This window comes from Caballeronia choica (assembly GCF_001544535.1).
Taxonomy (GTDB): Bacteria; Pseudomonadota; Gammaproteobacteria; order Burkholderiales; family Burkholderiaceae; genus Caballeronia; species Caballeronia choica.
The window spans coordinates 1-54,751 of the sequence record NZ_FCON02000011.1 but is presented as its reverse complement, the minus strand read 5'-3'; the positions used below and the strand labels follow the sequence as shown (position 1 = coordinate 54,751).

The window sequence follows — 54,751 nt, the reverse complement described above, 5'->3', positions numbered from 1 at the left end:
GAACGCATAAGCGCAGACTTTCGCTGTCATTCCAACCTCGAGACGATGCGACCATTGGTTGAAGACGTCTTCTTTTGGCACTGAATGCAGCTTAGGTGATCGGCCGTGGAGTCGCAACCCGGGGCGGCCCCGCGCATCGCCTCTCCAACCGCTCGCATTTCGCACGATCGTCAGGTGACTTTGCAGTCCCTACCGGATCGCGCGCTCTCCCTTGTAAAAGCATCCGGCGCTGCTGACGCAAAGCTGTCGGCAAGGCGGTCAAATGACTTGCAACATCCGCCGCGCGAGGCCCGGTCATCGATCGGTGGCCTCGGGAATGCGCGTTGCTGAGTTTATATGAGGAAAGGCGGCAACATCAAAAGCTTCTTAAAAACCGCACCGGGCCAGACAGTCCAGGCGCGAATCGACGTGGGAGGACGACGATGAACCAGGTCATAGTGGGCGTTTTTGCATCGTACCGGGATGGACACGAGGCGTTGCGCGCATTGCAACTGGCGGGCCTCAAACGCGACGACGCGCATCTCTACCGCGCCGGTCAGACCGACGCCATGCCATTCGACGATGAAGGCTCGCACGCGATGGAAGGGCATCGCGAGGACGAGGCCGAATATGCGGCGCATGGCGAACATCAGGGCGTGGTGGGCGCGCGCAACCGGTTCTCGCCGGGGAGCATGAAGCGGCCCGAACCGCTCGCCAGCGACGATGCGCAAACGGCGGAATGCCGCGAGCGCACGCTGCTCGTCATCAAGCTGAGCGACGACATCAAGCCGGGCCCGGTGGGCGAAGTGCTGCATGAACACGGCGCGATCGCAGTCAAGGATGGCGCGGGCCACTGGCGCTTTTCTCCCTACCGGAACAACGTGCGCACGCCACGATGACGCGATAACACCCTGACGCGTCTCGCGCTCGCCCGCCGCGGCGCATTGCCGCTCGGGATCGAGCGTGGGACGCGCTCAATGAAACCCGGTGCCTCGCTTGACGGCCTGGAACGCACGCGGCTCGCTCGGTGTATCGGAGGCTTCCGGCGGCTGATCGTCCTGCTCCTCTTCGGCCTCGCTCGCCGCCAGACGCATCGCCTGTTGAGTCGCCGCGTATCGCAACGTCCTGCAGTGGGCCGAGTGCCGCATGTCCGCAAGCATCCGCACGATCTGACGCGTCCTATTCCTCATCGCAACCTCCCGCCGCAACATCCAACATCTTGAGAAACTACTTTAAGTCTAGGCCGCAAATGGCCGAACGAGTAGTCTTTTTGCAAATAAGCAACATCGCCCGAAAGTCGTCATTCGATATACGGCTCGAATTCGCGCCGATGCTTTTAACGAATTGGTACACTTACTTCGACAATAGCCGCGGTTCATCTTTGCGTCGGTGGGCGGAGGCACGTTTGCAGCGCTGACTACGTTCGTTGCAGCACACAGCCGATTCAACACCATTGGCAGGCCCGGGGCGCTTGACGAGGAGACAGCAGATTGACGGACACGACATGGCAGCGATAGAAGAAGGTCGAGCGCGATTCAGGATCGACACCGAGGGGCCAGTAGCCGGCATCGGCATCATGATCCTGACGACCGCGGCGTTCGCGGCAAGCGACTCGACCGTGAAGGTGATCGGCGCGACCGTGCCGCTTCTCGTGCTGCTATGGGTGCGCTACCTGTTTCAGATGATCGTGCTCGGCACGTGGATGGTCCGGCTACGCGATTTCGGCGTCTTTCGCACGGGAAGCGCCAAGCTGCAGGTCCTGCGCGCATTGCTTCTGCTCACCAACTCCGCCTGCACGTTCGCCGGATTGCGCCACTTGCCCCTGCCCGTGACGACCTCGCTCGCGATGCTCGCGCCGCTGATCTCCACGATGCTCGCCGCGACCCTTCTCAAGGACGACGTGCCCCGCAGCAAGTGGGCGATGGTGGTGCTCGGCTTCATCGGCATGTTGCTCGTCGTGCGGCCGGGCGGCAGCGCGTTTAGCTGGACGGTGATCTTTCCGATCGCGGCCGCCACCACGTTTGCGTGCTTCCAGGTCGTGTCGAGCCATCTGTCGCGGACCGAAGATGCCGTCACGACCAACTTCCTGACCGCGCTCGTGGCGACCATCGTGCTGTGCTTGCTCGTGTGGATGGACCAGGCCGAGACGCTCCCGGCGCTCGGGCGGGTGAGCTTTGGAAGCTGGGTGCTCGTCGTGCTGATGGCGACGATGGCGACGCTCGGGCAATCGCTGATGCTGCAGGCCCTGCGACGCACGCCGCTTTCCGTGCTCACGCCTTTCGGCTACGCGCAGCTCGCGTTCGCGGCGTTTTTCAGTTGGGCTGTCTTCGGCCAGGTGCCCGACAAGTGGATGGCGATCGGCATGGCCGTCATCGCGGTGAGCGGCATCGGCACGGTGCTGCTGCATGGACGCTCGATGCAAGCCGAGCCGGTCATTGCGAAGGATTGAGACTAACGTTCAAGGAGCCTCATATGGACACGCGGTCGATACTGGGCATGCTTCACGCCGAAGAAGCCTTGTTGGTTTCCATCCTGCGCTCGATGGCGCCCGAAGTGCGGGACCGGATCGCCGGCGACTTCCACGAGCAGGCCGCGATCGCCGAGGCGTCGCACATCGCGACGAGCGACCGCGAAACCAGCGATGCGTTCAAAGCGCACGTCAGACGGTTGTCGAACGTGCTCGCGTCGCTGTCCTAGCGACGCGCCGAGGTTGCGGCTGCAGGTTCAGGCGCGCTCAGGTCGCCTGCGGTGCCGGTGACTGGCCGGTGCAGAGCCAGTGAATGTCGACGTCGAGCGTCCTGGCGATGCGCGTAAAAGCGTGCAGCGGCGGAACGGTGATGCCGCGCCGCCAGAATTGCACGTCGTGCTCGCTTACGTCGAGCCAGTTGGCTGCTTTTGCCGAGCTGACGCCGGCCTTTTGAAGTGTCCTGTCGAGACGCGCTGCAATCGCGCGCCGGAGAGCGTTGTCGTCGTGACTGCGCTCGAGGTGTCCGATGGTTTGGGAATGTCGCCCCATTTGCCTGAAGTCTCTCGATTTATATTTATGCCATTGATCGCCGCCTTTCGCAGCGTCAATTAAATGCTAACTGCACACGATGACTACATCGTGACATGCGCTTGAAGCATATTGATTACGGGATTTTTGCTACGGGTTTTCCCTGATGATCAGGGATTGATGTTGCAGCGCGTGAATTTTCAATTTCCTTTCTACCCCTGTCAAGTGCAAAAATAATTTCCGGGCTTTAAATCGCTCAGTGTTTACACGCATGAATTGCCAGCCGGGCCGCATGAATGAAGGCGCGCAGCCGAACTCATGGAATTTCGCCGGATGGACGCGCGGCAGGCCTAATAAGACGAACGACCGTTATTTAATAGCCTCCCTGATTCAAGCGCAAAGTACATATCAATAGAAACCCGTTTCGGTCAAGCAGGGAAAACGCAATTGACACGACGCGATTAATCCCTAGAATTGATTCTTTCGTTGCGCCGCAACAAAGCGGGCCATCATTTTTCCCCACCCTGGAGAGTTCGCAGATGAGCAGTCTTGCCCCGGAACAAATTTTCGCATCGCAGAAAGCGGGCTTCGACACCCTGTACAGCCTCGCCGCCAAATCGTTTGAAGGCTTTGAAAAGCTGGTCGAGTTGAATGTCCAGACCGTCAAGTCGACGCTTGCGGAAAATCAGGAACTGGTAGGCAAGGCGCTTGCAGTCCGCGATCCGCAAGAACTTTTGGCGCTGCAGACGAGCCGGACGCAGGTGAGCGCCGAGCGCGTGCAAGCGTATTGGCGCGACGTGTACGCCGTGCTGAACGGCACGCGCGGCGTGTTCGCCGCTGCCGCCGAGGCACAGTTGAAGAAGGCCCAGGACGACACGCAAGCGTACGTCGACACCCTCGCGAAGAACGCGCCGGCTGGCAGCGAAGCGGTCGTGACCGCGTGGAAGTCGGCGATCGGCGCGGCCGCCGAATCGGCGACCTCGGCCTACGAAGCGGCGAAGAAAGCCGCCAAGCAAGTGGTCGAGGCGGCGGAAACCAATGCGAGCGAGGCTTCGAAGACCGCGACGCAACTGGTGGCAGCCGGCAAGGCCGCGAGCGCCCCCAAGAAGTAAGCGGGCTTCGGCAGGTTCTGCCGCGCAGGAAAAAAGCGAGCATGCGTGCTCGCTTTTTTTATATAAGCTCGCTCACGACGCCGCGATGCAAAACGCCAGCAGCCCCGAAGTGACCTCGTCGATGATCTGCTTCATCTCCGGGTAAGCCGGATGAAACGGCGTGGGATTCGACGGGCTTCCCCACTCCACGGTGTACGAATACACCTTCGCCTTCTTCGGATTCACGATGTGCCGGCTGAACGCGTAGTCGTCCGAGGTGCCGGCCGTTGGATAGAGGCTCATTGCCTGCTCGGTCTTGTAGACGCGGCCGCGCACCGCCTTGATCGCATCGCGCATCTTGTTCGCGAGACCGACCGCGATCGTCCTGTCCGCCGACGCGAGGTACTCGCGATAGGCCTTGTCGTTCGCGATGCCGCGCTTGCCATTGAACGACGCGTTCTGGAAGTTCATCGACGGACTGGTGGTCTGGTTCTCGTCGTCGCCCCAGTTGTAGAGGATGTCCTCCGAGTAGCTGTGCAAGTCGACGAAATAGCGGATGTTCGGAAACTTGTCGAACATCCAGACAGCGTTTTTGGTCTCGGGCTCCGACGTCGCGCTCGGGCCGATGTACACGTCGTGATCGCAGGGATCGACCGAGTTCGTGATCGGCGATGCCGGATCGAAATACGTCGGGAAGTCCCAGAGAAAATCGTAGTTCCGGTTGATATCGACGCCGACGCATTGCGTTTGCGTATGGCCGGCCGGTGCCGGGCGGCGGTTCTTGCGCCACATCGGTTCGGTCGTCATGCTGTAGTGGCGCCCGTCGGGATTCGCTTGCGGAAAGATGTAAATGTCCTTCGTCTCGACGATGGACTGGATCTGCGCGGCGGTGAACTTCTTCGTGGCGATCGTGATGCCCGTGTTCGTTCGATACGCGTCGCAAACGAGTTGCACGAAGTGGATCAGGATATCCGGGCTGCCCCACTCGCGCGCATGCACGCCGCCGAGCAGATAGATGCCGGCGCGCGTGCCGCCCGAACCCTTGGCGAGCTTCAGCGCGTGGCAGGTGCGCTGCTCCCAGGTCTTGTTGGGCAGGCTGATGAGCTTCGTGAATGCCTTGTTCGGCGCAAGCGCCGCGGCAGCGAGCGCCGCTTCGACTTCATCGATGTTGAGGTAGCCGGTGCTCTGCGCCACCTTCAGCGCCTCGGGTGCGACCGCTTGCGCCGTGAGCTTGCGCGCCTCCTTCTGGCGCGCCTTGCCGGTCTTGTCGGCGTCTTCGAGACGCTCGACCGTATAGCCCGCCTTTTCGAGCGAGCGTAGTTGCGTGCCGCTCGCGTGTGCATCGACACGGAAACCGCCCGCCACCTTTTGGACCGTATGACGCGCCACCGTCACCTTGTATTTGTTCACGAGAGCGGCCATGGCGGCCTGGTCGGGGCCCGTGATCGTTGCGTGATAGCTGGGCATCATGCTTCTCCTTGCGCTCGACGCGAGCAGGTCGTGCATGAAGCTTAGGTCAAGCTGGACGCTTTTGTAGCCGCTATGTGCCCTTGCTATCCCGCGTCACGGCCCGAGATTCTTCAGCACGAGTTCGTGCGAGCGCCCGATCCACACGGCCGCATCGCGATGGTCGCGCAGCGCATCGCCTGTGTTGGGATGCAGGAATACATCGAGCGTGCCGTGATTGAGCGTCAGCCATTCGACGATCTCGGCGAACCGCTCGCGCTCGAATCCCAGTTGATACGACCAGAGCGGATGAGGACCGACCGGCTTCTCGTGAAAGCGGCCCATCGTCAGCGCGCCCGCGAAGCGCGTTTCGATTGTTTCGCGCAGTTGCCAGGCGACGTCGCGGCTCGCGGCATCGAAGTAGACGTGGGCATGCCAGCTCGTGATCGTTGAAACGTCGGCTTGGGTCATCGTGAATCCTGTTCGTTGCGGCGGCGGCGAGCCGGAGTAAAGCGAAAGGGAAAGCGCCTGCTCCGATTCTAGCGATGCCTCCATTTCCATGCCCGCCGCTCTATTTGCAGCGCGCCTTTTCGTGAGATATTCGAAGCCGGCCCGACCCGTGCGGCGGCCCGCCAGCATGAGGGGACAGCCGCGGACGAACACCTCAACTCACGTTTCAGGCGACGCATGAAAATTTCGAAGCTCTGGTGGCGCGCAAGCGCGCTCGCATTCAGCGTGCTCATGCACGCGGCATCGGCGCATGCCGACACGCTCGACGACATCGAGAAGCGCGGCGTGCTGCGCGTGGCCGTGCCGCAGGACTTCGCGCCGTTCGGCTCGGTGGGTCCGAGCATGCAGGTCGAAGGGCTCGACATCGACGTGGCCGCGCTGCTCGCGAAGAAGATGGGCGCGAAGCTCGAACTCGTGCCCGTGACGAGCGCGAACCGGATACCTTACCTGCAGACGAAGAAGGTCGATCTCGTGATCTCGACGCTCGGCAAGGACGCCGAGCGCGACAAGGTGATCGACTTCTCGCAGCCCTACTCGCCCTACAACAACAGCGTCTTCGGTCCGGCAAATCTCAAGGTGGATGGGCCCGCTGATCTCGCAGGCAAGATCGTCGGCGTCGCGCGCGGCACGTTCCAGGACCTGCTGCTCACGAAGAGCGTGCCGCCGACGGCAACCGTCAAGCGCTACGACGACAACAACGGCATGATCGCCGCGTATGTATCGGGCCAGGTGCCGCTCATCGGCACGGGTGACTTCGTCGCAACGAAGCTCGCGTCGATCATGCCCGCCGACGCGCCGAACAAGCCGGTGCTCAAGTACGTGATCCACGAGTCGTCGTGCCGCGTCGGGCTGAACAAGGATGAGCCGAAGCTGCTCGCACGCGTCAACGGCGTGCTAACCGACGCGAAGAAAAATGGCGAGTTGAACGCGATCGTCCAGAAGTGGCTGCATGTGCCATTGCCGCAGCAGATGGCGCAGACGTTCGAATAGGGCTTCGCACTCAGGCGTCGCGCTCGATCCGCCATGCGACGAGCGCGTGCGCGCCGAGCGGACGCCGCGTGACACGCATCCCGCTCGCCAATGCGAAGCGCGTCAGCAGGAACGCATCGGCGTGCGACGTCAGTCCAGCGAGCGCATCGCCGCGCGATGCAGCAGGCAGCAGTCGCTCGAACCACAGCATGCCGATCTCGTTTCGCGAGGGCACGATGCGTGCGCCCTGCATGCGTGCGCGCAGCGCGAAGGCGCGGCTGTCGGCGAGGCTTTCGTCGACGACTACCGTCAATCTCGATCGATCATGGTCGGAATCAACGTCGCCTGGCATCGATGCGGGCGGCAACGCCCACGCGCCCGCCGCCGCCAGCGACGCGCCCGCCAGGAACTCGCGCCGTGCGTGTCTCATCGATCGTGCTCCCCGAAGCGTGCCGGCCAGATGCCCTGCTTGCCCGGCGACAGGATGCCATTGGGATCAAGCGCCTGCTTGATGGTGTTCGTGAGGTGCATCAACGCGTGATCGTTGAAATCGTATTGCGCCGCCGCGAGGTCCATGTACGCGAGGTGCGTGCGGTACTGACCGTAGCCCGCGGCGCCCGCGTCCTCGATCAGCGCGCGGATCAGCGCGCCCGCGTTGCGCGCCTGGGCGAGATCATCGCGATCGAAGATGGCCGCGAACACATGATGCATGTGACGCTGGCTCGCGGTGAAGCCGCCGTAGTAATCGAAGCCGGCTTGCGCGGCCCGGTCGCGCACCATCCGGTACTGCTTCACCGCATCGCGCCCGCTCGGCGGACACACCGGCGAAAAGTCCACATGCGCCCCCGAGCCGCCGCGCCAGTTGAGCAGGTTGAACGCTTCGAGGCCCGGAATGCCGACCTGGCTGCGATCGCCGCCGCCCTTCGGCTCGACGGCCGCTTCGCGATACGGCAGTTCGAACAGCACGGCATCGGCGATCGGGGAAAAGCGCTGGTGGATGATGTCGCGCCGCGCGTTCACGAGCGCTTGCGGCCCATACAGGCAAAAGCGCAGGTTCCAGCGGCCGATGCCGATCTTGCGGGCCATCGCGTCGATGGCCGCTTCGGGCATCGCGCCCGGGCCGTCGTACCACTGTTTGCGCGTCGATACGCCCGCCGCCCAGCGCACCGCGCTTTCGATGACGGCGCTGCTTTGTATCGTGTCGTCGAGCTTGAGCGGGCGCAGCGTATCGACGATGCGTTCGAGATCGTCGTCGCGTTTGAACGCATAGCGCGCGAGCAGATAGCCCTCGGGCTCGGGCATGAGCCAGACCCCGAGCTTCGTGACGACGCCGAAGTTCGACTGCATGAACATCGCATCGTAGGAAGGTCCGAAGCCGGGCTTGAACACCTGCCAGTCGCGGCTGGCGCTCATCGCGCCCATGCCGGTGCGCACGACTTCGCCGTTCGCGAGCACCACTTCCAGGCCGCATTGCATCGAGGCGTGATCTCCGTAGGATGTCGTGCCGTAGCCGCGCTCGAGCGTGTTGCCGATCACGCTGCCCCAGCCTGCCGCCGGAGGATCCAGCCAGAGACGCGCGCCGCGCGCCTTCAGCACACGGTACAGGTCGTAATAGCTCACGCCGGGTTCGACGAGCGCATAGGCGAGCTTCTCGTCGATATCGAGGATGCGGTTCATGCGCTGCAAATCGAGCACGACGCTTCCCGCAAGACGCGGCGACGCGCCGCCGTAGGCGAAGTTGCGTCCCGTCGATACGGTCCACAACGGCACGCGATATCGATTGGCTACGCCGAGAACGGCGCGGACCTGCTCGACACTCGATGGCATCACGACGGCCGCGGCTTGCCACGCGTGGGCGTCGCCGGGGGCGAAGGGATCGAGATAGGCCTCCTGCGTAGCGCTGGAGGAGAGAACGGCGTCGGGACCGACGCTCACGGCGAAGGCCGCGAGCGCGGACTGGAAGTCGCGCGCGGAGACACCCGGCGGCAGCGGCGGCGCACTCACGGGCCGGGGGCTCGCCACGCGTGCGGCGTCAGTAGCCGCCGCTGCTGCCGCTGTTTGTCGTGCTGCCGGAGGCCGCGCCGCCGCCGTCGGTCTGGCATCCGGCGAGCGAGACCGCGAGCGCGGCCAGCAATATCGAAACAATTCGGACGAGTTTCATTCGATCACTCCAAAAGTTGGAACAAACAAGCACGAGGCTGCGACGATGCGCGGCACCCGTGAGTTAAACGATCCGTCCAACCGAAATATTCCATCATGCGCGCATCTTCAGGTTCACGGGCATCGCGCTCGGCACCATCGTGAACGCGGAGACTTCGCGGATCGTCGCGGGGTCGGCCGCGATCGACACCTCGAAGTTCGCTGCAAGCATCGAAAGGATCAGCCGCATCTCGACGTTGGCAAGGTGGCGTCCCGGACAGACGCGCGGTCCGCCGCCAAACGCAAGAAATGCGCGCGGCTCGTGCGTGCCTCGCGACGCATCGTGATGATGCATCCATCGATCGGGATCGAAGGTTTCGGGGTGCGCGAAGTTCGCGGGCGCGAGCATCGCTGGCCGGGTGAGGAAGAACATGCGCATGCCGGCCGGCACGGCGACATCGCCGAGACACACGTCCTCAAGCGGCTCGAAGGTCTGGATCGCCGCGACGGGCCGCAGGCGGTTCGCTTCGTTGCATACGGCCTCGCACAGGTCCAGATGCTTCAGCGCACCGTAGTCCGGACACACCCGCGACGTGCCGAGCACCTCGCGCGAGTGATCGCACAGCCGCTGCTGCAACGCGGGGTCTGCCGCGACGTACAGCAGCGCCCAGCAGATGGTGTTGGCGGTCGTGTCCTCGCCGGCCACGAGCAGCGTGAGGACGTTGGCGACGATCTGCTCGTCGGTGACGGACGAATCGGGCGCAGCGCTCGCGACGAGCATCGCTTCGAGCAGGTTGCGCGGCTCGTCGCCGGGCGCCTGCCGCATGTGCTCGCGCGCCCGCCCGATCATGTCGTGGATATAGCGGTGCACGGCGAGCATCGCGAGGTCGAGCTTGCGGTCGCGAGGCAGCCGCACGTAGCGCCAATAAGGGAACAGCGCGCTCACGCGGCTCATCACGGCGGGCAGGATCAGCGCGAGATGTTCCTGGATGACGCCGCATTCCTGCTCGAGCGTGTTGGGGTCTTCGCCGAACGCGAGCGCGCTCGTCACATCGACTGTGTAGCGCTTGAGTTCTTCCGTCATCTGCAGGGTCCGGCCCTGCGATGCCGCGCGCTGCAATCGAAGGCGAAAACGTTCTGTGATCGCTGCGAGTGCCGGATAGAACGCCTTGATGTTCGGAATCGACAGCGCCTGCATCACGAGCCGGCGCTGCGGTTCCCACGCCGCGCCTTCGGCTGAGAACACGCCATTGCCGCCGAGTTCGGCCATCACCGATTCGATCGGCGAAAAGCGCCGGTACAAATGCGGGCGCTCGCGCATCACCGTCTGGAACAACTCCGCTTGCGTCCACACGGTGACAGGCAAGGTGCCGAGCCGGTATCGATACGGTGACCCCAGTTTTTGCGCCCATTCCTCGAGCGTCGTGTGCAGCCTGTCGGGCCTCAGATGCAGGAAATTGCCCAACAGCGGCAATCCCGGTGGACATGGCAGATCGCGGACCTGCCTCAACCGCGCCCCGCCGACATGCTGAACGTCCATCGTCCTGTCCCTCGTCGTTCGTGATTGCCGGTCGCCGGTTCCTGGCGGCCCTTCAATCAGCATAGAAGATGAACCAGAGCTTTGTTCGAGCAAGCGCAGGCCTGGCGCCAGGCCGCATTCCGGCTTTCGAGTAGTGCCTCTACCTGCGACTTTCCACCACAGTCCGCGCTCGCGTTACATGCCTATTATTTAAGCAGATACGTTGAAATTGATGACGCGCCCAATGGCTGCGCGGGTTTGATTTAACTGGAGCAGGACAATGAAAGACGAACGATTCGCGTTGCTGGAAATGATCGCCAGCGAGACACTCGGTGTTGAAACGCTGGAGCCAACTGGAAAGCTGACGGCCGATTTTCGTGTCATCGGGATTGAAGACCTCACGCGGGCACTTGAGAGTGCGTATGACCTGGGTCTGGTGACGGGTTATCGGTTGAGCTCTCAGCCTGCTTCTTCCGACGTTCACGCGACGTCGTGATGGCGGTCGATCTTCATCGACATGATGGTTTGTTTGTTATCCGTAACAACTCGCTTGGTTCAGGCGCATCGGCGGTCGGGGCGTAGCGTTTTTGCATCGCGAACGCCCCTGACCCCAAGCGCCAGCGACCAAACGTTTGCGTGTGGAAAGTCTCATTTCAACGCGTTTGTCCTTGTCAGGAAAAACCTCGACGCTGCATACTGCCGCAATCGCACTTCCGTTCGGGAATCATTTGCCTGGCGGAAAAGACATGCGCGATGAGCTTCGAAAAAATATAAATAACGATCCTGAGGGGAAAATGACCACTCGCCTGAGCATTGTCGAATTGCGCCCGCGTGATCTCGCGGATTCGAAAGTGGCGACGCTGCACCTTGAATGCCTCGACGCCGAGAAGCGCCTGCGCGGCGCGAACAAGATGGCCGCCACAGCGGTATTTCACGTCCGCGAGAGCCGTCTGCAAAACCTGTGGGCGCGCCTCGCCGAACTCGACGCAAAACTGTGCGGCGACTTGCAGGACGCGGTGCGCGACTGGCACGACATCGCGGTGCGTTTGCGAGGCGGTGAATAGCCGCGAAATGCGGTGCTAAACTACTGTACATGCATACAGTAGGCATTCAATCCGAAGACCCATCTGAACCCGGCTACGTCGTCGCGGTTCGCGCGCTGTGCGAGTTCACGGCCAAGCGCGGCGACCTCGATCTTCGGTTCACGCCCTCGCCGAGCGCTCAGGAAGGCATCGCCGGCCATGCCGTCGTGACGGCCCGGCGGCCAGTTGGCTATCTGAAGGAAATCACGCTGGCAGACGTCTACGGGCCGCTCCGGATACGCGGGCGCGCCGACGGTTACGATCCCGCCGCAAACCAGCTCGAGGAAATCAAGACCTATCGCGGCAGGCTCGACGCGATGCCCGGCAATCACCAGCATCTGCACTGGGCGCAGGCGCGCGTCTACGGCTGGCTGTTGTGCCAGAAGCTTGGCCTCGCGGAGCTTCGCGTCGCGCTCGTCTATTTCGACATCGCGAGCCAGACGGAAACCGTACTCGTCGAAACGCATTCCGCCGATGCACTGCGCGCGCATTTCGTCGAACAGTGCGACCGGTTCGTCGCCTGGGCCGGGCAGGAAGTGCTGCACCGCCATACGCGCGACACGGCGCTCGCCGCCCTCGCCTTTCCCCATGCGTCGTTCAGGCCCGGACAGCGCGAACTCGCGGCCGCGGTCTACCGCGCGGCGGTGGCGCAACGCTGCCTGATGGCGCAGGCGCCGACGGGCATCGGCAAGACCATCGGCACGCTCTTTCCGCTGTTGAAAGCGTGGCCCGCCCAGCAACTCGACAAGATCCTGTTCCTCACCGCCAAGAGCGCCGGGCGGCAACTCGCACTCGATGCACTCGCCACGCTCGTCGGCGCCAAGCCGCAGACACCGCTGCGCGTGCTCGAACTGGTCGCGCGCGACAAGGCCTGCGAGCATCCTGATCGCGCGTGCCACGGCGATTCGTGTCCGCTCGCGCGCGGCTTCTACGATCGCTTGCCCGCCGCCCGGGCCGCCGCGCTCCATGCCGCGCGCCTCGACAAGGCCGCGCTTCGCGCAGTCGCGCTCGCACACGAGGTCTGCCCGTATTACCTGAGCCAGGAGATGTCGCGCTGGAGCGACGTGATCGTCGGCGACTACAACTACTACTTCGACACGAGCGCCATGCTCTTCGCGCTTGCCGAAGCGAACCGATGGCGGGTGAGCGTGCTCGTCGACGAGGCGCACAATCTGGTCGAACGGGCGCGCGGCATGTACTCGGCGACGCTCGATCAGTCCGCATTCGACGCGATGCGCCGCAGCGCGCCACCCCCGCTGAAAAAGACGCTGGCGCGCGTCGCGCGAAGCTGGAAGGAACTGAGCACCGCACAAACAGCCGATTATTCGGCCCACGCGTCGCTGCCGTCGCGCTTCATCGCCGCGCTGGAGCAGGCGATCTCGCAGATGACGGATTTCGTCGCCGAGCATCCCGACGCGTTAGCGCCTGAAGCGACGCGCTTTTATTTCGACGCGATGCATTTCGTGCGGATCGCCGAGCGCTTCGACTCGCATTCGATCTTCGACGTCACGCTTAAAGCCGGCTTCCGTTCGCGCACGCCAGACGCCGTGCTCTGCCTGCGCAACGTGATTCCCGCGCCGCATCTGAAGCCGCGTTTCGCGCGCGCGCATTCCGTCGCGCTCTTTTCCGCGACGCTCACGCCGGCGCATTTCTACAGCGACACGCTCGGCCTGCCGGCGTCGAGCGTGCGCGTCGATGTCGCGTCGCCGTTCGCGGCGGAGCAACTGCAAGTGCGCGCGATCGCCGACGTGTCGACACGCTATCGCGATCGCGAGCAGTCGGTGGCGCGGGTCGTCGATCTGATCGCCACGCAATATGCGCGCGCGCCGGGCAACTACCTGAGCTTCTTCAGCAGCTTCGAATACCTCGACCAGGTAGCCGCCGCGTTCGCCGCGCAGCATCCGTCGATTGCCGTCTGGACGCAGTCGCGCGCGATGAGCGAGGCCGGCCAGCAGGCGTTTCTCGCGCGTTTCGCGCCAGACGGATGCGGGATCGGCTTCGCGGTATTGGGCGGTTCGTTCGGCGAAGCGATCGACTTGCCGGGCACGCGCCTCGTCGGCGCGTTCGTCGCGACACTCGGGCTCCCGCAACTCAATCCGGTCAACCAGCAGATGAAAGCGCGCATGCACGAGGCGTTCGGCGCGGGCTACGACTACACGTATCTTTTCCCGGGCTTGCAAAAAGTCGTGCAGGCGGCCGGCCGCGTGATTCGCGGGCCGCACGACCGCGGCGTGCTGTATCTGATCGACGACCGGTTCGCGCGCCCCGAAGTGCGGCGTCTGCTGCCGCCGTGGTGGCGCGTGGACGTGATGCGCCAGCGCGACGCCTGATCCGCGCGGGCATCGGTATTGCTGAATAGAGGCGCCCACCCTACCGAGGAACCGCCATGTCCAAGCCCCAAGCGTCGCCGCAGCACGATGCACTCGCCATCCTGGAAGCGGATCACCGCGCCGTCGAGCAACTCTTCGATGCCTTCGGGCGCGCCGCGGACAACGACCTCGAACGCAAGGCGACGCTCGTGCAGCGCGCATGCGAACTGCTGACCATTCATGCCATCGTCGAGGAAGAACTGCTCTATCCCGCCGCCCGCGACGCGCTCGATACCGACGACAAAGGCGACGTCGACGAAGCCTATGTCGAGCACTTCCTGGTCAAGACGCTGATCGAGAAGTTTACGCAACTGAAGGCCGGTGACGAAGGCTTCGATGCGACTTTCAAGGTGATGTCGGAGAGCGTGAGTCACCACGTCGAGGAAGAAGAGAACGAACTCTTTCCGGAGTTGCGCAAGACGAAGCTCGATCTGGTGGCGCTCGGCACGAAGATCGCGGCGCGCAAGGACGCCTTGCAGCGCAAAATCACCGAGGTCGCGACCGCGCATTGATCGCGTGATCGCGTGCGATGCGGGTAAAGGAGCGCGTTCGATGACGTTTATCGTGTACATGAACATCGGCGACGACGACAGCATGCGCGAGCGCGACCTGTTCGACATCGACGCCGCCGGTTTCCTGGTCGACATGGGCGCGGTGGTCGCGGACCGCTGCGGCATCGCCGTCGCGGCCGCGTCGCGTCCCGCGTTGCAGCGCGTGCTGCGCCACATGGTGCCTGCCGACACGATGCTGATCACACGCCTGCACTACCTCGGCAACAGCATCGGCGATGTGGTGAATACCCTCAAGATGCTCGCGGCGCGCGAAGTGAACGTCGTGTGCCTCGAATACGGTCGCACGAGCCTGACCGAGGGCGGCAGCGATTTGCCGATGCGCGCGCTCGAGATCGCCGTCGAGGTCGAACGCATGGCCAAGCGCGCGCGGGCGCTCCAGGCGGCCGCGGAAGCGAAGCGCATGGGACTGCCGCAAGGGCGCCCCGCATCGCTCACCGACGCACAGCGCAATCAGGCGCTGTGCGCGCTCGCGGCGGGCAAGACTGTGACCGCCGTGGCGCAGTCGCTCAATACGTCGCGCCAGACGATCATCCGCCTGCGCAACGCCCATGAGCGCGAGCATCCGGAGCCGCCGGCCGGCGCCTGAATCCGAATAGGAAAGCAAGACCCGGATTGCTCCTCGATCGGCGGCGGGCGCACACTGCTCGCAACGATCCAGACAGGAGCTGCGAATGAACGGGGTGGAAGGCGTAATGAAGGCAGTGCCGGCCGGCGAAAGGGTGGAGGCGATCGACTGGGCGCGCGTCGAAGACGACCTCGATCGATACGGCTGCGCGGTCATCGAAGGCATGCTCGGACACGACGAATGCGCGGCACTCATCGAACAGTATCCCCGCGATGAACTCTATCGAAGCCGCGTCGTGATGGAGCGCCATGGCTTTGGGCGCGGCGAATACAAGTATTTCGACTATCCGTTGCCCGATGTGGTCGAAGGGCTTCGGACCGCCGTGTATCCGCATCTCGCGCCGGTGGCGAACCGTTGGAATGAAATCATGAAGATCGACGCGCGCTTTCCGGCGCGCCACGCGGATTTCATCCGGCGTTGTCATCGGGCGGGACAAACGCGCCCGACGCCGCTGATCCTCCAGTACCGCGCGGGCGATTACAACTGCCTGCATCAGGACCTCTACGGCGAGCATGTCTTTCCGATCCAGTTGGCGATTCTGCTCTCGCAGCCCGGACGCGATTTCTCCGGCGGCGAATTCGTGATGACCGAGCAGCGGCCGCGCATGCAGTCGCGCGCGGAAGTGGTGCCGCTCGGACAGGGAGATGCGGTGGTGTTTGCCGTGCATCATCGGCCGGTGCAGGGCACGCGCGGCGCCTATCGCGTGAATCTTCGGCATGGCGTAAGCCGGCTGCGCTCGGGGCATCGGCACACGCTCGGCGTCATCTTTCATGACGCTCAATGAAGGCGTGCGTTAGTCGTTCAGGTGCGTTGGATGGTGGCCGATCCTGGCCTGACCATCGACCTGTATAAGCAGTCCGAGGCGGGACCCCAGCACGGCTCGGAACGCGCCGGGCGTGACGAGGACTTGATACGCCTGTTTTTCCCCTTCAGCATCGCTGGCTCCGGAAACCACGGTCCATATGACGAGCGTTACGAAGCGTGTCGTTCCGATCTGAGCCCCTCAAGCGTTCCACTCAGAAGGATTGGTCAGTGCCGCGCGCGTCGATCGCAATCCGATACCAAACGGCACAAGACCGTGCAATCTTCCGCTCACTTCAATTCGTATGCTGACGGTGCAGCGACTTAGCATCGCTGGCATTACCACAGTGGGGCCGGACGTGACCGCCGTACGACCCGTACGCATGCGTTAGCTTAGTCGCTATGTCTTTAGAGCGCTGCTCTATTCCAACGTTGGAGAAATCGTATGGCCGATTCCAAAATTACTACTCTCGTCGTTAGCGCTTTCGCCACGGCGCTTGCCGCTATGACGGCCACGCCTGCGAGTGCACAGGAGTTCACCGCGGCACAGAAGAAGATTCAGGCGGAGCATACAGCCCTCGTCAAATCCGGCAAGGTTGAACCCTGCTTCGGCACGGCGCTGAAAGGACAGAACGACTGCTATGCGGGTGCGGGTACAACCTGCGCCGGGACGAGCACGGCCGACTATCAAGGCAACGCATTCAAGCTGGTGCCGAAGGGAAGCTGCACGACCATCTCCACGCCGAGCGGAACCGGAAGCCTGTCTCCCAAGACCTGAGATCGAGCAGCGGCCGGGCACCGTCAAGCCCGGCCTCCGAAGTTCCAAATCGCAGCAACGGTCGGCCATGTCAACGTCACTAAGCCTCGATGCCCAGCGAAGCCTGCCTCAGCGCGCCGGGGTTGGGCTTAAAGCCGAACATTACCGCACGATCCTCGAATCGCGGCCGGACATCGGCTTCTTCGAGGTTCATGCTGAAAACTATATGGGCGCGGGTGGTCCACCACACCGCTTTTTGTCAGCCATACGCGAGTCCTACCCTCTGTCGCTTCATGGCGTCGGCCTGTCGATTGGCGCAGATCGTCCTCTCGACAGGCATCATCTCCAGCGCCTTAAGGAACTCGTCGCTCGCTATACACCAGGGCTATTTTCCGAGCACCTGGCGTGGTCCAGCCACGACTGCGGATTTCTCAACGACCTGCTGCCGGTTCCCTATACTGCAGAGAGCCTGGCACGCGTCGTGGATCACGTCGATAAGGTGCAAGAAATCCTCGGTCGGCAAATGTTGCTGGAAAACCCGTCTACCTACCTGGCCTTCGAGGAAAGCACCCACGCGGAAACCGACTTCATTGCCGAGGTCGTGCGGCGAACGGGATGTGGTCTTTTGCTGGACATTAATAACGTCTACGTTTCGTCGATCAACCAGCAGTGGGATCCATTTTCATATATCGATGGATATCCGCTCGCGGCGGTGCGAGAGATCCATCTGGCCGGCCACGCACGGGAGGCAGACGAAAAAAGTCGCCCGTTGCTTGTCGATACCCACGACCGTCACGTCGCAGACATCGTATGGGACCTCTTCGCACAAGCGATCCATAGAACCGGCCCGCTTCCCACATTGATCGAATGGGACTCGAACATACCCGACTGGCCAACGCTCAAAGCGGAAGCAGAGCGGGCCGACACCATCATGCAGGCAGTCACGCAACTTGCAAGCGAGGTACAGACGACATGATCAAGCGGCAAGTCCTTGTCTATTACGCGTGGAGCCGGCCGGGCGAGAGCGGCGCGCCTCTCCACGTGATCGAAGATCGATTTCCGGCGCTCTTCGAAAGTCGCAGGATGGGTTTCCCGAGATTCCAGGAGTTCTCGGACGTGCGTCAGTTCGACCAGAGTATCGCTGGCTTTCTCGACCACATCATGAAGCCCAACTTCACCGCCTTCGTCGATCTGGCGGCGGCGCTCACTGGGCAGAGCGTAAGGGAGATCGAGCGTGTCACCGACGACGGAACGCTCACACCGCTCGATGCTCGTATTCTCACCGGCGTCGACACGCTGATCGTCATCAGTTTCGACTCGCTCACAACGGCTCAAACAGCGGGAAGCGCGGAAATCGAAGCGCTCCGCACGTTCCTCGGACAACCCGACCATCTCGCCTTCATCTGCCCGCATCACGATATCGGCGATGTAACAGACCTCCCGGAAAGCGAGCAGTTGCAACGCCAGATCGCAGAATTCCAGCATCACGGCGACACGACGATTCCGCCCCGGCAACGGTTCGGCGGCTTCGCGCGTTCGCTCCTCGCGGGCCTCGGCATACCGGTGGAAAACCGCTTTGGACTGAGGCCAGCGACCGAAGCGGACGGATCCCCGGCGCCGATTGAAACCGACACAGCGCTCGATCGATTAGGGATTCTTCAAAGAGTCAGCACTTTCAATCGACACGCGCATCTGCCGCAACTCGAACGTTTAGGCGAGGCTGTTGACAAGCTTGACGTCCTGGCGCGTCAGCGAGTCGATCCCAATGCCCCGCCGCATCCCTTTACACTTGAGCGCGCGACATTCGACGCCCTTCTACAGTCCCGACCGGACACGTTCATCGGCAGCCTGCTCGTTAGCGATACGACGCTCTGGAGTTCAACCGCCGGCGGTGTCGACAGTCTTCGCGAGCTATGGACCAATGTCGTTCAACGCCGGCTTCGGTCGTGAGAGCGGAATGGCACGCCATCAATCTTCGCAAGCGTCCGCCGGACACTCGGGTAGTACAGCCGACTGCGCGGGCATGAACTTCGATTGCTTGCGCGAACGCCAGAGGAACTTCGCTGCGGCAATTTTGGAACCCGACATGCCTGTTCCGCTCGGGCTGCTTGGCCCCGATCGGGAGCCAAGCGAAAAGCGCTTCAACGTCTATCGGAACAATGTCGTCGCGGGGCTCGTCGAGGCGCTGAAGGCCGCCTTTCCCGCTGTGTGTCGCATCGTTGGCGATGAATTCTTCGTGGCGATGGCTCGCGTCTACGTCGCGCTCGAACTGCCGAGGTCGCCCATCATGCTTGACTATGGTGAAACGTTCCCGAACTTCATCGGAACGTTCGAGCCAGCGAAGGGTGTGCCGTATCTGCGTGATGTCGCCCGGCTCGAGCGTGCGTGGGTAGTGGCGTATCACGCCGCAGAGGCGCCGCCGACCGACCCCGCGCTCTTTGCCACGATCGATGCCCGGAGCATGCCGCAGGTGAGCCTTACGCTGCATCCTTCGATACGCGTTGTATCGTCGCCTTTTCCTGTCGTCCGGATATGGCAGATGAACGTTCATGGAGGCGTGCCTGAAGCGCTCGATATCTTTAGCGGAGGCGAGCATGCGCTCGTCGCACGCCCCGTTGCCGAGGTCGAGGTTCGCCGGGTGCCCGCTGGCGCAGCGACGTTCATCCTGGGCCTGACGTCCGGAGCGTCGGTTGCTGACGCGACGACGCTCGCTCTCGACGAAGATTCCGATTTCGACCTTGCCGGCGTGCTTCGCGATCTATTCGCGATCAATGCGATCGTCGGGTCGAACATGCGCCATGCCTCTGAGTTCCGGCCGATTGCGAGGTATTCATGAGTCAGTCTGGCGCCCGGACGAAAGGCCGCTTCGAACTGCTGATTCGCATGGCCCTGGAGCAAATCCAGGCGGTCGGATGGGTTCTCGCTCCGCCAATGCTGCGGATTGCTCTCGCGCTTCCTTTCTTTAGATCGGGTCTCACTCGATGGGACGGCTTCCTGTCAATTTCGCCGGCAACACTGTACCTGTTCGAGAATCAATTCAAGGTTCACGTCTTCGGCGGCGCCTACGGTTTTCCGGCGCCCGACACGGTCGCCCTTGTCGTCGCCGTAGCGGAAATATCGCTGCCTGTCCTGCTCGTGCTGGGACTCGCGACCCGATTTGCAGCGCTCGCTATGCTGGTCATGACGGGGGTGATCCAATTGGTGTTCCCTGACGGCTGGGCCAATTTCCATCTCTATTGGGCGTCGCTTGCCGTGGGGATCATGGCGCTCGGTCCGGGACCTCTGTCGCTGGATCGTTTGATCAGCGGCTGGTTCTATCCACGGGATATCTGAAGACTACCCCTTCATCGTGCGTCGCCGACCGTGCTCCCGCGCAAACACAGCAGGCGTGGAACCCACGTGACGGTGAAAGCGCCTCGTAAAATGACTCTGATCCGCAAAGCCCGTCATCAGTGCAATTTCTGAAAGTGGAATTGCCGTTTCAAGGATCAGAGATTGAGCGCGACGAATCCGGCGTTGCTCGACAAAGCTGATCGCCGTCATACCCATGCTCCGCTTGAACAGACGGGTAAAGTGGAAACGGCTCACATTCACTATGCCAGCAAGTTCAACGAGCCCTATCGGTCTGTCCAGATTGTCTTCGATGTATGCGGTAAGGCGAGCCACTTCGACCTTGCTCAGTGCTGGCAGTGACCGTGCGATCACGGGCTCAAACACGTTGTAAGTTCTAAGCAAGTGCGCTGCGAGCGCAAACGACACGTGATCAACGATGAGCGTCTGCGCGGGGTGAGGCTTGTGATCGAGTTCGCCGACCAGGATCTGCGCCATGTGCTCGATGACCGGATCTCGCGTCTCGAACACGTTCCGAATCTCGATCTGCGACGTGCTGCGGCGACCAATTTGCTCGCCTGCGGATTCGATCAGAGCCGTGGGGATGCGCAACCTCGCCGTCGCGGATGCACTGCCCTCCCAAAGCGAGTCGTACCCGGCCGGCATGAGCATTGAAATGCCTGGGCAGATGAGACTCTCGTGGACAGTCCCATCTCGGCCCTGAACCAGACGCGCACTCCCCGAGGGGCAGTAACAAATCAGATGATGATCGAGGGCAGGATACCTCTCGGATATATCGGGGAGCCGAGCGTACATGTCCACGGTGACACCGCGCCACTCGCGCTCACGCGTCGTCGCAGTGGGACGATGCGACAAGACATTCACGATCTCATCGATGGTGACAGGCTTATCGGCGGTTTTGTAAAACGTTGACATGTCACAGTGCCCGATCTGCTTGCTGCCGGAACGTCCGAATCAGCGTTGACCACCGCCGTATCGATCGGAATTCCGGCTCGGCGAAGTCGCTGACTTGAAATGCTATCACGATAATATTCTTCATCAGAGAGCGGTGAGGCGCATCTCATCGGCCCGGGGGCAGCCGATCTGATTTCGCAAGTGGCCATTGCGATGGAGGTGTCCATGATCTGCGAAGACTTTGCGCGAATCTGTCATCCGTATCCCGTCTGGTCAGCGGCGCTGCGTCAGGCGGCAATGGCCGCAGGTGGGTGGATGATGCACGCGTAGCGCAGTGCGTCGTGGAAGTCTCGACGAGAACTCTGACGATCGTATCAAGAACCGCACCTTAGTTACGCGAGCCACGGACACTGAAGCGCGACTCCTGCAAATCGACCTCCCGAACCAGATCTCGAACCAGTTCGTCCGTTACCTTGCCCGACTGGGCGATACGAAACAGTTCTTCTCGTTCGGCACTGAGAGCAAGGAGGCGCAACTTGCGTTCGATTTCGTCGATCTGCAAGCCGCGCCCCGCTCCCGCCACGGTATGGCGGCGCAACTCGATCTGCTCGCGATAGTGTGCGATGAGCCGCGCACCGGCTTGCGAGAATAGGTCGGCGTCATCCGTCGCCTTCGCGGTTTCGTGAAGGGCCTCCTCCACAGCGATAATCGCCGCCCTGGCGGCAGCGCATCGAGCTTCATCCTCTTGCCGCTGCTCCAGCGTGCCGGGCGGGATCCTGATACCGCTCAGGACATAGGGCAGCCCGACGTTTGCGGCGACCAGGGTCACGACAATCACGCCGGCGGCAAGCAATATGGCAAGGTCTCTTGCCGGGAACGACGAGCCGTCGGCTAGGAACAGCGGCAGCGTCATCACGCCGGAGAGCGAAACCGCGCCGCGTACGCCGGCCAATGACGTCGCTGCGATCAAACGCCAGCCTGACGCGCTGATCGTCGGGGCGCTCCGTCCTGCGCGAAGCACAATCAGGCGCAAGGCAGCCCAGGTCCACAGAGACCTGATGACCAGCAGTGCGCAACTGATAGCGGCGACATAGACGACCAGCCACCCTTCTTCCTGCCGCCCGGTTTGGCGGATCGCTTGCCCGGCCTGGTCGATCACACTGGTAAGCTGCTGGCCGAGAAGCACGAAAATCACGCCATTGCCGGCAAATTGAAGCGCGTCCCAAACGGCGGCCCGGCGGATGCGCGTACCGGCCAACGCCCTTCCCGCCAGTTCTTCGTAGCTCATCACGATGCCCGCCGTCACGGCTGCCAGGATGCCCGATGCGCCGAGCCGGTCGGCCACGACATACGAGCCAAACGGCAACAGCAAGCTGATAAGAATCTGTGTGCCGGTCTCCTCGCCAAAGAGTCTTGCCGTCCAGTCCTTGACCGCGTTCGCCAGCAGCGTCACAACCGCGCCGGCGGCAACGCCGCCGAACACTAGCCAGAGGAAAGTTCCACCCGCTTCGACGAGTGAGAATGAGCCCGTTACAGCCGCCGCGATCGCAAAGCGGAGGCAGACGAGACCCGAAGCGTCGTTCAGCAGAGCCTCTCCTTCCAGAACATGCATCAGCCGCTTCGGAATGGGGATCCGTTCGGCGATCGCCGACACCGCGACCGCATCGGTTGGAGAAAGCGTCGCCGCTAGCGCAAAAGCGACGGGCAGCGGCATCATCGGAATGAGCCAATGAATGAACAGACCCGCTCCCACGACTGTGAACAGGACCAGACCGAGGGCGAACGCGCCGATCGTCCACTTGTCGCGGAAGAGCCCTTCCTTTGAAATGCGCCAGCCGTCGAGAAACAGCAATGGCGCAACGAACAAGAGCAAAAAGACGTCTGGAGCGAGCGAAACCCGGAACCCGAATATCCGGGCAATCAACGCGCCTATCGCAATCTGCACCAGGGCAACGGGGAACGGAATTCTGGCAGCACGTTTAACGATACTGCTGGCGATGACACACGCGAGCAGTATCAGAGTGATCGTTACCGTTTCCAAGTTTGGACCCCGAGAACCCACCGCACGCATTGCTTTGCTAAACGGACGTCGCTTGACCAGGGGTTTGTGCGCTGCGCCGGTTCGCTTGCACGTTGGTGAAGAAAGAAGGAATCCCAATCATAGGCCATCTGAACCGGCGCGTATGCAACTCCCTTTAACCGCTTGGCGATTGTCGACGCACGCTCGCGGCGTGACGCTGAATGCGAGCCGATTTAGGACCTCGAAGAGCACCTATCAACCATTTCGAGCAAGAAGGTGCAATCATCCGCGCGCAAACGCGAGTAGCGTCGGCTCGTCCTTGAACGCGAAATATCGTGGCGTACAGTTACTGCTCGCGGCGCTCGCGCTGACGGCGCAAATGCTCCTTCCACGCTCTCTCGACGTTCGAGCATCGGTGGCCGGATTACGCCTGACTCAGCTAAACTATGCCGATGTCAGAACAGATCGACTACCTCAACCCCATCATTCCTCCCGGGCTACGGCGCGTATCGATGCCCGTGGTCGACGCGACCCCAATCACGCTCGATGGCTTCGGCAAGCTTATAGCAGACCCGGGCGAGTGCCCAATCGAGATCGTGCAGTGGCCAACGGTGGGATCGAGGCCGATTGATCCAGGCACCGGTGATCAGGCAGGCACGACTGAAGGCGTCTTCGTGAGCGAATGGCGTGGGGACATCCTCTACGGTCGAAACGAGGCTGTGGACGGTCACTACATCCTCGCGTTCGCAACGGAGCCCGAAGCAGCCCGCGAAGACCACGCCCATGCACCAGAACGCATGTTGCTCTGGCACGCGAACTACCATCCAGATGGCGGACAACTGTTCTTCCCGCTCGAACATCGCCCGTTCTATGTTCCATTGGCATTGCCCGGGGACGATATCGCGCCAGAGAAGTTCGTGTGCTTTCGCTTCGATGGACAGCAAGGTCTCTACATCCATCCAGGCGTGTGGCATGAAGGCGTGTTCACGCTTGGAGGAACGCAGCGGTTCTTTGACAAACAGGGCGCCGTCCATGCACGCGTCTCGGTCGAGTTTGCCCGCGAGTTTGGTTGTCTGCTGGAGGCAGCCATTGCCGGTGACGCTGAACCTTCTGGTCGAAGCGGCGGCCAGTAGCCGAAGCGCAAATAGCGATGCCGACCGCTCGCGTTCATCTTCCCTTGCGAGGCGCCACGGTCGACCCTCTTACGATCAGTTTGGGTGACAGCACGACTTTACGCACCGCCTGCTCGCGAACGTCAATTGCCTGTTGAAGAAGATCGGCCGCCCCATCTCTTGATGGCAAATGCGACTGGTCGTCAAAGGGGTAGACAGCGAGCACGTCGATGGGTTGGAACGTTATTTGCGGAGGCCCCTGATGACTGCGCGCAACGGGTACTGCGCCGCAGCATACCAATAATGTCCCATTCACGACCAACAACCGAAAACCCAACGACCAAGGAGAGTTCGATGACCCTCGTCATATATCTGGTGGGCTGGCTGATCTTCATCGGCGGCGTTGCGTGGGCGCTCGTCGCGATGCACGTCGCGCAGCACACGATCGCCATCGTCGCAATCATCCTGCTCGGTATCGCCGTCATCACCGGCGCTACGCGGGCGCGCAGCCGCGACCGGCCGTAGCGCCTGCATGCAGCGTGCAGGGAGCAACGGGCGCCAACCTCGGCGCCCTGCCTACCCCAACGCTTAAGACAGCACCCGCGCGCTCAACGAATCGTGGATCAGCGTCACGAGTTCATCGGGATGCGCGGGCTTCATCATGAAGTGCTGAAACCCTTCGCCGATACTTCGCAATCGATACTCGTCGCCATCGTGACCCGTCAGCGCGATCGCCACCGAGGGCGGCAGATTCCCGCGAATCTCGTAGTCGCGCAAACGTTGTATCAGGTAGAAACCATCCATCATCGGAAGGTCGATGTCGCAGATCACTGCATCGGGGTTGAGCCGGATCGCGGTCTCGGCGCCCTCCTCGGCATCGGCGACGGCCACGACATCCGCGCCTTCCTCCTCGAGCAGCATCTGCAATGATTCCCTGCTCTCCGGATCGTCTTCGATCAGCACGATCCTCGTGTGCCCCAGTCTTGCTACTTCGTTCATGATCTTGTTGTGAACCTGCCAAAAGCGGAATTCATAGGCCGGCGATTCTACTGCTTGCCGCTTGACCCTTCTTGCATCAGGGTCACGACATGGATTCCGACAGCACCGTTGTTGATCGGTTGATGGGCCGCTTGCGCCGGTGCGAACGTGCGCGGTGCGAGTGAGGTAGGGAGTGAGGGTTCCCAACCCCGCACCCCAATGAGCAAAAAGCAGGCCGGGGATGTTCGGGCACTCAAGAAGCCCTTGTGGAGCGGGCTTTCGCGGCCTCTGGACGTACCGCGCCGCGCCGCCGATAAGCACGACCGTGTAATTCATGGACTGATATTGCCCGCTTTCCCGTCAGACTTTATCGGGCGCGGCGCCCGCATGCAGAAGCGAGCGGTATTCGGTCGGCGTTATGCCGACGGTCGCCTTGAACTGGCGCGTGAATGCGCTGTGGTCGGTATATCCGCAGAGCGCGGCGACATCGGTGACCTTGTCGTGCGTGACGAGCAGCGCGGTCGCCGCGTCGAGCCGGGTCTTGAGCAGCACCTGGCGCGGCGTCAGGTGGAACACCTTGTGGAAGTAGCGCTCGAGTTGCGCGATCGACATGTTTGCCATCGAAGCCAGTTGCCGCATGTTGAGCGGCTGCACGAAATTTTCCTGGATGTGCTGCACGACCGCGGCGAGCCGGCTATAGGCGGGATGCGTTCCTTCGGCCGCCTGCAGGTCGCGCGAAATGCCCGCGAGGCCAACGACCTTGCCCGCATCGTCATGCAGCGGCTGCTTGCACGTCATGCACCAGCCGGGCTCGCGGCCGGCATAGAGATGCAGTTCGAGTTGATCGATCAGTTGATTGCCTTCCTCGATGATCGCCTTGTCCTGCGCCGTATAGATGCGCCCGAAGCGGCGTGGAAAGACATCCTCGGCGGTCTTGCCGATGAGCGCCTGCTTGTCCTTCTGGCCGCATCGTCGCGCGAGCGTGCGGTTGACCATCGCATAGCGCGCTTCTTCGTCCTTGACGAAGAAGACGACGTCCGGCATCGCGTCGAAGACCGGTTCGAGCAGCCTGAAGTGCTGGAGCATCGCGCCGAGCGTCGATACGCCGCCCGGCGCGCGCAGTGCGGCGTCGCAGCGTTCGTCGGCGGGGCGGTCCATCGTGATGGTCATGCGCTTCTCGCTCGCTTCATCGTTCTTCGTGGACGGATGCGCGCGGCAGGTCTCGTCGCGCGAAAAGATGCGCTCGATTATAGGGGCGCCCGGCGACGATCAAAATGAGTGTTTGATGCGTCGATGTCGCCGGCTGCGATCAGCGTTTCGATGCGAGCGGGACTGAACGGCGGACGCGGAGCGCTCACGTCCCAACCGAACAATGTCGCTGCCGCGGCGCCGCATACGCGGCCCTGGCACGGGCCCATGCCGCAGCGGGTATGCAGTTTCGCATCGCGCCAGTTCGTGTGCGCGGCGACCGCGCCGATGCTGACGTCCTCGCAGCGGCAAAGCGTCGTATCCGCCGACGGCTGCGCGCACGCGGCCTCGCCGAGTTCGAAGGCGGCGGCGACGCGCGCGGCGAAGCGCCGCCAGTGCGCGCGGACGCGCCGGTCCCGCGCCACGCGCGCATCGTCGATGCCGAGCGCCGCGTACGCCGCTAGCGCGCCTTCGATGCGCGCGAGTTCCATCCCGCCGACGCCCGTGCATTCGCCCGCCGCGAGCACGCCGTCAACCGACGTGCGCTGTGCGTCATCGACGCGGATCGCACCTTGCGAATCGAGCGCGCAGCCGAGCGCCTCTGCGAGCGTCACGTTCGGCACGAGCCCGTAGCCGCACGCAACGCGCTCGGCATCGATGCATCGTTCGCGCGCGCCCTCGCGGAGGGTGACCGCTTCGACGCGCTTCGTGCCGTGCGCCTTCACGACGACCGCGCCGGTCCGATAGCGCGTCCAGCCGATTTCGCGCAGCAACGACAGCGCCTGTGCGAGCTTGCCCGGCGTAGCCGCCAGCGACGCCCCGAAGCGCATCACGCGATGCGACGCCGCCTGTTCGACGACCGCGCGCACGTCCGCGCCGCGCCGCCTGGCGGTCGACGCCGCCGCAAGCAACAACGGCCCGCTGCCCGCGATCACGACGCGCTCGCCATCGACCGGCATGCCGCCCTTGAGCAGCGCCTGCAAGCCGCCCGCACCGGTGACGCCCGGCAGCGTCCAGCCCTCGAATGGCAGCAGGCGTTCGCGCGCGCCGGTCGCCAGGATCAGTTGCGCGTATTCGATGCTGGCGGGCGCATCGCCGGATTCGAGCAACAGGCGTCGGCCGCCGAGCGCGGCAATCACTTTCGTACCGTGCATCGACGTGAGATTCGCGCGCGGCGCGGTATTGGCGAGCCATTGCGCCAGCGGCTCGGGCGGCACGACGCCCGGACCCTGCCGCCAGATCTGCCCGCCCGCGCGCGGGTTGTCGTCGATGAGCGCGACGCGCGCGCCCTCCTCGACGGCCACCTGCGCCGCCCGCAAGCCCGCCGGCCCGGCGCCGATCACGACGATGTCATAGCGCTCGACCTTCATCGCGCGGTCTCGATCACGAGGCCATCGCGGCACAGCGTCTGGCAGGCGAGCACATGCGCGCGCGCGTCGATCGTCACGCGGCACTCCTGGCACACGCCCATCCCGCACAGCGCGCCGCGCGGCTCGCCGGTCACCGAGCGGCGCGCCGTCAGCGTGCCGTGGACCGCGAGCGCGGCGGCGACGGTCGTGAACGCCGGAACGCGGACGACTTGCCCGTCGATCGTCACGGAAACCAGGTCAGCCATCCGCGTGCTCCATCGAAAAGCGCCGGGGAGAAAACGCGGCGCCATCGAGCACGCAGTCGTGCTTGAGCATTTGCGCCGCGAGCAGCCTCGCCGTGCCGAGCGAAGTCGTCACGCCGAGCCCTTCATGGCCGGCGGCGAGCCAGATTCCGTCGGCGCAGCCGTGCGCCGCGCCGATCAGCGGCAAGCCGTCCGGCGATGCGGCGCGAAAGCCGGTCCACGCGCGAATCGCGTTGAGCGCGGGCAAGTCCGGCAGATAGCGTGCGGCGCGCGCGAGCATCGCGCCGAGCACGTTCATCTCGACGGCGGGGTCAAGCGTATCGAACTGGCGCGACGAGCCGATCAGCAGTTGCCCGGTCGGCCGCGGCTGCGCGTTGAATGCGACCGACGTGCCGCTCGCGTGATGCGCGCTTTTGATATAGCCGAGTTCGAGCAGTTGATGGCGGATCAGGCCGGGATAGCGGTCGGTGATCAGCAGGTGGCCCTTCTTCGCTTCGAGTGGCACGCCGGGCAGCAGGTCGCACGCGGCCAGCCCGTTCGCGACGACGATATGCGCCGCCGTGCGCACCTCGCCATTCGCGAGCGTCACGCGGCCGCGCTCGATTTTCGCGGCTTCGCAACCCGTCGATACACGGATGCGCGCGGCGCTCGGAGACTGTTCGAGGAGCCATTCGGCGGCGCGCGGCGCATAGACGATGCAGTCGTCCTCGACCAGCAAGCCGCCTTGCAGCGCGTGATGCAACGCGGGTTCGCTCGCGCGCAACGCGGACGCGTCCAGCATGCCGGCGCGCACGCCGTGCGCCGCGAACGCATCGCGCATCTCGCGCGCGGCGGCCAGTTCCTCGTCGTCCTCGGCGACCCAGAGCGTGCCGCAGCGCGTGAACGCGTCGCACGCACGCAATTGCGGCGCGAGTTCGAGCCACAACTCGCGGGAATAACGCGACAGCGCGAATTCGGCGGCGGAGTCGTTCATCACGACGACATGGCCCATGCCCGCCGCCGTCGTGCCGCCGCCGATGCCGTGCGCATCGAGCACGTCGACAGCGAGACCGTGCGCGGCCAGTTCCGCCGCGCACGCCGCGCCGACGATCCCCGCGCCCACGACGATCACATCCGCGCTCATCGCGTGCCGTCGGCCGGAATGCCCCACGCGAACGGATCGCCTGCGTCGAAGCAGAGCCGTCCTTCGCCCATGATGTGGGCGTAGCCGGTGATGGTCGGAATGATCTCGACGCGCTCGTCCGCTCCGTTCAGGTCCAGGCGATAGCTCGCCTCGAACACGCTGCCGATCACGCTCTCCTGCCGCCATACGTCGCCCGGCGCGAGCAGGCCGTCGGCGGCGAGACACGCTACCTTGGCGCTCGTGCCGGTGCCGCACGGCGAGCGGTCGTAGGCGCTGCCCGGACACAGCACGAAGTTGCGGCTGTCGATGCCCTCGCGCGCCGAGGGCGCGAACAGTTCGATGTGGTCGATATAGGCGCCGTTCGCGCCGGTGATGTTCTGCGCTTGCAGCGCGTCGCGGATGGCAGCGGTGAACGCGGTCAGCGCGGCGATATGGGCGGGCACGAGTTCGCGTCCGTGATCCGCGACGAGGAAAAACCAGTTGCCGCCCCACGCGACATCACCGGTCAACGGGGCGTGACCCGGCACGTCGACCGTCACCGCGCGACGATGGCGATAAGCCGGCACGTTCCGCACGCTGACGCTGCCGTTCTCGTTCAGCGTCGCCTCGACGACGCCGACCGGCGTCTCGATCCGATGCCGCCCCGGCGCAATCCTGCCGATGTGCGCGAGCGACACGACCAGCCCGATCGTGCCGTGTCCGCACATGCCGAGATAGCCGACGTTGTTGAAGAAGATCACGGCGGCGGCGCTCGCCGGGTCGTCGGGTTCGCACAACAGCGCGCCGACGATCACGTCCGACCCGCGCGGCTCGGTGACGATGCCGGCGCGCCAGTCGTCGAATTGCGTGCGAAAGACGTCGAGCCGTTCTCCGAGCGTGCCGCGCCCGAGGTCCGGCCCGCCCGACACGACGAGGCGGGTAGGTTCACCGCCCGTGTGCGAATCGATGATGTCGAGGGTTTTCATGGCGTTATCGTAGGAACGCCCGGGGCCCCGCGTCTTGGCGTGGCTAGCCGGTTTTCATGACGATTTCGGCACAGACCCGAACGCCGGCCGCCTGTGCCGAAATCGGCACGCGAGACGCTTGCCAAGCGCAAGACGTGGCGATTTGCGCTGCTTACACTTGCCGTCACATTCACTTGAGGAGAGCCGCCGTGGCGCATATCTGGGAAGGCGTAATCCCCGCCGTCACCACCAAGTTCAACGCGGATTTCAGCATAGACCGCGGGTGGACGAAGAAGAACATCGAAGCACAGATCGATGCGGGCGTCGACGGCATCATCGTGTGCGGCTCGCTAGGCGAAGCGTCGACGCTGTCGCTCGACGAAAAGCTCGACGTGCTCGACATCGCCGTGGACGCATCGCGCGGCCGCGTGCCGGTGCTGCTGACGATTGCCGAAAACAGCACGCTCGACGGCTGCCGGCAAGCCGAGCGCGGCGCCAGTCATGGCGCCGCGGGCTATATGGTGCTGCCGGGACTGCGCTATCTTTCAGACCGGCGCGAGACGCTCAACCACTTTCGCATGGTCGCCGATGCGAGCCCGCTGCCGATCATGGTCTACAACAATCCGCTGGCCTACGGCGTCGATGTGACGCCGCAGATGTTCGCGGAACTGGCGGTGGAGAAGAAATTCGCCGCGATCAAGGAGTCGTCGGGCGACGTGCGCCGCATCACCGATCTCATCAACGAAACCGGCGACCGTTATGCGCTCTTTTGCGGCGTCGACAACCTCGCGATGGAAGCGATCCTGATGGGCGCGCAGGGCTGGGTCGCGGGGCTGGTCTGCGCATTTCCGCGGGAAACCGTCGCGATTTACCGGCTGCTGAAGGCGGGGCGCATCGAGGAAGCGCGCGCGATCTACCGCTGGTTCGCGCCGCTGCTCGCGCTCGACGTGTCGCACAAGCTCGTGCAGAACATCAAGCTGGCCGAAGCGATCGTCGGGCTGGGCACCGAGCCGGTTCGTCCGCCGCGCCTGCCGCTCGCGGGCGAGGAACGCAAGCAAGTCGAGGCGCTGATCCGCCATTCGATCGAGACGCGGCCCGCGTTGCCGGCGCTGTAGTCGCTTTAGTCGGGCGGCGAAGGCAAAAAAAATGCCGTCTAGCGACGGCATTTTTGTTTTCAGGCAGCGATTTCATCCGGCGTGTGCACCGGCTCGGTGGCGTCTTCGTCACCGTACAGGTGAAGCAGCCGGTAGCCGCTCTTGTAGACGGGCTGCAGCCGGAATTGATTGACCGGCTCGATTTCCAGCGCGAGCCGCAGGCGCGACACGTGGCTGTCGATCGTACGCGTCGTCTCGCGGAATTCCCGTCCCCAGACCATCGCGAAGATGTGATCGCGCGAGAGCACGCGGCCGACGTTCGAGAAGAACAGCATCGCGAGCCGGAACTGCGTGCCGCTCAGTTGCACCGGCTTGCCGCGCACGGTAACGGTCTGCTGGCGGGAGTCGAAGCGATAGCAGCCGACTTCCATGCTCGTGGAGGTCTGCGCGGGATACGCGCGCCGCAACAGCGCCTCGACCCGCGCGCCGAATTCGGCGGCGCGCACCGGATGGACGAGGAAGTCGTCGGCGCCGGCCGTCAGGGCGCGGACGATGTTGTGTTCGGCGCCGTCGGCGGAGACGAACAGCACCGGCACGCGCTCGCCGAAGCTGGAGCGCACCGAGTTCAACAGGTCGAGCCCGCACAGGCCGGTGGAATGCCAGTCGAGGATCAGCATGTCGACGGTCGAGCGCGACAGCGCCTTCGACAGCACGAGGCCGTCGCCGAAGACGAGGCAGGTATGGCCGAGCCGCTTGACGAGTTCGCCAAGGAGGACGCGGTGGGTGGAATCGGTTTGAAGAACGGCGACACGCATGAAATCGGGCCCGGTGAGTCTGAGGGATGTGGCGATTGAGAAGTCCGCTTTTGCGGACGATCCTCGCCACGGGCCCCACGAACACTTTTTCACGGGACCCTGTACAAGCGGCGAATTGTGAAGAAGTGCGCTCTCCCGGCCCATTGGATAAGTCTTAATTTTTTACACATAAACGGGGCGCGTTGTGCGTTTTTAAGCGTTCGGCGAGTGCGAATGCTTGCATCCTGTAACATCCGGTGCCTGGCAAAAAGTTCCCGCTTTCGCTGTGTTACCCGCACATCGTGGAGGCAGGCTGCACCGCGGCTCCCCGCCACGGACCGCAGCCGCGGTTTTCGCGCTCATCCAGCGCCGCTTTTCCGCAGTCGGGCGATGCCTTTTCCTGCGCGCTTTCGCTAGGTCGCGCGGCTTTTTCATTCACCGACCACTTTCCAACGATGCAAGCAACACCTTTAAGCGGCGCCGCCGTTCCCGCCACCGGCCGCGCCCTCGCGCGCGGCGACTACAAGACCCTGTCGCTCGCGGCGCTCGGCGGCGCGCTCGAGTTCTACGACTTCATCATCTTCGTGTTCTTCGCGCCCGTGATCGGGCAATTGTTCTTTCCCGCGACGATTCCCGAGTGGCTTCGCCAGTTGCAGACGTTCGGCATTTTCGCGGCCGGCTATCTCGCGCGGCCGCTCGGCGGGATCGTCATGGCGCACTTCGGCGACCTGCTCGGACGCAAGCGCATGTTCACGCTCTCCGTGCTGCTGATGTCCGTGCCGACGCTGCTGATGGGTCTCCTGCCCACCTACGCGTCGATCGGCATGCTTGCGCCGGTGCTGCTGCTCGCGTTTCGCGTGATGCAAGGCGCGGCGGTCGGCGGCGAAGTGCCGGGCGCGTGGGTGTTCGTGTCGGAGCATGTGCCGAGCCGGCATATCGGCTACGCGTGCGGCACGCTGACGGCGGGTCTCACGGCCGGCATCCTGCTTGGCTCGCTGATCGCGGCGGGCGTGAACAAGCACTTCGCGCCGGCTGAAGTCGCCGATTTCGCGTGGCGCATTCCGTTCCTGCTCGGCGGCGTGTTCGGGCTTTTTTCGGTGTATCTGCGCCGCTGGCTGCACGAAACGCCGGTGTTCGCCGAGCTTCAGAAGCGCAAGTCGCTCGCGGCGGAAATTCCGCTGAAAGCCGTGTTGCGCGACCACGGCCGCGCGGTGATCGTGTCGATGCTGCTCACGTGGATGCTGTCGGCGGCGATCGTCGTCGTGATCCTGATGACGCCGACGCTCCTGCAGAAGCAGTTCCACATCGCGCCGGCCACCGCGCTGATCGCCAACTGTCTTGCGACGCTGTGTCTCACCGTCGGATGCGTGCTGGCGGGCGCGATCGCGGGACGGATCGGTGCGGGCAAGACGATTTTCATCGGCGGCATTGCGCTGGCGATTTCGTACTACACGCTGTTCCAGCAGCTTGCCGTCGATACGTCGGTGCTGCTGCCGTGGTACGCGTTCACCGGCTTCACGGTCGGCGTGATCGGCGCGATTCCGTTCGTGATGGTCAAGGCGTTCCCGGCCGCCGTGCGCTTTTCGGGCATCTCGTTCTCGTACAACGTCGCGTATGCGATTTTCGGCGGACTCACGCCGATCGTCGTGTCGCTGATGATGAAATCGAATCCGATGGCGCCGGCGCTGTATGTCGCGGCGCTGTGCATTGTCGGTGCGCTGACGACGCTCTTCATCCGGAATGCGCCGGAGACGCGCTGAGTCCCGAGTTTTCATCAGTTGAATGAAATGGCGTGTCCACGGACACGCCATTTTTTCGCCGCGTGCATGCAGCCACGTTTCACGCCAGCCCGAAACATCGAACGCGGCACCCGCCTACGATGTCTGCATGAACTCGAACCCCACCTCCTCCTCCCTCGCGTTGAGCCCGCGCCACTTGCTGATCGTCGGCGCGACCAGCGTGGGCTTCGTCGTCTCCCAGCTCGATGTGTCGATCGTCAACGTCGCGCTCGCGAGCATCGGGCATGACCTGCACGCGAGCCTCGCCAACCTGCAATGGACCGTCGATTCCTACGCGCTCGCGTTCGCGGCGCTGATGCTGTCGGCGGGCGTGCTCGGCGACCGTTTCGGCGCGCGGCGTCTGTTCGTGGCGGGCCTCGCGCTCTTCGCGCTCGCGTCGCTCGGCTGCGCGTTCGCAACCGGCGCGCCGCAGTTGATCGGCGCCCGCGCATTGCAGGGCGTCGGCGCGGCGGCGATGCTGCCGAACTCGCTCGCGCTTCTCAACCAGTCGTGCGGCGACGACCGGCGCCTGCGCGCGCACGCGGTCGGGATATGGACGGCGGCAGGCGCGGTGTCGATCGCGGCGGGGCCGATCGTCGGCGGAATGTTGATCGCGGCGTTCGGCTGGCGTGCGATTTTCTGGGTCAACCTGCCGATTTGCGCCGCAGGGATCGCCGCGACTTACGCATGGATCGCCGATAAGCGACAGTCCGAGAGCGCGCGCGGCATCGATCTGCCCGGGCAGATGCTGGCGGTCGTCGCGCTGACGTCGTTCGTCGGCGCGATGATCGAGTTGCGGCCGCTTGGCATCATGCATCCGCTCGTGATCGGCGGGACCGTGCTCGCGGTCGTCGCGGGGGCGCTCTTTATCGCCGTCGAGCGCAAGAGCGCGGCGCCGATGCTGCCGCTTTCGCTCTTCGCCGACCCCACGTTCAGCGCGGCCGTCGCGTTCGGCGTGTTCGCGAACCTGACCTACTACGGGATGGTGTTCGTACTGAGCCTGTACTTGCAGCGCGTGCTCGGCCACACGCCGTTGCAGACCGGCCTCGCTTTCCTGCCGCTGACTGGCGGCTTCCTGCTCTCGAATCTGGCGAGCGGACCCGTGGTGGCGCGTTTCGGCTCGCGCGGGCCGATGATCGCGGGCGCCCTGCTCGACGCCGCCGGGTTCGCCGCGCTCATCTTCGTCGGGCCATCGACGCCCACGGCCGCGCTGCTGCTCCCGTTCCTGCTGATTCCGGCCGGCATGGGCCTCGCCGTCCCCGCGATGACGACCGCCGTGCTCGGCGCCGTCGCGCAGGAGCGGGCGGGGACGGCATCGGCGGTGCTCAACACGGCGCGGCAGTCGGCCGGGGCGATCGGCGTGGCGGCGTTCGGCGCGCTCGCGGCCCACGGCGGGGGTGCGACGGAAACGGCGCATATCGTCGCGGGGGTGCAGTGGTCGGCGGGGATTTCGGTGGCGTTGCTGATTTGCGGCGCGTTGACCGCGCGGTATGTGCGCAACGCGGCGCGGGTGGAGGAGCCGGGACGCTCGCGTGGACGGGCGTCGGAGCAGCCAGAATGAACGGGACCGTCGCCGGCGAAAGGCGCGTGTGAGAGGGGTTGAGTTGTGGTGAATGCAGCGGCGAAACCCCAGTATTAACGGTCAGCTCCCGCAGGACCACTCCCCGCCCCGCGGTGATAGCATGTTTGGAGCAGCCACGGTCCGCAGGCAGCCGGAGGATACCCACCATGTCATCGCCACCCGATCCCGCCACGACGCCGCTCGATCCCGATCCGGACGAGTTGCTCGACCCCGACGCCGCGCCGAATCCCGACGACCCGGACCTGCCCGACGGTCCCGATTCCTAGACGGGCATTGCACCGGCAGGCACCATGCGCGACGCACGACAAAACGCCCGCCATCGCGGACGGGCGCGTCTGCCGTGCCCAAGCAGCCAGCGTCTAGAGACTCGTCGTCTGCACCTCGCCGGTTTCGAGCGCGCGCTCGATCAGCGCTTCCTGCTGCGCCTTGCGCACCGCATCGGCGACGAAGCTCTGCGGCGCTTCCATTTCCGCCTTGATCGCCCCGATGATGCCGGTTGCATCGACGATCACGAGCGTCTCGGCTGAATCCGCGCGGCTGATGATCACGCGCTGCGGACCGCCGCCGTCCGCGATGCTGGCGCAAAACTGCATCGGCTGGCCGCCGATGGTTTGCTCGAATGTCTGGATCATCGCTCTTAGCCTCTGGTTGATGAATGATGTGAACTGCCAGCTTTTTGTCAGCAAGCCTTGTTCCATTGATCGGCGCGTTCGCCGCAGGTTCAATTTTGCCAGCCGCCACGGCCTTCACGCATCGTGCATCACGCACCGACAATCAGCCGCAGCGCGTCGGCGGTTTGCGAATCGGCGGGAAAGAACGCCTCGATCGCGAGTTCCGACAGCGTGATATCGACCGGCGTGCCGAACACGGTCGTCGTGCTGAAGAACGACAGCACGCCCGACGGCGTGCGAAGCTGGAACGGCACGACCACCGCGTCGATCTCGCCATGCCCCGGCGGTCCGGCATGCGCGGGCGCCGGATACGCCTCCAGTTCCAGCAGCAGCGCGCCGAGCGTCGCATCGGCGGAGACTTCGACCTGGCGCCTGACGCGCGCAAGCAGATGCGCGCGCCACTCGTGCCAGTTGACGATCGCGTGAGCAAGCCCCTTCGGATGCAGGCTCAAACGCAGTACGTTCACCGGCCCCTCGAGCAACGAAGGATCGGCGAGCGCGACGAGCGGCCCGACAGCGGCATTGGCGGACACCATCGTCCAGTGCCGGTCGACCGCGAGCGCCGGATACGGCTCGTGTCCCTTCAGCACCAGTTCGACGGCCCGCCGCGCCGCCGATAGCTGCGGATCGGCGAGACTGCGCTCGCGGTAGAGCGGCGCGTAACCCGCCGCGACGAGCAGCGTGTTGCGTTCGCGCAGCGGCACGTCGAGTTGTTCGGCGAGGCGCATCAGCATCTCCCGGCTGGGCACCGAGCGGCCCGATTCGACAAAGCTCAGATGGCGCGTCGAGACTTCGGCTTCGCCTGCGAGATCGAGCTGGCTCATTCTTCGTCGCTGCCGCCATTCGCGCAGCAAGACGCCGACGGGCAGCCGCGGCGCGGCATGTGCAAGGGTCGAGTTCATGAAGCCGATCATAGACGAAGGCCCCGCGCTTTCCATTACCTCCGACGTAATCGACAGGCAAACGCCGCTCGCCGATAGTGCAGTCACGCAGCAGCCAGAAGAGCACTGCGCCACTTTGCTAAAAGGAGCCAGCCATGAGCAGTCAAGCCCATTCCCGCGATGCCCTGATCGACCGCTACTTCGATGCATGGAACGCCACCGACGACGAGCGCCGCGCGACGCTGATCCGCGAGACCTACGCGGCGAACGCCTGTTACCTCGATCCACTGTTGCGCGGCGACGGCCACGCGGGCATCGACGCGATGATCCGCGCGGTTCACGAGCGCTTTCCGGCGCACACGTTTCGCCGCACGACGGATGTCGACGGCGTGGCGAATCATCTGCGCTTCAGTTGGGAACTGCGCACGCCGCAGGGTCAGCCGATCGTCAAGGGAACCGACTTCGGAACCGTCGACGAAGAGGAACGCATCGTCTCCATGACCGGCTTTCTCGACGAAGCACCCGGCATGACATCGTAAGAATTACCTCGCAAACGCTTGCACAAAAGATTGTTTTCTACCGCCCTAAATCTCTGGTTAACCAGGCCGTTAAGAGCAAAGACGGCTTCGCGCGCCGTGCATGCCCGGCAGGACAACAAAACAGCACGGTCGCGAAGCCCCTGACTCTCGCGGAGAAAACATGTTTGTCGCAATCGGTTGGGTGGTGGTCATTGGTTCGGTGATCGGAAGTTTTATCGGTGTCGGCGGTCATCTGGCCGCGCTCGTGCAGCCGTTCGAGTTGCTGTGCATCTTCGGCGCAGCGCTCGGCGCGTTCGTGGTGTCGAACCCGACCGCCACGCTCAAGAAAACGCTCAAGGCGCTGCCGACCGCGTTCAAGGGCGGCGGCTACACGAAGGAAAAATACCTCTCGCTGATCGCGCTGCTTTACGAACTGCTCCAGAAGGCGCGCAAGGAAGGCATGATGGCGCTCGAAGCGGACGTGGATGCGCCCGAAGCGAGCCCGCTCTTCCAGAAGTACGACCATGTGATGAACGATCATCATCTGCTCGACTTCATCGTCGACTATCTGCGCATGATGTCGAGCGGCAACGTGAACGCGCTTGAAATGCAGGACCTGATGGACGAGGAACTGGAGACCCATCATGCGGAAGCGTCGGTGGCCGCGAACGCGATCCAGAAGATGGCCGACGGCCTGCCGGCATTCGGCATCGTCGCGGCGGTGATGGGCGTCGTGCATACGATGGGCTCCGTCGGCGCCGCGCCGGCCGTGCTTGGCGAAATGATCGCGGGCGCGCTCGTCGGCACGTTCCTCGGCATCCTGCTCGCTTACGGCTTCATCGGCCCGCTCGCCGACCTGCTCAACGCGAAAGGTCAGGCCGAAGCGAAGCCGTATCAGTGCGTGAAGTCGGTACTGCTCGCGTCGATGAACGGCTACGCGCCGACGCTCGCCGTCGAGTTCGGCCGTAAGGTGCTCTTCACCGCCGATCGTCCGAGCTTCAAGGAACTCGACGACGCCGTGCGCGCCACCAAGATGCCGAAGTCGGCGTGATCCCGAGACCTGACGGAATAGAACATGGCTGACAATCCTTCACGCGATCCGCTGCAATCCGTGCTTGCGCCGACCGTCGTCGTGCGCCGCAAGAAAAAGGGCGGCGGTCACGGCGGGCATCATGGCGGCGCCTGGAAGATCGCCTACGCCGACTTCGTCACGGCGATGATGGCCTTCTTCCTCCTGATGTGGCTGCTCGGATCGACTTCGAAATACGACAAGCAGGGCATCGAGGAATACTTCAACACGCCGCTTGCTGCCGTATTCGGCGGCAAGGACGGCAGCGGCGCCGCGCATACCAGCGTGATCGAAGGCGGCGGGCGCGATCTCTCCAGCTCGCGTCCGGGCGAAGCCAACAAGAGCCAGACACAGCCGGTGCCGCCTTCGATCACGCGCGCAGCCGTCTCCACCGAAGACAGCCAGCGCTTGCAGCAACTCAAGCAGAAGCTGACCGCGCTGATCGAGAACACACCGGCGTTGCGGGCGTTCAAGGACCAGATCCGCATCGCGATCACGAGCGAGGGCTTGCGCATCGAGATCGTCGATTCACTGAAGCGGCCGATGTTCGCGTCCGGCAGTTCGCGCCTCGAAGGCTACGTGACGACGATTCTTTCGCAGATCGGTGCGTCGCTCAACGACGTCGATAATCGCGTGTCCATCGCGGGGCATACCGACGCGGTGCCCTACTCGGGTGGCCAGACCGGCTATTCGAACTGGGAGCTTTCGGGCGAGCGCGCCAATGCCGCGCGGCGCGCGCTGGTGGCCGGCGGGATGAAGGAGAACAAGATCCTGCAGGTGCGAGGCCTGGCCGATGTCCTGCCGCTCAACAAGGAAGTCGCCGACGAGCCGACCAACCGGCGCATCAGCATCCTCGTGCTCAACAAGGCCGCGGAGCAGGCGTTCTTCAAGGACGGCGGACGCACGACCGTCGATGAAACCGCGCCGATAGGCGGCATGATGCCGGTGGCTGACGTGAAGCGGCCGTCGTCCTGAGCGTGCGCGCTGATTTTCGCGTCACGTCTCCGGGTTGACGATGTCTCCCGCGACGATCTTGCTGCCGTAGGCGTCCGCCGCGTTGCGGGCCTCCTGCCGCGTCGGGAACGGACCGATGACCGGCGCGCCGGCAAACGGAAACAACAGGCGCCCATCGGTCTTGCGCACGACCTTCAGCGTGCCGATATATAAGCCCGCCGCATTGACCTGATACGACGCGTAGATTTCGAAGTCCTGCTCGGTTGGCGGCGTGGTGCGCGGCGCGGCGTGATGAATGCCCTTCGCATAGGCCAGTTTCGGCTTTCTCACTGCGTGTCTCCCTGATTTTTCACACAGTCGTTCACCTTGGTCCGGCAGCGATTCATTTCGACGCGCGCCTTTTTACCTGCGGCGCGCCTCGCGGATGCAGCGTCCCGGACATTCCTTAGCAAGACTACGCAGCCGACACCCGCTCTTGCACATCCGCCAGCGACGCATATACGCCGCGTTTCGTACACGCGAAGCCGCTCTGCATGGGGCGTTGCGCGTTTGCGCGGCAGGTGCGATGGGCTTGAATGCGACGGCGAGCCGTGACTGAACGTCTCTTGCAGGAGGGGATGCACGCACGCGCCGTTCCTTCCCGCGCGTGGATACCGGATAAATCAGGCGCCGGTCGTTATTGCGGATAGGGGATCACTGCGCGACGCCGGGCGCCACCAGTTCCCGGAGTTCTTCCATCTCGAACGGTTTCGCCAGAATGGTCACGCCGAGATGCCTGGCGCGTTCGAGTTCGTCGGCGTAGCCGGTCATCAGCACGACCTTTTGCGACGGCAGCCGCTCGATGATCTGCTCCGCGAGGTCGACGCCGTTCATGCTTCCGGGCATCTGGATGTCGGAGAGCACGAGGTCGAACCCGTAGCCCTGGCCGAGCAATTCGAACGCGGCGTCGGCGCTTTCCTCGTGATGAACGGTGCAGCCGAACACTTCCAGCACCGCCGCGACGCCCGCCGCGACATCCGCGTTGTCCTCGACCAGCAGCACCGACATTCCGCGCAACTCGTGTCCGCGTGCCTGTTGGTTCGCCTCGACCAAGGGCTCCGGCGCCGGCGGCACAGGCGGCACGGGCGGCACGTCGACTTCCGGCGTCACGGCCTGCGCCACATGATGATGCGGCAGGTAAAGCCGCACGGTCGTTCCCGCGCCATGCACGCTCGTGATGCGCGCGGTGCCGCCCGCCTGCTCGCACGCGGCGAGCACCTGCGCGAGCCCGAGGCCCGTGCCCGCGCCGCGCACCTTGGTCGTGAAGAGCGGCTCGAACGCGCGCTGGCGGACGTCGTCGCTCATGCCTTCGCCGTTGTCCGAGATCGAGATCAGCACGTACTCGCCAGTGGGCAGTTCGGTTTCGCCAGCCTTCACGCGCACGTTCTGGCAGCGGATCACGACGCGCCCGCCGCGCGGCATCGCGTCGCTGGCGTTGACCACGATATTGACGAGCGCGAGTTCGAGTTCGACGGGATCGGCCATCACGGGCCACAATTCCGGCGACAACTCGATCGACACCACGATGTTCGCCCGCACCGACGACTTCACGAGCTCCGCGATGCCCGCCAGCCACGTGGCCGGATCGATGAGTTCCTGCTTGAGCGGCTGCTTGCGCGCGACGCTCATGAGCCGGCGCGCGAGCGATTCCGCGCCGGAAGTCGCGCGCTCGACGGCCACCACCTCGCTCTCCACGTCGTTGAAATTCTTGCGCCGCGCGAGCTCCATGTTCGACGCGACCACCATCAGCAGATTGTTGAAATCGTGCGCGACGTTGGCGACGAGATTGCCGAGCGCGCCCATGCGCCGCAACTGCCGGCTCGATGCCTCGATCGACAGCCTGATCGCCACTTCGGCCTGCCAGCGCTCCCACGCGGCCTGCTCGGCGTTGAGTCGCCGGATCGAAAACACGACGAGCAGCCACACGACCACGCACGGCACGAGCGCAATCGCCGTGACCAGCAGGCAGTTGCGCCACCAGTCCTCGAAGATCGACGTCATGGCGTAACCGCTCGCCACATAGAGCGGGTAGTCGGCAACGCGCCGGTAGGCGAGCAGCTTGTCCACCTTGTCGAGCGTCGACGTCATGCGCACGTGACCATACAGATCGTTGTTGCGGAACGCGTTGGTGAACGGCGTGTCGTCCGCGGGCTCCGCGCCGGCAGGTTCGGGCGGATAGCGGACCATGATCCCGCCGTCGCGCCGGTAGAGGCCGATGGTCAGCGCCCGGTCGCTCCCCGCCAGTTGACGGTAGAAGTCGCTGAAATAGTCGCGCTTCAGCGCAATCGACACGGCGCCAAGAAACTGCCCGCCGTGCGAGACGCGCCCCATCGTCGTGTTGAACACATCCGATTGCGCGCCCTTCGTGCGTAGCGGCAGCGAGAAGTACGTGACGGGCGCCATCGCACGGGCGGAGCGGAAGTCCTCGCGCTCGGCGACGGATACGTGCGGCACCGGATAGTAGCGGCTGTTCGCGAGCAGCGCGCCGCTCACGCCGAAGACCGAGATCGACGCGACTTGCGGAAAGCCGCCGCCGATCTCATCGAGCGTGCGATGCAGCGAAGCCTCGCGGCTCCCGATGCTGTCGTCGTCACTTTCGCCGAGCATGTCGACGATGCGCGTCACGAGCTGCTGGTTCAGGTCGATGACCTTGACCGCGTGCTCGTTGGCGACGCGCACCACGCGCTCGACCAGGTCGTCCGCATTGGACACGCGCCGCTGGTAGTCGTAGTAGCCATACACGGCGAGGCACGCAAGCGGAATCAGGATCGACCCGATGAGAACGAGCAGCAGGACGCGTCGCGTCTCGGCGAAGTTGCGCGAGGGCAGCGGCAGGTCGAAGGTCGCAGTCTCTGTGGAATTCAAGCGTCGAGTCTCGGGAATGTCCAGTCGATATCATACCGGCGCGCGCGTCACGGCATCGGCGATGCCGGACGCGGGAATTTTCGTGCACCCGTGGGCGCTCGGTCGATCGACATCGGCACCCGCGGACCCGGCGTTGTGGCGATGTTGCGATGCACTGAAAACAAGGGCCGTGGAGCGCATCATAAGCGCATCCACGGCCCTGGTGAAAAACAAGCGTTACTGCCCCTTCGTGTCGCTGCTCGCGTTGGCGCCGGGCATGTTGGTCGTGTCGGTCGCTGACTTCTTCTGCATCTTGTGGGGCTTCTGGCTGGTGACCATCGAGGCGGGATCGCCGTTCGCGGTCGGTCCGGCAGTGGCCGCGCCGTGCGCATTGCCGCCGCCCGTGCCGCCCTGCCCGCCCGCGCTGCCGCCGCCGTTCTGTGCGAGCGCCGCGCCGCAGGCTAGCGCGAGCAGCGCGGAAAGGACGAGTTTCTTGCCGTGTTTCATGTTTCCTCCGAGTAGGCCGAGCGAGCGTTGCAGAGATGCCACCGCTTTCCGCTTTCGACCCTTTCAGCAAGCGACGTGCCGCGCATCGCAACAGCGAGCGCGAATGCCCCGCCCTGCGAAACACTCAGGGAAGAATTCGAAAGCGCGCGGTCAGCCTGCCATTTCGCGCTCGGGCGTCGAGGAGATTTGATGGACGGCGAGATCGGCGCCGTTGAACTCGTCCTCGCGATCGAGGCGCAAGCCCACCGTGTACTTGATCGCGCCATACACCGCCATGCCGCCCGCGAGCGCCAGCGCGATGGCTCCGGCCGTGCCGATCAACTGCGACCAGACCGACACGCCGCCGATCCCGCCCAGCGCCTTCTGCCCGAAGATACCCGCCGCGATGCCGCCCCACGCGCCGCACATGCCATGCAGCGGCCAGACGCCGAGCACGTCGTCGATGCGCCACTTGTTCTGCACGCAGGTGAACATCTGCACGAACAGCACGCCCGCCACGCCGCCCACGATCAGCGCGCCGAGCGGGTGCATCACGTCCGATCCCGCGCAGACCGCGACGAGCCCCGCCAGCGGCCCGTTATAAGTGAAGCCCGGGTCGTTGCGTCCCGCGAACCAGGCCGCCAGCGTGCCGCCGACCATCGCCATCAGCGAGTTGACGGCGACGAGTCCGCTGATCTTGTCGACCGTTTGCGCGCTCATCACGTTGAAGCCGAACCAGCCGACCGCGAGCACCCACGCGCCGAGCGCGAGGAACGGAATGCTCGATGGCGGATGCGCGGCGATGCGTCCGTCCTTGTGATAGCGGCCGTGGCGCGCGCCGAGCAGCACGACGGCAGGCAACGCGATCCAGCCGCCGAACGCATGCACGACGACCGAGCCGGCGAAATCGTGGAACGGGGCATCGAACGCTGTGCGCAGCCAGTGCTGAACGCCGAACCGCTCGTTCCACGCAACGCCTTCCAGCAGCGGGTAGATGAAGCCGACGATCACGAACGTCGCGAACAACTGCGGGTTGAATTTCGAGCGCTCGGCGATGCCGCCCGACACGATCGCCGGAATCGCGGCGGCGAAGGTCAGCAGGAAAAAGAAGCGCACGAGCGCGTAGCCGTTATGTTCGGCGAGGACATCGGCGCCGTGCATGAACTGCACGCCGTAGGCGATGTTGTAGCCGATGAAGAAGTACGCCAGCGTCGAGATCGCGAAATCGACGAGGATCTTGACGAGCGCATTGACCTGGTTTTCCTTGCGGACGGTCCCGAGTTCGAGGAACGCGAAGCCGGCGTGCATCGCGAGCACCATGGCGGCGCCCAGCAGGAGGAAAAGCGTATCGGTTCCGGATTGAAGTGCCTGCATAGTTCGGATGGGTGGCAAAAAGACGGCTTGATTTGCAAGTTCCGGACCAACGATGGTGCCTTTCGCCTCGATTCGGTGCGCTGCGGACCTCGGCGATGATTTGGATGGTGCATCGCGCTCCAATTCGAATCTTCCACGACGCCTCATCGTGGTGCTACGTCGTCTGACGCGGCTCCCGCATGCACCGAATAGGAACTTCTGTGCCCCGGGATGGCGAAAAGCCATCGTCAAGGTGCGCGCGTATCCTTGTCGTAGCTTGAAAAGGAGGAGGCCATGTCCGCACCGATGTCCGCCATCATCCGCTTCGGCGACCACGTCAGGCTCGAAACGCATCCCCAGGACGCGCGCGTCGTGACCGTCGTGCTCGACCGGCCCGCGCGCCGTAACGCGGTGGACCGGACCGTCGCCGATGCCCTGCGCGCCGCCTTCGAGCAATTCGACGCTGACGCATCGCGCGCCGTGGCCGTCCTGTGGGGCGCGGGCGGCACGTTCTGCGCTGGCGCCGACCTCACGGCACTCTCCGACGACGCCCGCCGCAACGAGATCCACGCCGACGGTTCCGGCCCGGGTCCGATGGGTCCTACTCGCCTTCAGTTGCAGAAGCCGGTGATCGCGGCGATTGCCGGCCACGCGGTAGCGGGCGGCCTCGAGCTTGCCGCGTGGTGCGATCTGCGGGTGGTCGAGGAAGACGCCATTCTCGGCGTGTTCTGCCGGCGCTTCGGCGTGCCGCTGATCGACGGCGGCACGGTGCGCCTGCCGCGCCTGATCGGCATGTCGCGCGCGCTCGACCTGATCCTGACCGGCCGTGCCGTCGATGCTGCCGAGGCGCACGCGATCGGTCTCGCGAATCGTGTCGTCGCACGCGGCGGCGCGCGGGCCGCGGCCGAAGCGCTAGCCTGCGAACTAGCCGCGCTGCCGCAGGCGGCGATGCTTGCGGACCGGCGCTCGGCCTACGAAAACGCCTTCGTCGGCGATACCGCCGACGCCCTGCGTCGCGAAGGCGCCGGTGGTTACCCGGTGGTGTTCGGAGAAGGTCTCGATGGCGCCGCGCGCTTCAGCGCGGGCGCTGGCCGGCATGGCGGCGCGTAGCAACGGCAAACCGCGCTTTCAATTCGGCACGGCGCGGACTAAGGTTCCTTTTGAAAGACGGCAAAGCGTCTCCGACGATGACATCGATGGAACAGCAGCATGGAATCGGTCTTTGACAATCGCGTCGACGCGGGCCGCGCGCTCGCCGGATTACTGGGCGCTTACGCCGGCCGCGACGACGTGCTCGTGCTCGGTCTGCCGCGCGGCGGCGTGCCGGTTGGATTCGAGGTCGCGCGCGCGCTCGACGCCGACCTCGACGTGCTGGTCGTGCGCAAGCTCGGCGTGCCGATCCAGCCGGAACTCGCGATGGGCGCGATCGCATCGGGGGGCGCGTTCTTTCTCGACGACGACATCGTTCGCTATACGGGCGTGAGTCCCGCCGAGCTTGACGCGGTGATTGCGCGCGAACGCAACGAACTCGCGCGGCGCGAATCGGCTTACCGTGGGGCGCGCGGGCCGCTTGATGTTGAAGGGCGCATCGCAATCCTGGTGGATGACGGCATGGCGACCGGCGCCACGATGAAAGCCGCGGCGATGGCATTGCGGGAGAGGAAGCCGGCGCGGATCGTGGCGGCGCTGCCGGTTGCGCCGGCGGATTCGGACGCGCAGATCGAACGCGTCGTGGATGAGTTTGTTTGCGTCATGCGGCCGCGTAATTTCTTCGGGGTCGGGCAGTTTTATATCGACTTTTCGCAGACGAGCGACGAGGAGGTTTCCGAGTTGTTACAGTTGGCGCAGGAGGATGCCGAGGGGCGGCGCAAGCGGAGGGGTTGATCGCTGGCGCTTGGGGGTGTTTGGGGGTTGGGGGTTACACCGTTTGATGCGCTTGGGCTTCTATGGAACTTGTTTTGTTTTTGGTTTATTTGCTCTGCCCCTGTCCGGGGCGGGACTCACTTTCTTTGCTGCTGCAAAGAAAGTAAGCAAAGAAAGCAGCTTTCCAACGCCAATGCTTGCCATGCGCCTCCAGACCGCTCCCTCGGAGTGGTCCAACCGGGGGAGTGTCCTTAGCGGGGTTTCCCCGTTGTTGGCATGTAGAAGAGGCGCGCACGTCGCACCGCTATACAAAGTGGATCAGCAGTCATACATCCAGCCTCGCGCTACGCGCTCACCCGTCAGGTAAAACTAAAACCCATCGCTACCTCGCTACTTTGTGCTTGCTGACGCTTCAACTCACCACCGCTAGCAGACCTGGCGTCGGGCACGCAGTGCCAAGACGGATGAATGACTGCTGTTCCACTCCGCGCAGCGGTGCGACGTGCGCGCCTTTTCTACATGCCAACAACGACGAAACCCCGCTAACGACACTCCCCCGGTTGGACCACTCCGAGGGAACGGGCTAGCGGGGCATGGCAAGGATTGGCGTTGGAAAGCTGCTTTCTTTGCTTACTTTCTTTGCAGCAGCAAAGAAAGTGAGTCCCGCCCCGGACAGGGGCAGAGCTAATAAACCAAAACCAATACAAGTTCCATAAAAGCCTGAGCGCATCAAACGGGTGTAAACAGCCGAACCCCAACCCCAAGCGCCAGCGCCCTCACCCCTCCCAGGTAGTAGCCGATTGTTACCCGAATCCGCGCCAACGTCGCATACTGACCCGACGCTACGACTCGAGGTGTCCCATGCCAAAACTGATCCACCTGATGATCCGCGTCGCGGATCTCGATCGATCGATCGGGTTTTATCAAAGCGCCTTCGGCATGACCGAATCGCATCGTCTGGACTTCAACGACTTCACACTCGTCTATCTCCGCGAACCTGAGAGCGGCCACGAAATCGAACTCACGCTCAACAAGGGCACCGACACGCCATACACGCATGGCAGCGGCTACGGTCACGTTGCGTTCGCCGTCGACGGCATCGAGGCCTTTCGCGACAAGCTGCTTGCACTAGGCCTGCAACCAGGCGACCTGAAGTCGCTAAGCATCGGTGACCAGCCCGCGGCCCGCTTCTTCTTCATCACCGATCCCGACGGCTACAAGATCGAAGTGCTTTCACGGGAGGGACATTACGTATGAAGTAGCAATCGAAGCACCCCCAATACATAAAATAGAAGGAGACATCATGACCAAGGCATTCCCCATCCCTGTCATCGCGGATCTGGCAGACACGCCGGCTGTCGATATATCCGCCCCCCGCATCGCGCGCAGGCGCTTTCTGCAAGGCTCCGCCGTGTTGTCCGGCCTGCTGGTAGCCGGCACCCCGATTGCCCTACTCGCGCCGAGCCACGCGTGGGCCGTCGAACTAAGCCATATCGATCAGGCTCAGGCCGACGCGCTCATGGCGCTCTCGCGAACGCTCTACCCTCACGCCACCCTTCCCGACGCGGTCTATGCGCTCGTGCCGAAAGACCTCGACGGGAAAGCAGCCGATCCGCAAACCGCCGCCCTCATCAGCGCCGGCGTCGCGAAGCTCGACCACGCAGCGGGCGGCAAGTTCGCAAGCGTCAGCGCCGAGCAGCGCACGGCGATCGTCACGGCAAACCAGACCGATCCGTTCGTCCAGCTCGTGCGCGGTCAATGCATCACGTCGCTCTATGACAACGACATGGCATACGCGCACTTCGGCTATCAGGGCGAGGCGTTCAGCAAGGGCGGCTACATCTTTCGCGGCTTCGACGACCTGACCTGGTTGCCGAATCCGCCCGCCGACGCGAGTCCGCCGGTCGCCGCCTGACGCGATTGCTCTCAACATAAGCCGAGGAGGCAGAGATGGCCAAGTTCGACTATGACGACGACTCCGTCGTCGTGATCGTCGGCTCGGGCGCGGGCGGCGGCACGCTTGCGAACGAACTGTGTCAGAAAGGCGTGAAGGTCGTGGTGCTGGAGGCCGGCAAGCGCCAGTCGTCCGCGACCTTCATCAACGATGAATGGAAATCGTTCGGACAGCTTGCCTGGACCGACAAGCGCACGACGTCGGGCACGTGGCGCGTCGCGAAGGACTTCCCCGAGTTGCCCGCGTGGATCTGCAAGACCGTCGGCGGCACGACGACGCACTGGGCGGGCGCATCGCTGCGGATTCACGAACACGAGTTCAAGGCGCGCACCACGTACGGCGCCATCGACGGCGCGAATCTCAAGGACTGGCCGCTCACGCTAGCCGATCTCGAACCGTACTACGCGCGCGCCGAGGACAAGATCGGCGTGACGCGCACCAACGGCGTTCCGGGTTTGCCGGGCAACAACAACTTCAAGGTCCTGTACGACGGCGCGATGAAAGTCGGCTACAAGAACTGCAACACCGGGCACATGGGGATCAACAGCCAGCCGCGCGCGGGCCGTGGGCGCTGCATGCAACTGGGCTTTTGCTTCCAGGGCTGCAAGTCGGGCGCGAAATGGTCGACGCTCTACACCGAGATTCCCGCCGCCGAGTCCACCGGCAAGCTCGACCTGCGCCCCGAATCGCACGTGATGCGCATCGAGACCAATGCGGCGGGCAAGGCGAGCAGCGTCGTCTATACGGACGCCGACGGCAAGCAGCAGCGCCAGCGCGCGCGGGTCGTGTGCGTCGCGGGCAATTCGATCGAGACGCCGCGGCTGTTGCTGCTGTCGGAGTCGCCGAAACATCCGAACGGGCTTGCCAACAGTTCGGGACAGGTCGGCCGCAACTACATGCGGCATACGACCGGTTCGGTTTACGGCGTGTTCAAGGACCCGGTGCATTTCTATCGCGGCACGGTGATGGCAGGCATCATCACGGACGAGGCGGAATTCAATCCGAAGCGCGGCTTCGCCGGCGGCTATGAAATGGAGACGATCTCGCTCGGCCTGCCGTTCGCTGCTGCGTTCCTGAACCCCGGGGCGTGGGGTCCGGACTTCACCTACTACCTCGACAACTACGCGAATCTCGCGGGCATGTGGATTGTCGGCGAGGACATGCCGCGCGAGTCGAACCGCGTCACGCTCAATCACGACGTGAAGGACAAGCTCGGCCTGCCGGTGGCGAACGTCAACTACGACGATCACCCGAACGACATCGCCATGCGCAATCACGCGTACCAGCAGGGCGAAGCGGTCTATATGGCGGCTGGCGCGACAAAGACGCTGCGCACGCCGCCATATCCGTCGACGCACAACCTCGGCACGTGCCGGATGGCCGCGAACGCGCGCGACGGCGTCTGCAACAAGTACGGGCAGACGTTCGACGTGAAGAACCTGTTCATCTCGGATGGCAGCCAGTTCACGACGGGCGCCGCCGAGAACCCGACGCTCACGATCGTGACGCTCGCGATCCGGCAGTCCGACTACATCGCCGACCAGATGCGCCGCCGCAACATCTGAACGCAGCGTCGGGCCGGCCATGCGTGCCGGTCCGACGCTCATCACGAGGAGTCATCCAATGTGCAAGATCTATGCGCAAACCGATCCGATACTTTACGAGTGTCGCAGCCGCTCGATGCGCATCAGCGGCGTGACGACCACGATCCGGCTCGAAAACCTCTTCTGGCAGACACTGTCCGAACTCGCCGCCGACAACGACATGACCACCAACCAACTGATCGCCAAGCTTCACGAAGAGATCACGCAACATCTCGGCGAGACGACGAACTTCGCGTCGTTCCTGCGCGTGACGTGCCTGCGTTACCAGGGTTTAAAAGCCAACGCGTCGCTTGGATTTCGTAGCCGCGCGATTCCCGCGAGCGCCGCGCCGGCCGACAAGGTCGTGAGATGAACCGATGTCGACACGTTCGCTGATTTGCGCCGCGCTGCTCTTCGCAAGCACCGCACCCGCAGCCGCGTTCGCCGCCGATGCCGCGGCCATCAAGGACATTCTGCAGAAGAACAACTGCCTCGCGTGCCACGCGGTGGCTTCGCCTGTCGTGGGGCCGTCGTATCGGGACGTCGCGAAGAAGTACAAGGGCGATGCTGGCGCGCCGGATAAATTGTTCGCCAAGGTACGCAATGGCGGCACCGGCGTCTGGGGGCAAGTCGCGATGCCGCCGAATCCCGGGATCAGCGATGACGATCTGAAAACCGTGATCACGTGGATTCTTGCGGGTGCGCCGGATCATTAGGGGTTGTTGTTAGCACCGTTTGATGCGCCAGGATCAAACGATGCAAAGACAGCCTAACGCGCCCACGGCGCATCCACCAACACCTTGCCATAGCGCTCGCGCGCACTCTTCACAACGGCAACGTCGACCACACCCTCATCCGCGAGCGCCTTCAAAGCGGCGATCACGATCGACGCACGATCGACCTCGAAGAACTCGCGCAGCGACTGGCGCGTGTCACTGCGTCCGAACCCGTCGGTGCCGAGCGTCACGTAGCGGCGCGGCACGTAGGCGCGGATCAACTCGGGCACGGCGCGCACGTAGTCGGTCGTGGCGATCACGGGGCCTTGCGTCGATGCAAGTGCCGACCTGACGAACGGCTCGTCCGCATCGCCGGCGAGGCGCGCCATGCGCTCCGACGCCGCGCCATCGCGATGCAACTCGGTGAAACTCGTCACGCTCCACACGGCGGCGTCGATGTTCCAGTCTTCCGCGAGCAGCTTTTGCGCCGCGATCACTTCACCGAGGATCGCGCCCGCGCCGAGCAACTGGACCTGCGCACTATCGGCACGATCAGATGAAAGCCGATACATGCCCTTGAGAATGCCCGCACGCACCGATGCATCGTCGAGATTGCCGCCCGGCGCCGACGGATGCGCGTAGTTCTCGTTCATCACGGTCAGGTAATAGAACACGTCGCGCTGACGCTCGACCATCTCCCGCATGCCTTCATCGACGATCGCCGCGACTTCATACGCAAACGCGGGATCGTAGGCGCGGCAGTTCGGAATCGTCGATGCCACGAGATGGCTGCTGCCGTCCTGATGCTGCAGGCCCTCGCCGCCGAGCGTCGTCTTGCCCGCCGTCGCGCCGATCAGGAAGCCGCGCGCACGCTGGTCGGCGGCGGCCCAGATGATGTCGCCGATGCGCTGGAAACCGAACATCGAGTAGTAGATGTAGAACGGCAGCATCGGCAGGTCGTGCACGCTGTAGGACGTCGCGGCCGCGATCCACGAGGAGACGGCGCCTGCCTCCGAGATGCCTTCTTCGAGGATCTGTCCGCGCGTGTCCTCGCGGTAGCAAAGCATCGAGCCCATGTCCTCCGGCTCGTACAACTGCCCGAGCGGCGAATAGATGCCGACCTGCCGGAACAGGTTCGCCATGCCGAAGGTGCGCGCCTCGTCCGCGACGACCGGCACGATGCGCGGCCCGAGTTGCGCGTCCTTCATGAGGCTGCCGAGCATGCGCACGATCGCCATCGTCGACGACATCTCCTTGCCGTTCGATTCGATGGCGAACTGCGCCCAGCCCTGCATCGGCGGCACGGCGAGCCCTTGTGACGCGACGCGGCGACGACGCGGCAGATACCCGCCGAGCGCGGCGCGGCGGGCGTGAAGGTACTGCATTTCGGGGCTGTCGTCGGCGGGCTTGTAGAACTTGAGCTGCTCGACATCGGCGTCCGACAGCGGCAGGCGGAAGCGGTCGCGGAACGTTTTCAGGTCGTCGAAATCGAGCTTCTTTTGCTGGTGCGTGGTCATCCTGCCCTGCCCGCCCGTGCCCATGCCGAAGCCCTTCATCGTCTTCGCGAGGATCACGGTCGGCTGACCCTTGTGGGCAAGCGCCGCCGCGTACGCCGCGTGCAGTTTCCTCACGTCGTGTCCGCCGCGCCGCAAGCGGTCGATGTCCTCATCGGAGAGATGCGAGGCAAGCGCGGCAAGCTCGGGATTCTGGCCGAAGAAACGCTCGCGGTTGTACCGGCCGTCGTTGGCCGAGAAGGTCTGGAACTGGCCGTCGACCGTGTGCGCGAACGCGCGCAGCAACGCGCCCGTGCGGTCGCTCGCGAACAGCGCGTCCCAGTCCGAGCCCCACAGCACCTTGATTACGTTCCAGCCGGCGCCGGTGAACTGCGCCTCCAGTTCATCGACGATGCGCCCGTTGCTGCGCACCGGGCCATCGAGCCGCTGCAGGTTGCAATTGATGACGAACACGAGGTTGTCGAGTTGCTCGCGCGCTGCCAGCGACAACGCGCCGATCGATTCCGGCTCGTCCATCTCGCCGTCGCCGAAGAAGCCCCAGACCTTGCGTCCATCGGTCTTTTGCAGCCCGCGATTCTGCAGATAGCGCATGAAGCGCGCCTGATAAATCGAGTTGATCGGACCGATGCCCATCGAGCCGGTCGGAAACTGCCAGAAGTCCGGCATCAGCCACGGATGCGGATACGAACACAGCCCCGGCCCCGCAATCTCACGACGATAGTGGCGCAGATGCGCCTCGTCGAGAAAGCCTTCCAGATAAGCGCGCGCATAGACACCAGGCGACGAGTGCGGCTGGAAATACACGAGGTCGCCGCCGTGCCCGTCGGCCCCGGTTGCACGGAAGAAATGGTTGAAGCCGACTTCGAACAGATCGGCCGCCGACGCATAGCTCGCAATATGCCCGCCGAGTTCGCCATACGCGCGGTTCGCGCGCACGACCATCGCGAGCGCGTTCCAGCGCAGCACGGCGGCGAGCCTCTCTTCGATGTCGAGATTGCCGGGATACGGCGGCTGCTGCGCGACGCCGATCGTGTTCCGGTAAGGCGTGATGCGCGCACGCGCCGATTCCACGCCGACCGACAGCGCATGGTCCGAAAGCCGGTCGAACAGATACTGCGCGCGCTCCTTGCCGACATGCGTCACCACCGCATCGAGCGCGTCGAGCCATTCGGCCGTTTCCTGCGGATCGCTGTCTTCGCGACCCTTGGCTATCGATACGATCTGAGTGGTTCCGCTGGCTAAATCCGTCATGGTGCGACTCCGCAGGAGGTTCAAGGCGATCGACACAGCATAGCCATCGCCGCGCAGAATATGCGTCTCATTTGCCTGGATATGGCGTGGCGGATAGTGTATTTATTCCTGATAGCGGACCATCCATGGAATATTTCGACTATGACGTCATCGACCAGGCAGCGCCTCGACCGGATCGACATCGGTATCCTCAACCAGCTTCAGCAGAACGCCCGCATCACCAACGCCGAACTGGCACGCGCGGTGAATCTCTCGGCGACACCATGCTTCAACCGCGTGCGCGCGCTCGAAAAGGCCGGGCTTTTCAAGCAGCATGTCACGCTGCTCAATCCGGAAGTGCTCGGCTTGCGCATCAACGTGTTCATTCAGGTCAGCCTCGAAAAGCAGGTCGAGGACGCGCTGCGCCGCTTCGAAGAAGCGATCAGCATGCGGCCCGAGGTGATGGAGTGCTACCTGATGACGGGTGACGCGGACTATCTGCTGCGCGTCGTCGTGCCCGATGTGATGGCACTCGAACGCTTCATTCTCGATCGGCTGACGAAGATTCCGGGCGTATCGAATATCCGCTCCAGCTTCGCGCTGAAGCAGGTGCGCTACAAGACCGCGTTGCCGCTGCCATCGACCGGACTCACGCTGCCCGACCTCGACGATTCGTCCAACGACTGGACCTGAAGGCAACCGTTCACGTTTCTTGCAGTCACGCGGCCTCTCGCCTATAACTCACGAGGCATCCGGCAAGTCCTTCCGATCAGCGCGTTCAAGCGAGAAAAATATGAATCTGGAAACCGTGCGCGTTTTCATCATGACGCGGGGCGTCGACATCGCGATCAACATCGTCGCGGCGATCGCGCTGTGGATAATCGGGCGCTGGTTGATTGGCGTCGTGACCGGCGCGATGCGCAAGATCCTGTCGAGAGGCGGCCGCGTCGATCCGACGCTCGCGCATTATCTCGGGTCGATCCTCGGCGCGCTGCTGAACCTGTTCCTCATACTTGCGATCCTGCAGATCTTTGGCGTTCAGACCACGTCGTTCGCCGCGCTGCTCGCGGGTCTCGGCCTTGCCATCGGCGCGGCGTGGGGCGGCCTGCTTGCGCACTTCGCGGCGGGCATCTTCATGCAGGTGCTGCGGCCGTTCAAGGTCGGCGATTTCGTCACGGCGGGTGGCGTGACCGGCACGGTCGTTGAACTCGGCCTGTTCGGCACGATGATCACGACGCCGGACAACGTGGCGACCATCGTCGGCAACAACAAGATTTTCTCCGACACGATTTCGAACTACAGCCTGCTGCCGTACCGGCGCGTCGAACTGACGGCGAAGATCGCGAACGGCGTCAATCCGCTCGATGCGATCTCGCGGCTCAAGGCTGCGCTCGCGCAGATTCCGAATGTCGCCGAGACGCCGCCGCCGGACGTCGAGATACTGTCGTTCACGCCTGAAGGGCCGCTGCTTGCCGTGCGTCCGTACACCAGTACGAATGACTATTGGCAGGTGTATTTCGACACGAATCGCGCGATCGTGGAGACGTTTACGCACGCGGGTTATCCGACCCCGGAGACGCCGTTCGTCAGGCGCTCGATGTGATCCGCTGGCGCTCGGGGTCGGGGTTGGGGTTGGGGTTTGGGTTACACCGTTTGATGCGCTCAGGCTTCCATGGAACTTGTTTTGTTTTTGGTTTATTTGCTCTGCCCCTGTCCGGGGCGGGACTCACTTTCTTTGCTGCTGCAAAGAAA

59 protein-coding genes (1 of these 59 cut by a window edge) are annotated in these 54,751 nt (G+C 63.9%); 34 read left to right on the top strand and 25 right to left on the bottom strand.

The genetic code is table 11. The features are described 5' to 3' along the window. Positions 1 to 30, bottom strand: partial view of a hypothetical protein gene (locus tag AWB68_RS07370; RefSeq protein WP_087643689.1) — the 5' portion only. Its footprint begins 390 nt before the window's first position; 30 of the gene's 420 nt are visible here — the first part of the coding sequence; its start codon is at positions 28 to 30; its stop codon lies off the left edge, out of view. 392 nt (positions 31 to 422) lie between these two features. Between AWB68_RS07370 and AWB68_RS07365 the strand changes: the two genes are divergently transcribed. After that, positions 423 to 878 (top strand): hypothetical protein, encoded by a 456-nt coding sequence (locus AWB68_RS07365; protein ID WP_087643688.1) that lies wholly within the window; start codon positions 423 to 425, stop codon positions 876 to 878. A gap of 75 nt (positions 879 to 953) precedes the next feature. Here the strand turns inward: AWB68_RS07365 and AWB68_RS07360 are convergent, their stop codons facing one another. After that, positions 954 to 1,169: a hypothetical protein gene (locus AWB68_RS07360; protein WP_087643687.1), complete on the bottom strand. Its 216-nt coding sequence runs from the start codon at positions 1,167 to 1,169 to the stop codon at positions 954 to 956. Between the two features lie 314 nt (positions 1,170 to 1,483). Between AWB68_RS07360 and AWB68_RS07355 the strand changes: the two genes are divergently transcribed. Beyond that, positions 1,484 to 2,428, top strand: a complete 945-nt coding sequence (locus AWB68_RS07355) for a DMT family transporter (protein WP_087643686.1) — start codon at positions 1,484 to 1,486, stop codon at positions 2,426 to 2,428. A 23-nt stretch (positions 2,429 to 2,451) separates the two neighbouring features. After that, the gene (locus AWB68_RS07350) at positions 2,452 to 2,676 is read left to right on the top strand and encodes a hypothetical protein (RefSeq protein WP_087643685.1); all 225 of its coding nucleotides are present in this window, start codon (positions 2,452 to 2,454) and stop codon (positions 2,674 to 2,676) included. Between the two features lie 37 nt (positions 2,677 to 2,713). Here AWB68_RS07350 and AWB68_RS07345 read toward each other — a convergent pair whose 3' ends face one another. After that, positions 2,714 to 2,995, bottom strand: coding sequence for a helix-turn-helix domain-containing protein (locus AWB68_RS07345; RefSeq protein WP_125482893.1), 282 nt, complete (start codon positions 2,993 to 2,995; stop codon positions 2,714 to 2,716). Between the two features lie 518 nt (positions 2,996 to 3,513). On the opposite strand from AWB68_RS07345, the gene phaP reads away from it, so the two are divergent. Next, positions 3,514 to 4,086, top strand: coding sequence for a TIGR01841 family phasin (gene phaP, locus AWB68_RS07340; RefSeq protein WP_087643684.1), 573 nt, complete (start codon positions 3,514 to 3,516; stop codon positions 4,084 to 4,086). A gap of 72 nt (positions 4,087 to 4,158) precedes the next feature. Here the strand turns inward: phaP and AWB68_RS07335 are convergent, their stop codons facing one another. Both AWB68_RS07335 and AWB68_RS07330 read right to left on the bottom strand, forming a co-directional pair. Further along, complete coding sequence (locus tag AWB68_RS07335) at positions 4,159 to 5,532, bottom strand: M14 family metallopeptidase (RefSeq protein WP_087643683.1); 1,374 nt, start codon at positions 5,530 to 5,532, stop codon at positions 4,159 to 4,161. Positions 5,533 to 5,628: 96 nt separating this feature from the next. Then, positions 5,629 to 5,982, bottom strand: coding sequence for a DOPA 4,5-dioxygenase family protein (locus tag AWB68_RS07330; RefSeq protein WP_087643752.1), 354 nt, complete (start codon positions 5,980 to 5,982; stop codon positions 5,629 to 5,631). 216 nt (positions 5,983 to 6,198) lie between these two features. Between AWB68_RS07330 and AWB68_RS07325 the strand changes: the two genes are divergently transcribed. After that, positions 6,199 to 7,011, top strand: a complete 813-nt coding sequence (locus AWB68_RS07325) for a transporter substrate-binding domain-containing protein (protein WP_087643682.1) — start codon at positions 6,199 to 6,201, stop codon at positions 7,009 to 7,011. A 10-nt stretch (positions 7,012 to 7,021) separates the two neighbouring features. Here AWB68_RS07325 and AWB68_RS07320 read toward each other — a convergent pair whose 3' ends face one another. The 4 genes from AWB68_RS07320 to AWB68_RS07310 form a co-directional block, all read right to left on the bottom strand. Then, a complete protein-coding gene (locus AWB68_RS07320) occupies positions 7,022 to 7,420 on the bottom strand; it encodes a hypothetical protein (protein ID WP_087643681.1) in 399 nt (132 codons plus the stop codon). Further along, the gene (locus AWB68_RS07315) at positions 7,417 to 8,994 is read right to left on the bottom strand and encodes an FAD-binding oxidoreductase (RefSeq protein ID WP_087643680.1); all 1,578 of its coding nucleotides are present in this window, start codon (positions 8,992 to 8,994) and stop codon (positions 7,417 to 7,419) included. Before AWB68_RS07315 ends, AWB68_RS07320 begins: the two co-directional genes overlap by 4 nt. A 28-nt stretch (positions 8,995 to 9,022) precedes the next feature. Next, positions 9,023 to 9,151, bottom strand: a complete 129-nt coding sequence (locus AWB68_RS50770; protein ID WP_268810919.1) for a hypothetical protein — start codon at positions 9,149 to 9,151, stop codon at positions 9,023 to 9,025. A 93-nt stretch (positions 9,152 to 9,244) separates the two neighbouring features. Next, entirely contained in the window at positions 9,245 to 10,669 is a 1,425-nt protein-coding gene (locus tag AWB68_RS07310) for a cytochrome P450 (protein WP_087643679.1), read from the bottom strand. Positions 10,670 to 10,928: 259 nt separating this feature from the next. On the opposite strand from AWB68_RS07310, the gene AWB68_RS07305 reads away from it, so the two are divergent. The 11 genes from AWB68_RS07305 (at position 10,929) to AWB68_RS07255 (ending at position 20,187) form a co-directional block, all read left to right on the top strand. Then, positions 10,929 to 11,144 carry a DUF6900 domain-containing protein gene (locus AWB68_RS07305; RefSeq protein WP_087643678.1) on the top strand — a complete coding sequence of 72 codons (216 nt, stop codon included), beginning with the start codon at positions 10,929 to 10,931 and terminating at the stop codon, positions 11,142 to 11,144. 298 nt (positions 11,145 to 11,442) lie between these two features. After that, positions 11,443 to 11,712 carry a hypothetical protein gene (locus tag AWB68_RS07300; RefSeq protein ID WP_087643677.1) on the top strand — a complete coding sequence of 90 codons (270 nt, stop codon included), beginning with the start codon at positions 11,443 to 11,445 and terminating at the stop codon, positions 11,710 to 11,712. Between the two features lie 29 nt (positions 11,713 to 11,741). Further along, positions 11,742 to 14,060 (top strand): ATP-dependent DNA helicase, encoded by a 2,319-nt coding sequence (locus AWB68_RS07295; RefSeq protein WP_087643676.1) that lies wholly within the window; start codon positions 11,742 to 11,744, stop codon positions 14,058 to 14,060. A 56-nt stretch (positions 14,061 to 14,116) separates the two neighbouring features. After that, a complete protein-coding gene (locus tag AWB68_RS07290; protein ID WP_087643675.1) occupies positions 14,117 to 14,611 on the top strand; it encodes a hemerythrin domain-containing protein in 495 nt (164 codons plus the stop codon). A 40-nt stretch (positions 14,612 to 14,651) separates the two neighbouring features. Then, positions 14,652 to 15,257, top strand: a complete 606-nt coding sequence (locus AWB68_RS07285; RefSeq protein ID WP_087643674.1) for a recombinase family protein — start codon at positions 14,652 to 14,654, stop codon at positions 15,255 to 15,257. Positions 15,258 to 15,363: 106 nt separating this feature from the next. After that, positions 15,364 to 16,080 carry a 2OG-Fe(II) oxygenase gene (locus AWB68_RS07280; RefSeq protein WP_087643751.1) on the top strand — a complete coding sequence of 239 codons (717 nt, stop codon included), beginning with the start codon at positions 15,364 to 15,366 and terminating at the stop codon, positions 16,078 to 16,080. Between the two features lie 462 nt (positions 16,081 to 16,542). Next, positions 16,543 to 16,875 (top strand): BufA1 family periplasmic bufferin-type metallophore, encoded by a 333-nt coding sequence (locus AWB68_RS07275; protein WP_087643673.1) that lies wholly within the window; start codon positions 16,543 to 16,545, stop codon positions 16,873 to 16,875. A 67-nt stretch (positions 16,876 to 16,942) separates the two neighbouring features. After that, positions 16,943 to 17,830: an MNIO family bufferin maturase gene (bufB, locus tag AWB68_RS07270; RefSeq protein WP_087643672.1), complete on the top strand. Its 888-nt coding sequence runs from the start codon at positions 16,943 to 16,945 to the stop codon at positions 17,828 to 17,830. 140 nt (positions 17,831 to 17,970) lie between these two features. Continuing rightward, the gene (locus AWB68_RS07265; protein ID WP_235028245.1) at positions 17,971 to 18,804 is read left to right on the top strand and encodes a hypothetical protein; all 834 of its coding nucleotides are present in this window, start codon (positions 17,971 to 17,973) and stop codon (positions 18,802 to 18,804) included. A 136-nt stretch (positions 18,805 to 18,940) separates the two neighbouring features. Continuing rightward, positions 18,941 to 19,690 (top strand): HvfC/BufC N-terminal domain-containing protein, encoded by a 750-nt coding sequence (locus AWB68_RS07260; protein WP_235028244.1) that lies wholly within the window; start codon positions 18,941 to 18,943, stop codon positions 19,688 to 19,690. A gap of 47 nt (positions 19,691 to 19,737) precedes the next feature. Beyond that, on the top strand, positions 19,738 to 20,187 hold the full coding sequence (locus AWB68_RS07255; protein ID WP_235028243.1) for a DoxX family protein: 450 nt from the start codon (positions 19,738 to 19,740) through the stop codon (positions 20,185 to 20,187). A gap of 3 nt (positions 20,188 to 20,190) precedes the next feature. Here the strand turns inward: AWB68_RS07255 and AWB68_RS07250 are convergent, their stop codons facing one another. Further along, positions 20,191 to 21,120 (bottom strand): helix-turn-helix domain-containing protein, encoded by a 930-nt coding sequence (locus AWB68_RS07250; protein WP_087643668.1) that lies wholly within the window; start codon positions 21,118 to 21,120, stop codon positions 20,191 to 20,193. A 147-nt stretch (positions 21,121 to 21,267) separates the two neighbouring features. Between AWB68_RS07250 and AWB68_RS07245 the strand changes: the two genes are divergently transcribed. After that, the gene (locus tag AWB68_RS07245) at positions 21,268 to 21,429 is read left to right on the top strand and encodes an oxidoreductase dimerization domain-containing protein (protein ID WP_268810920.1); all 162 of its coding nucleotides are present in this window, start codon (positions 21,268 to 21,270) and stop codon (positions 21,427 to 21,429) included. 58 nt (positions 21,430 to 21,487) lie between these two features. On the opposite strand, the gene AWB68_RS07240 is transcribed toward AWB68_RS07245, so the two are convergent. Continuing rightward, positions 21,488 to 23,140: a Na+/H+ antiporter gene (locus AWB68_RS07240; RefSeq protein ID WP_087643667.1), complete on the bottom strand. Its 1,653-nt coding sequence runs from the start codon at positions 23,138 to 23,140 to the stop codon at positions 21,488 to 21,490. A gap of 431 nt (positions 23,141 to 23,571) precedes the next feature. Between AWB68_RS07240 and AWB68_RS07235 the strand changes: the two genes are divergently transcribed. Next, positions 23,572 to 24,252 (top strand): ureidoglycolate lyase, encoded by a 681-nt coding sequence (locus AWB68_RS07235; protein ID WP_087643750.1) that lies wholly within the window; start codon positions 23,572 to 23,574, stop codon positions 24,250 to 24,252. 333 nt (positions 24,253 to 24,585) lie between these two features. Continuing rightward, positions 24,586 to 24,756 (top strand): hypothetical protein, encoded by a 171-nt coding sequence (locus AWB68_RS48825; protein WP_200828648.1) that lies wholly within the window; start codon positions 24,586 to 24,588, stop codon positions 24,754 to 24,756. 63 nt (positions 24,757 to 24,819) lie between these two features. Here the strand turns inward: AWB68_RS48825 and AWB68_RS07230 are convergent, their stop codons facing one another. The 6 genes from AWB68_RS07230 to AWB68_RS07205 form a co-directional block, all read right to left on the bottom strand. Further along, on the bottom strand, positions 24,820 to 25,230 hold the full coding sequence (locus AWB68_RS07230) for a response regulator (RefSeq protein WP_087643666.1): 411 nt from the start codon (positions 25,228 to 25,230) through the stop codon (positions 24,820 to 24,822). A 339-nt stretch (positions 25,231 to 25,569) separates the two neighbouring features. Further along, positions 25,570 to 26,295, bottom strand: a complete 726-nt coding sequence (locus AWB68_RS07225) for an AraC family transcriptional regulator (protein ID WP_374729560.1) — start codon at positions 26,293 to 26,295, stop codon at positions 25,570 to 25,572. Positions 26,296 to 26,456: 161 nt separating this feature from the next. After that, positions 26,457 to 27,767, bottom strand: coding sequence for an FAD-dependent oxidoreductase (locus AWB68_RS07220; protein WP_087643665.1), 1,311 nt, complete (start codon positions 27,765 to 27,767; stop codon positions 26,457 to 26,459). Further along, entirely contained in the window at positions 27,764 to 28,012 is a 249-nt protein-coding gene (locus AWB68_RS07215) for a (2Fe-2S)-binding protein (RefSeq protein WP_087643664.1), read from the bottom strand. Before AWB68_RS07215 ends, AWB68_RS07220 begins: the two co-directional genes overlap by 4 nt. Next, on the bottom strand, positions 28,005 to 29,132 hold the full coding sequence (locus AWB68_RS07210) for an NAD(P)/FAD-dependent oxidoreductase (RefSeq protein WP_087643663.1): 1,128 nt from the start codon (positions 29,130 to 29,132) through the stop codon (positions 28,005 to 28,007). The genes AWB68_RS07215 and AWB68_RS07210 overlap by 8 nt, the downstream gene beginning before the upstream one ends. Next, the gene (locus tag AWB68_RS07205) at positions 29,129 to 30,097 is read right to left on the bottom strand and encodes a 4-hydroxyproline epimerase (RefSeq protein ID WP_087643662.1); all 969 of its coding nucleotides are present in this window, start codon (positions 30,095 to 30,097) and stop codon (positions 29,129 to 29,131) included. Before AWB68_RS07205 ends, AWB68_RS07210 begins: the two co-directional genes overlap by 4 nt. Positions 30,098 to 30,285: 188 nt before the next feature. Here AWB68_RS07205 and AWB68_RS07200 point away from each other — a divergent pair, with 188 nt between their 5' ends. Further along, positions 30,286 to 31,191: a dihydrodipicolinate synthase family protein gene (locus AWB68_RS07200; RefSeq protein WP_087643661.1), complete on the top strand. Its 906-nt coding sequence runs from the start codon at positions 30,286 to 30,288 to the stop codon at positions 31,189 to 31,191. A 59-nt stretch (positions 31,192 to 31,250) separates the two neighbouring features. Here AWB68_RS07200 and AWB68_RS07195 read toward each other — a convergent pair whose 3' ends face one another. Further along, entirely contained in the window at positions 31,251 to 31,985 is a 735-nt protein-coding gene (locus AWB68_RS07195; RefSeq protein ID WP_087643660.1) for a response regulator transcription factor, read from the bottom strand. A gap of 434 nt (positions 31,986 to 32,419) precedes the next feature. On the opposite strand from AWB68_RS07195, the gene AWB68_RS07190 reads away from it, so the two are divergent. Together AWB68_RS07190 and AWB68_RS07185 are read left to right on the top strand one after the other, a co-directional pair. Beyond that, positions 32,420 to 33,724 (top strand): MFS transporter, encoded by a 1,305-nt coding sequence (locus AWB68_RS07190; RefSeq protein WP_087643659.1) that lies wholly within the window; start codon positions 32,420 to 32,422, stop codon positions 33,722 to 33,724. Positions 33,725 to 33,851: 127 nt separating this feature from the next. After that, positions 33,852 to 35,303 (top strand): MFS transporter, encoded by a 1,452-nt coding sequence (locus tag AWB68_RS07185; RefSeq protein WP_087643658.1) that lies wholly within the window; start codon positions 33,852 to 33,854, stop codon positions 35,301 to 35,303. Positions 35,304 to 35,683: 380 nt separating this feature from the next. Here AWB68_RS07185 and AWB68_RS07180 read toward each other — a convergent pair whose 3' ends face one another. Next, the gene (locus AWB68_RS07180) at positions 35,684 to 35,956 is read right to left on the bottom strand and encodes a hypothetical protein (RefSeq protein WP_087643748.1); all 273 of its coding nucleotides are present in this window, start codon (positions 35,954 to 35,956) and stop codon (positions 35,684 to 35,686) included. 128 nt (positions 35,957 to 36,084) lie between these two features. Next, positions 36,085 to 36,897, bottom strand: a complete 813-nt coding sequence (locus tag AWB68_RS07175; protein ID WP_087643747.1) for a helix-turn-helix domain-containing protein — start codon at positions 36,895 to 36,897, stop codon at positions 36,085 to 36,087. Positions 36,898 to 37,031: 134 nt separating this feature from the next. Here AWB68_RS07175 and AWB68_RS07170 point away from each other — a divergent pair, with 134 nt between their 5' ends. The 3 genes from AWB68_RS07170 (at position 37,032) to motB (ending at position 39,438) form a co-directional block, all read left to right on the top strand. Next, positions 37,032 to 37,415 carry a nuclear transport factor 2 family protein gene (locus AWB68_RS07170; protein ID WP_087643657.1) on the top strand — a complete coding sequence of 128 codons (384 nt, stop codon included), beginning with the start codon at positions 37,032 to 37,034 and terminating at the stop codon, positions 37,413 to 37,415. 160 nt (positions 37,416 to 37,575) lie between these two features. Next, on the top strand, positions 37,576 to 38,445 hold the full coding sequence (gene motA, locus AWB68_RS07165) for a flagellar motor stator protein MotA (RefSeq protein WP_087643656.1): 870 nt from the start codon (positions 37,576 to 37,578) through the stop codon (positions 38,443 to 38,445). Between the two features lie 24 nt (positions 38,446 to 38,469). Beyond that, on the top strand, positions 38,470 to 39,438 hold the full coding sequence (gene motB / locus AWB68_RS07160) for a flagellar motor protein MotB (RefSeq protein WP_087643655.1): 969 nt from the start codon (positions 38,470 to 38,472) through the stop codon (positions 39,436 to 39,438). 21 nt (positions 39,439 to 39,459) lie between these two features. Here the strand turns inward: motB and AWB68_RS07155 are convergent, their stop codons facing one another. The 4 genes from AWB68_RS07155 to AWB68_RS07140 form a co-directional block, all read right to left on the bottom strand. Beyond that, complete coding sequence (locus AWB68_RS07155; protein WP_327382079.1) at positions 39,460 to 39,747, bottom strand: DUF6723 family protein; 288 nt, start codon at positions 39,745 to 39,747, stop codon at positions 39,460 to 39,462. A 363-nt stretch (positions 39,748 to 40,110) separates the two neighbouring features. After that, positions 40,111 to 42,321, bottom strand: a complete 2,211-nt coding sequence (locus AWB68_RS07150) for a hybrid sensor histidine kinase/response regulator family protein (protein ID WP_087643654.1) — start codon at positions 42,319 to 42,321, stop codon at positions 40,111 to 40,113. Between the two features lie 216 nt (positions 42,322 to 42,537). Beyond that, a complete protein-coding gene (locus AWB68_RS07145; RefSeq protein WP_087643653.1) occupies positions 42,538 to 42,807 on the bottom strand; it encodes a hypothetical protein in 270 nt (89 codons plus the stop codon). A gap of 150 nt (positions 42,808 to 42,957) precedes the next feature. Continuing rightward, positions 42,958 to 44,160: an ammonium transporter gene (locus AWB68_RS07140; RefSeq protein WP_087643652.1), complete on the bottom strand. Its 1,203-nt coding sequence runs from the start codon at positions 44,158 to 44,160 to the stop codon at positions 42,958 to 42,960. Positions 44,161 to 44,433: 273 nt separating this feature from the next. Here AWB68_RS07140 and AWB68_RS07135 point away from each other — a divergent pair, with 273 nt between their 5' ends. The 7 genes from AWB68_RS07135 to AWB68_RS07105 all read left to right on the top strand — a co-directional run bounded on the left by AWB68_RS07135 (position 44,434) and on the right by AWB68_RS07105 (position 50,255). Further along, positions 44,434 to 45,249 carry a crotonase/enoyl-CoA hydratase family protein gene (locus AWB68_RS07135; protein WP_087643651.1) on the top strand — a complete coding sequence of 272 codons (816 nt, stop codon included), beginning with the start codon at positions 44,434 to 44,436 and terminating at the stop codon, positions 45,247 to 45,249. Positions 45,250 to 45,348: 99 nt separating this feature from the next. After that, the gene (locus tag AWB68_RS07130; protein WP_087643650.1) at positions 45,349 to 46,023 is read left to right on the top strand and encodes a phosphoribosyltransferase; all 675 of its coding nucleotides are present in this window, start codon (positions 45,349 to 45,351) and stop codon (positions 46,021 to 46,023) included. A gap of 840 nt (positions 46,024 to 46,863) precedes the next feature. Next, positions 46,864 to 47,259, top strand: coding sequence for a VOC family protein (locus tag AWB68_RS07125; protein WP_087643649.1), 396 nt, complete (start codon positions 46,864 to 46,866; stop codon positions 47,257 to 47,259). A 46-nt stretch (positions 47,260 to 47,305) separates the two neighbouring features. Next, positions 47,306 to 47,917, top strand: a complete 612-nt coding sequence (locus tag AWB68_RS07120) for a twin-arginine translocation signal domain-containing protein (RefSeq protein ID WP_125482891.1) — start codon at positions 47,306 to 47,308, stop codon at positions 47,915 to 47,917. A 35-nt stretch (positions 47,918 to 47,952) separates the two neighbouring features. Continuing rightward, the gene (locus AWB68_RS07115) at positions 47,953 to 49,521 is read left to right on the top strand and encodes a GMC family oxidoreductase (RefSeq protein ID WP_087643648.1); all 1,569 of its coding nucleotides are present in this window, start codon (positions 47,953 to 47,955) and stop codon (positions 49,519 to 49,521) included. 58 nt (positions 49,522 to 49,579) lie between these two features. Next, entirely contained in the window at positions 49,580 to 49,912 is a 333-nt protein-coding gene (locus AWB68_RS07110) for a ribbon-helix-helix domain-containing protein (RefSeq protein WP_087643647.1), read from the top strand. 4 nt (positions 49,913 to 49,916) lie between these two features. Continuing rightward, positions 49,917 to 50,255, top strand: coding sequence for a c-type cytochrome (locus AWB68_RS07105; RefSeq protein WP_087643646.1), 339 nt, complete (start codon positions 49,917 to 49,919; stop codon positions 50,253 to 50,255). Between the two features lie 53 nt (positions 50,256 to 50,308). Here the strand turns inward: AWB68_RS07105 and mdeB are convergent, their stop codons facing one another. After that, positions 50,309 to 53,020: an alpha-ketoglutarate dehydrogenase gene (gene mdeB, locus AWB68_RS07100; RefSeq protein WP_087643744.1), complete on the bottom strand. Its 2,712-nt coding sequence runs from the start codon at positions 53,018 to 53,020 to the stop codon at positions 50,309 to 50,311. A gap of 141 nt (positions 53,021 to 53,161) precedes the next feature. On the opposite strand from mdeB, the gene AWB68_RS07095 reads away from it, so the two are divergent. Both AWB68_RS07095 and AWB68_RS07090 read left to right on the top strand, forming a co-directional pair. Further along, positions 53,162 to 53,692, top strand: a complete 531-nt coding sequence (locus AWB68_RS07095) for an Lrp/AsnC family transcriptional regulator (RefSeq protein WP_087643645.1) — start codon at positions 53,162 to 53,164, stop codon at positions 53,690 to 53,692. A gap of 100 nt (positions 53,693 to 53,792) precedes the next feature. Then, on the top strand, positions 53,793 to 54,602 hold the full coding sequence (locus AWB68_RS07090; protein ID WP_087643644.1) for a mechanosensitive ion channel family protein: 810 nt from the start codon (positions 53,793 to 53,795) through the stop codon (positions 54,600 to 54,602). The last annotated feature ends 149 nt before the right edge of the window (positions 54,603 to 54,751 follow it).

What these genes read in the sequence shown, in the direction of transcription:
- AWB68_RS07335 (WP_087643683.1), bottom strand. Translation starts at nt 5,532, where the DNA reads ATGCCCAGCTATCACGCAACGATCACGGGCCCCGACCAGGCCGCCATG.
- AWB68_RS07305 (WP_087643678.1), top strand. Translation starts at nt 10,929, where the DNA reads ATGAAAGACGAACGATTCGCGTTGCTGGAAATGATCGCCAGCGAGACA.
- AWB68_RS07320 (WP_087643681.1), bottom strand. Translation starts at nt 7,420, where the DNA reads ATGAGACACGCACGGCGCGAGTTCCTGGCGGGCGCGTCGCTGGCGGCG.
- AWB68_RS07110 (WP_087643647.1), top strand. Translation starts at nt 49,580, where the DNA reads ATGTGCAAGATCTATGCGCAAACCGATCCGATACTTTACGAGTGTCGC.
- AWB68_RS07350 (WP_087643685.1), top strand. Translation starts at nt 2,452, where the DNA reads ATGGACACGCGGTCGATACTGGGCATGCTTCACGCCGAAGAAGCCTTG.
- AWB68_RS07145 (WP_087643653.1), bottom strand. Translation starts at nt 42,807, where the DNA reads ATGAAACACGGCAAGAAACTCGTCCTTTCCGCGCTGCTCGCGCTAGCC.
- AWB68_RS07280 (WP_087643751.1), top strand. Translation starts at nt 15,364, where the DNA reads ATGAAGGCAGTGCCGGCCGGCGAAAGGGTGGAGGCGATCGACTGGGCG.
- AWB68_RS07250 (WP_087643668.1), bottom strand. Translation starts at nt 21,120, where the DNA reads ATGTCAACGTTTTACAAAACCGCCGATAAGCCTGTCACCATCGATGAG.
- AWB68_RS07285 (WP_087643674.1), top strand. Translation starts at nt 14,652, where the DNA reads ATGACGTTTATCGTGTACATGAACATCGGCGACGACGACAGCATGCGC.
- AWB68_RS07225 (WP_374729560.1), bottom strand. Translation starts at nt 26,295, where the DNA reads ATGCTCCAGCACTTCAGGCTGCTCGAACCGGTCTTCGACGCGATGCCG.
- AWB68_RS07090 (WP_087643644.1), top strand. Translation starts at nt 53,793, where the DNA reads ATGAATCTGGAAACCGTGCGCGTTTTCATCATGACGCGGGGCGTCGAC.
- AWB68_RS07170 (WP_087643657.1), top strand. Translation starts at nt 37,032, where the DNA reads ATGAGCAGTCAAGCCCATTCCCGCGATGCCCTGATCGACCGCTACTTC.
- bufB (WP_087643672.1), top strand. Translation starts at nt 16,943, where the DNA reads ATGTCAACGTCACTAAGCCTCGATGCCCAGCGAAGCCTGCCTCAGCGC.
- AWB68_RS07300 (WP_087643677.1), top strand. Translation starts at nt 11,443, where the DNA reads ATGACCACTCGCCTGAGCATTGTCGAATTGCGCCCGCGTGATCTCGCG.
- AWB68_RS07365 (WP_087643688.1), top strand. Translation starts at nt 423, where the DNA reads ATGAACCAGGTCATAGTGGGCGTTTTTGCATCGTACCGGGATGGACAC.
- AWB68_RS07230 (WP_087643666.1), bottom strand. Translation starts at nt 25,230, where the DNA reads ATGAACGAAGTAGCAAGACTGGGGCACACGAGGATCGTGCTGATCGAA.
- AWB68_RS07125 (WP_087643649.1), top strand. Translation starts at nt 46,864, where the DNA reads ATGCCAAAACTGATCCACCTGATGATCCGCGTCGCGGATCTCGATCGA.
- AWB68_RS07330 (WP_087643752.1), bottom strand. Translation starts at nt 5,982, where the DNA reads ATGACCCAAGCCGACGTTTCAACGATCACGAGCTGGCATGCCCACGTC.
- AWB68_RS07120 (WP_125482891.1), top strand. Translation starts at nt 47,306, where the DNA reads ATGACCAAGGCATTCCCCATCCCTGTCATCGCGGATCTGGCAGACACG.
- AWB68_RS07185 (WP_087643658.1), top strand. Translation starts at nt 33,852, where the DNA reads ATGAACTCGAACCCCACCTCCTCCTCCCTCGCGTTGAGCCCGCGCCAC.
- AWB68_RS07360 (WP_087643687.1), bottom strand. Translation starts at nt 1,169, where the DNA reads ATGAGGAATAGGACGCGTCAGATCGTGCGGATGCTTGCGGACATGCGG.
- AWB68_RS07175 (WP_087643747.1), bottom strand. Translation starts at nt 36,897, where the DNA reads ATGAACTCGACCCTTGCACATGCCGCGCCGCGGCTGCCCGTCGGCGTC.
- phaP (WP_087643684.1), top strand. Translation starts at nt 3,514, where the DNA reads ATGAGCAGTCTTGCCCCGGAACAAATTTTCGCATCGCAGAAAGCGGGC.
- AWB68_RS07215 (WP_087643664.1), bottom strand. Translation starts at nt 28,012, where the DNA reads ATGGCTGACCTGGTTTCCGTGACGATCGACGGGCAAGTCGTCCGCGTT.
- AWB68_RS50770 (WP_268810919.1), bottom strand. Translation starts at nt 9,151, where the DNA reads ATGAAACTCGTCCGAATTGTTTCGATATTGCTGGCCGCGCTCGCGGTC.
- AWB68_RS07345 (WP_125482893.1), bottom strand. Translation starts at nt 2,995, where the DNA reads ATGGGGCGACATTCCCAAACCATCGGACACCTCGAGCGCAGTCACGAC.
- AWB68_RS07235 (WP_087643750.1), top strand. Translation starts at nt 23,572, where the DNA reads ATGTCAGAACAGATCGACTACCTCAACCCCATCATTCCTCCCGGGCTA.
- AWB68_RS07095 (WP_087643645.1), top strand. Translation starts at nt 53,162, where the DNA reads ATGACGTCATCGACCAGGCAGCGCCTCGACCGGATCGACATCGGTATC.
- AWB68_RS07130 (WP_087643650.1), top strand. Translation starts at nt 45,349, where the DNA reads ATGGAATCGGTCTTTGACAATCGCGTCGACGCGGGCCGCGCGCTCGCC.
- AWB68_RS07210 (WP_087643663.1), bottom strand. Translation starts at nt 29,132, where the DNA reads ATGAGCGCGGATGTGATCGTCGTGGGCGCGGGGATCGTCGGCGCGGCG.
- AWB68_RS07105 (WP_087643646.1), top strand. Translation starts at nt 49,917, where the DNA reads ATGTCGACACGTTCGCTGATTTGCGCCGCGCTGCTCTTCGCAAGCACC.
- AWB68_RS07290 (WP_087643675.1), top strand. Translation starts at nt 14,117, where the DNA reads ATGTCCAAGCCCCAAGCGTCGCCGCAGCACGATGCACTCGCCATCCTG.
- AWB68_RS07135 (WP_087643651.1), top strand. Translation starts at nt 44,434, where the DNA reads ATGTCCGCACCGATGTCCGCCATCATCCGCTTCGGCGACCACGTCAGG.
- AWB68_RS07260 (WP_235028244.1), top strand. Translation starts at nt 18,941, where the DNA reads ATGCCTGTTCCGCTCGGGCTGCTTGGCCCCGATCGGGAGCCAAGCGAA.
- AWB68_RS07115 (WP_087643648.1), top strand. Translation starts at nt 47,953, where the DNA reads ATGGCCAAGTTCGACTATGACGACGACTCCGTCGTCGTGATCGTCGGC.
- AWB68_RS07275 (WP_087643673.1), top strand. Translation starts at nt 16,543, where the DNA reads ATGGCCGATTCCAAAATTACTACTCTCGTCGTTAGCGCTTTCGCCACG.
- AWB68_RS07295 (WP_087643676.1), top strand. Translation starts at nt 11,742, where the DNA reads ATGCATACAGTAGGCATTCAATCCGAAGACCCATCTGAACCCGGCTAC.
- AWB68_RS48825 (WP_200828648.1), top strand. Translation starts at nt 24,586, where the DNA reads ATGACCCTCGTCATATATCTGGTGGGCTGGCTGATCTTCATCGGCGGC.
- AWB68_RS07255 (WP_235028243.1), top strand. Translation starts at nt 19,738, where the DNA reads ATGGCCCTGGAGCAAATCCAGGCGGTCGGATGGGTTCTCGCTCCGCCA.
- AWB68_RS07355 (WP_087643686.1), top strand. Translation starts at nt 1,484, where the DNA reads ATGGCAGCGATAGAAGAAGGTCGAGCGCGATTCAGGATCGACACCGAG.
- motB (WP_087643655.1), top strand. Translation starts at nt 38,470, where the DNA reads ATGGCTGACAATCCTTCACGCGATCCGCTGCAATCCGTGCTTGCGCCG.
- AWB68_RS07180 (WP_087643748.1), bottom strand. Translation starts at nt 35,956, where the DNA reads ATGATCCAGACATTCGAGCAAACCATCGGCGGCCAGCCGATGCAGTTT.
- AWB68_RS07325 (WP_087643682.1), top strand. Translation starts at nt 6,199, where the DNA reads ATGAAAATTTCGAAGCTCTGGTGGCGCGCAAGCGCGCTCGCATTCAGC.
- AWB68_RS07195 (WP_087643660.1), bottom strand. Translation starts at nt 31,985, where the DNA reads ATGCGTGTCGCCGTTCTTCAAACCGATTCCACCCACCGCGTCCTCCTT.
- mdeB (WP_087643744.1), bottom strand. Translation starts at nt 53,020, where the DNA reads ATGACGGATTTAGCCAGCGGAACCACTCAGATCGTATCGATAGCCAAG.
- AWB68_RS07190 (WP_087643659.1), top strand. Translation starts at nt 32,420, where the DNA reads ATGCAAGCAACACCTTTAAGCGGCGCCGCCGTTCCCGCCACCGGCCGC.
- motA (WP_087643656.1), top strand. Translation starts at nt 37,576, where the DNA reads ATGTTTGTCGCAATCGGTTGGGTGGTGGTCATTGGTTCGGTGATCGGA.
- AWB68_RS07205 (WP_087643662.1), bottom strand. Translation starts at nt 30,097, where the DNA reads ATGAAAACCCTCGACATCATCGATTCGCACACGGGCGGTGAACCTACC.
- AWB68_RS07310 (WP_087643679.1), bottom strand. Translation starts at nt 10,669, where the DNA reads ATGGACGTTCAGCATGTCGGCGGGGCGCGGTTGAGGCAGGTCCGCGAT.
- AWB68_RS07140 (WP_087643652.1), bottom strand. Translation starts at nt 44,160, where the DNA reads ATGCAGGCACTTCAATCCGGAACCGATACGCTTTTCCTCCTGCTGGGC.
- AWB68_RS07220 (WP_087643665.1), bottom strand. Translation starts at nt 27,767, where the DNA reads ATGAAGGTCGAGCGCTATGACATCGTCGTGATCGGCGCCGGGCCGGCG.